This window comes from Vicinamibacterales bacterium, assembly GCA_036496585.1.
Classification (GTDB): Bacteria; Acidobacteriota; Vicinamibacteria; order Vicinamibacterales; family 2-12-FULL-66-21; genus JAICSD01.
This window is the reverse complement of record DASXLB010000014.1, coordinates 57672-115342: the sequence shown is the minus strand read 5'-3', so window position 1 is coordinate 115342 and position 57671 is coordinate 57672. Positions and strand designations below refer to the sequence as shown.

50 protein-coding genes are annotated in these 57671 nt (G+C 67.6%); 15 read left to right on the top strand and 35 right to left on the bottom strand.

Annotated elements, in window-relative coordinates:
* Positions 1-121: 121 nt before the first annotated feature.
* Positions 122-1003: a hypothetical protein gene (locus VGI12_04020; protein HEY2431818.1), complete on the bottom strand. Its 882-nt coding sequence runs from the start codon at positions 1001-1003 to the stop codon at positions 122-124.
* Positions 1000-1710 (bottom strand): DUF1080 domain-containing protein, encoded by a 711-nt coding sequence (locus VGI12_04015; protein ID HEY2431817.1) that lies wholly within the window; start codon positions 1708-1710, stop codon positions 1000-1002. The genes VGI12_04020 and VGI12_04015 overlap by 4 nt, the downstream gene beginning before the upstream one ends.
* Before the next feature lie 78 nt (positions 1711-1788).
* Here VGI12_04015 and VGI12_04010 point away from each other — a divergent pair, with 78 nt between their 5' ends.
* The 4 genes from VGI12_04010 to VGI12_03995 all read left to right on the top strand — a co-directional run bounded on the left by VGI12_04010 (position 1789) and on the right by VGI12_03995 (position 6175).
* Positions 1789-2952, top strand: a complete 1164-nt coding sequence (locus VGI12_04010) for a Gfo/Idh/MocA family oxidoreductase (protein ID HEY2431816.1) — start codon at positions 1789-1791, stop codon at positions 2950-2952.
* Position 2953: 1 nt separating this feature from the next.
* Positions 2954-4195: a TIM barrel protein gene (locus VGI12_04005; GenBank protein ID HEY2431815.1), complete on the top strand. Its 1242-nt coding sequence runs from the start codon at positions 2954-2956 to the stop codon at positions 4193-4195.
* A 163-nt stretch (positions 4196-4358) separates the two neighbouring features.
* On the top strand, positions 4359-5276 hold the full coding sequence (locus VGI12_04000) for an MBL fold metallo-hydrolase (GenBank protein ID HEY2431814.1): 918 nt from the start codon (positions 4359-4361) through the stop codon (positions 5274-5276).
* 89 nt (positions 5277-5365) lie between these two features.
* Positions 5366-6175 carry a hypothetical protein gene (locus tag VGI12_03995; GenBank protein HEY2431813.1) on the top strand — a complete coding sequence of 270 codons (810 nt, stop codon included), beginning with the start codon at positions 5366-5368 and terminating at the stop codon, positions 6173-6175.
* Positions 6176-6440: 265 nt separating this feature from the next.
* Here VGI12_03995 and VGI12_03990 read toward each other — a convergent pair whose 3' ends face one another.
* The 17 genes from VGI12_03990 to VGI12_03910 form a co-directional block, all read right to left on the bottom strand.
* Entirely contained in the window at positions 6441-6668 is a 228-nt protein-coding gene (locus VGI12_03990) for a hypothetical protein (protein HEY2431812.1), read from the bottom strand.
* 218 nt (positions 6669-6886) lie between these two features.
* Positions 6887-8071, bottom strand: a complete 1185-nt coding sequence (locus VGI12_03985; GenBank protein ID HEY2431811.1) for an ABC transporter permease — start codon at positions 8069-8071, stop codon at positions 6887-6889.
* Positions 8071-9237, bottom strand: a complete 1167-nt coding sequence (locus VGI12_03980; protein HEY2431810.1) for an FtsX-like permease family protein — start codon at positions 9235-9237, stop codon at positions 8071-8073. The genes VGI12_03985 and VGI12_03980 overlap by 1 nt, the downstream gene beginning before the upstream one ends.
* On the bottom strand, positions 9234-9929 hold the full coding sequence (locus VGI12_03975; protein ID HEY2431809.1) for an ABC transporter ATP-binding protein: 696 nt from the start codon (positions 9927-9929) through the stop codon (positions 9234-9236). The genes VGI12_03980 and VGI12_03975 overlap by 4 nt, the downstream gene beginning before the upstream one ends.
* 43 nt (positions 9930-9972) lie before the next feature.
* A complete protein-coding gene (locus VGI12_03970; protein ID HEY2431808.1) occupies positions 9973-11208 on the bottom strand; it encodes an efflux RND transporter periplasmic adaptor subunit in 1236 nt (411 codons plus the stop codon).
* Between the two features lie 148 nt (positions 11209-11356).
* Positions 11357-11656 carry a cytochrome C oxidase subunit IV family protein gene (locus VGI12_03965; protein HEY2431807.1) on the bottom strand — a complete coding sequence of 100 codons (300 nt, stop codon included), beginning with the start codon at positions 11654-11656 and terminating at the stop codon, positions 11357-11359.
* A 12-nt stretch (positions 11657-11668) separates the two neighbouring features.
* Positions 11669-12400, bottom strand: a complete 732-nt coding sequence (locus VGI12_03960; protein ID HEY2431806.1) for a cytochrome c oxidase subunit 3 family protein — start codon at positions 12398-12400, stop codon at positions 11669-11671.
* A complete protein-coding gene (ctaD, locus tag VGI12_03955; GenBank protein HEY2431805.1) occupies positions 12381-13997 on the bottom strand; it encodes a cytochrome c oxidase subunit I in 1617 nt (538 codons plus the stop codon). The genes VGI12_03960 and ctaD overlap by 20 nt, the downstream gene beginning before the upstream one ends.
* A 4-nt stretch (positions 13998-14001) precedes the next feature.
* On the bottom strand, positions 14002-14952 hold the full coding sequence (coxB, locus tag VGI12_03950) for a cytochrome c oxidase subunit II (protein HEY2431804.1): 951 nt from the start codon (positions 14950-14952) through the stop codon (positions 14002-14004).
* A gap of 5 nt (positions 14953-14957) precedes the next feature.
* Positions 14958-15896: an SCO family protein gene (locus tag VGI12_03945; protein ID HEY2431803.1), complete on the bottom strand. Its 939-nt coding sequence runs from the start codon at positions 15894-15896 to the stop codon at positions 14958-14960.
* Positions 15893-16489 carry a hypothetical protein gene (locus VGI12_03940; GenBank protein ID HEY2431802.1) on the bottom strand — a complete coding sequence of 199 codons (597 nt, stop codon included), beginning with the start codon at positions 16487-16489 and terminating at the stop codon, positions 15893-15895. The genes VGI12_03945 and VGI12_03940 overlap by 4 nt, the downstream gene beginning before the upstream one ends.
* A 2-nt stretch (positions 16490-16491) precedes the next feature.
* Positions 16492-17694, bottom strand: a complete 1203-nt coding sequence (locus tag VGI12_03935; GenBank protein HEY2431801.1) for a hypothetical protein — start codon at positions 17692-17694, stop codon at positions 16492-16494.
* Positions 17694-18335 carry a cytochrome c gene (locus tag VGI12_03930; protein HEY2431800.1) on the bottom strand — a complete coding sequence of 214 codons (642 nt, stop codon included), beginning with the start codon at positions 18333-18335 and terminating at the stop codon, positions 17694-17696. The genes VGI12_03935 and VGI12_03930 overlap by 1 nt, the downstream gene beginning before the upstream one ends.
* Positions 18325-18876 carry a DUF3341 domain-containing protein gene (locus tag VGI12_03925; protein ID HEY2431799.1) on the bottom strand — a complete coding sequence of 184 codons (552 nt, stop codon included), beginning with the start codon at positions 18874-18876 and terminating at the stop codon, positions 18325-18327. The genes VGI12_03930 and VGI12_03925 overlap by 11 nt, the downstream gene beginning before the upstream one ends.
* A complete protein-coding gene (gene nrfD / locus VGI12_03920) occupies positions 18876-20258 on the bottom strand; it encodes an NrfD/PsrC family molybdoenzyme membrane anchor subunit (protein ID HEY2431798.1) in 1383 nt (460 codons plus the stop codon). The genes VGI12_03925 and nrfD overlap by 1 nt, the downstream gene beginning before the upstream one ends.
* A 130-nt stretch (positions 20259-20388) precedes the next feature.
* Complete coding sequence (locus VGI12_03915; GenBank protein HEY2431797.1) at positions 20389-23415, bottom strand: TAT-variant-translocated molybdopterin oxidoreductase; 3027 nt, start codon at positions 23413-23415, stop codon at positions 20389-20391.
* Positions 23403-24062, bottom strand: a complete 660-nt coding sequence (locus tag VGI12_03910; GenBank protein ID HEY2431796.1) for a cytochrome c3 family protein — start codon at positions 24060-24062, stop codon at positions 23403-23405. The genes VGI12_03915 and VGI12_03910 overlap by 13 nt, the downstream gene beginning before the upstream one ends.
* Before the next feature lie 141 nt (positions 24063-24203).
* Between VGI12_03910 and VGI12_03905 the strand changes: the two genes are divergently transcribed.
* Both VGI12_03905 and VGI12_03900 read left to right on the top strand, forming a co-directional pair.
* A complete protein-coding gene (locus VGI12_03905; protein HEY2431795.1) occupies positions 24204-25142 on the top strand; it encodes an ATP-binding cassette domain-containing protein in 939 nt (312 codons plus the stop codon).
* Positions 25139-26434 (top strand): ABC transporter permease, encoded by a 1296-nt coding sequence (locus VGI12_03900; protein HEY2431794.1) that lies wholly within the window; start codon positions 25139-25141, stop codon positions 26432-26434. The genes VGI12_03905 and VGI12_03900 overlap by 4 nt, the downstream gene beginning before the upstream one ends.
* Before the next feature lie 17 nt (positions 26435-26451).
* Here the strand turns inward: VGI12_03900 and VGI12_03895 are convergent, their stop codons facing one another.
* Entirely contained in the window at positions 26452-27690 is a 1239-nt protein-coding gene (locus VGI12_03895; protein HEY2431793.1) for a hypothetical protein, read from the bottom strand.
* Between the two features lie 74 nt (positions 27691-27764).
* On the opposite strand from VGI12_03895, the gene VGI12_03890 reads away from it, so the two are divergent.
* Both VGI12_03890 and VGI12_03885 read left to right on the top strand, forming a co-directional pair.
* Positions 27765-28661, top strand: coding sequence for an NAD(P)/FAD-dependent oxidoreductase (locus VGI12_03890; GenBank protein HEY2431792.1), 897 nt, complete (start codon positions 27765-27767; stop codon positions 28659-28661).
* A 141-nt stretch (positions 28662-28802) separates the two neighbouring features.
* Complete coding sequence (locus tag VGI12_03885) at positions 28803-30242, top strand: PLP-dependent aminotransferase family protein (GenBank protein HEY2431791.1); 1440 nt, start codon at positions 28803-28805, stop codon at positions 30240-30242.
* Positions 30243-30276: 34 nt separating this feature from the next.
* Here VGI12_03885 and VGI12_03880 read toward each other — a convergent pair whose 3' ends face one another.
* The 6 genes from VGI12_03880 to VGI12_03855 all read right to left on the bottom strand — a co-directional run bounded on the left by VGI12_03880 (position 30277) and on the right by VGI12_03855 (position 38027).
* Positions 30277-33327: an FG-GAP-like repeat-containing protein gene (locus VGI12_03880; GenBank protein ID HEY2431790.1), complete on the bottom strand. Its 3051-nt coding sequence runs from the start codon at positions 33325-33327 to the stop codon at positions 30277-30279.
* 171 nt (positions 33328-33498) lie between these two features.
* Positions 33499-34212 (bottom strand): hypothetical protein, encoded by a 714-nt coding sequence (locus VGI12_03875; GenBank protein ID HEY2431789.1) that lies wholly within the window; start codon positions 34210-34212, stop codon positions 33499-33501.
* A gap of 1 nt (position 34213) precedes the next feature.
* Positions 34214-34438, bottom strand: coding sequence for a hypothetical protein (locus VGI12_03870; GenBank protein HEY2431788.1), 225 nt, complete (start codon positions 34436-34438; stop codon positions 34214-34216).
* Entirely contained in the window at positions 34428-34997 is a 570-nt protein-coding gene (locus tag VGI12_03865) for a cytochrome c oxidase subunit 3 (protein HEY2431787.1), read from the bottom strand. Before VGI12_03865 ends, VGI12_03870 begins: the two co-directional genes overlap by 11 nt.
* A complete protein-coding gene (locus VGI12_03860) occupies positions 34994-36685 on the bottom strand; it encodes a cbb3-type cytochrome c oxidase subunit I (protein HEY2431786.1) in 1692 nt (563 codons plus the stop codon). The genes VGI12_03865 and VGI12_03860 overlap by 4 nt, the downstream gene beginning before the upstream one ends.
* Positions 36686-36692: 7 nt before the next feature.
* Complete coding sequence (locus tag VGI12_03855; protein ID HEY2431785.1) at positions 36693-38027, bottom strand: creatininase family protein; 1335 nt, start codon at positions 38025-38027, stop codon at positions 36693-36695.
* 75 nt (positions 38028-38102) lie between these two features.
* Between VGI12_03855 and VGI12_03850 the strand changes: the two genes are divergently transcribed.
* From VGI12_03850 to VGI12_03820, 7 genes are all read left to right on the top strand, one after another.
* The gene (locus VGI12_03850) at positions 38103-38879 is read left to right on the top strand and encodes a class I SAM-dependent methyltransferase (protein HEY2431784.1); all 777 of its coding nucleotides are present in this window, start codon (positions 38103-38105) and stop codon (positions 38877-38879) included.
* Positions 38876-40717 (top strand): hypothetical protein, encoded by a 1842-nt coding sequence (locus VGI12_03845; protein HEY2431783.1) that lies wholly within the window; start codon positions 38876-38878, stop codon positions 40715-40717. The genes VGI12_03850 and VGI12_03845 overlap by 4 nt, the downstream gene beginning before the upstream one ends.
* A complete protein-coding gene (locus VGI12_03840; GenBank protein ID HEY2431782.1) occupies positions 40714-42318 on the top strand; it encodes a hypothetical protein in 1605 nt (534 codons plus the stop codon). The genes VGI12_03845 and VGI12_03840 overlap by 4 nt, the downstream gene beginning before the upstream one ends.
* Before the next feature lie 82 nt (positions 42319-42400).
* Entirely contained in the window at positions 42401-42835 is a 435-nt protein-coding gene (locus VGI12_03835) for a carboxypeptidase-like regulatory domain-containing protein (GenBank protein ID HEY2431781.1), read from the top strand.
* 63 nt (positions 42836-42898) lie between these two features.
* A complete protein-coding gene (locus VGI12_03830) occupies positions 42899-43378 on the top strand; it encodes a DUF523 domain-containing protein (protein ID HEY2431780.1) in 480 nt (159 codons plus the stop codon).
* A 189-nt stretch (positions 43379-43567) separates the two neighbouring features.
* Positions 43568-45277 carry a sodium:solute symporter gene (locus VGI12_03825; GenBank protein HEY2431779.1) on the top strand — a complete coding sequence of 570 codons (1710 nt, stop codon included), beginning with the start codon at positions 43568-43570 and terminating at the stop codon, positions 45275-45277.
* A complete protein-coding gene (locus VGI12_03820; GenBank protein HEY2431778.1) occupies positions 45274-46866 on the top strand; it encodes a D-aminoacylase in 1593 nt (530 codons plus the stop codon). The genes VGI12_03825 and VGI12_03820 overlap by 4 nt, the downstream gene beginning before the upstream one ends.
* 254 nt (positions 46867-47120) lie before the next feature.
* On the opposite strand, the gene VGI12_03815 is transcribed toward VGI12_03820, so the two are convergent.
* From VGI12_03815 to VGI12_03775, 9 genes are all read right to left on the bottom strand, one after another.
* On the bottom strand, positions 47121-47579 hold the full coding sequence (locus tag VGI12_03815) for a hypothetical protein (GenBank protein ID HEY2431777.1): 459 nt from the start codon (positions 47577-47579) through the stop codon (positions 47121-47123).
* Complete coding sequence (locus VGI12_03810; GenBank protein ID HEY2431776.1) at positions 47576-48133, bottom strand: RNA polymerase sigma factor; 558 nt, start codon at positions 48131-48133, stop codon at positions 47576-47578. Before VGI12_03810 ends, VGI12_03815 begins: the two co-directional genes overlap by 4 nt.
* A complete protein-coding gene (locus VGI12_03805) occupies positions 48126-49022 on the bottom strand; it encodes a hypothetical protein (protein ID HEY2431775.1) in 897 nt (298 codons plus the stop codon). Before VGI12_03805 ends, VGI12_03810 begins: the two co-directional genes overlap by 8 nt.
* A gap of 137 nt (positions 49023-49159) precedes the next feature.
* On the bottom strand, positions 49160-50278 hold the full coding sequence (locus tag VGI12_03800) for an aminotransferase class I/II-fold pyridoxal phosphate-dependent enzyme (GenBank protein ID HEY2431774.1): 1119 nt from the start codon (positions 50276-50278) through the stop codon (positions 49160-49162).
* 58 nt (positions 50279-50336) lie between these two features.
* Entirely contained in the window at positions 50337-51281 is a 945-nt protein-coding gene (locus VGI12_03795; GenBank protein ID HEY2431773.1) for a threonine/serine dehydratase, read from the bottom strand.
* On the bottom strand, positions 51278-53782 hold the full coding sequence (locus VGI12_03790; GenBank protein HEY2431772.1) for a zinc-dependent metalloprotease: 2505 nt from the start codon (positions 53780-53782) through the stop codon (positions 51278-51280). Before VGI12_03790 ends, VGI12_03795 begins: the two co-directional genes overlap by 4 nt.
* Before the next feature lie 59 nt (positions 53783-53841).
* Entirely contained in the window at positions 53842-55191 is a 1350-nt protein-coding gene (locus VGI12_03785) for a sulfatase (protein ID HEY2431771.1), read from the bottom strand.
* A gap of 54 nt (positions 55192-55245) precedes the next feature.
* Positions 55246-56319, bottom strand: coding sequence for a P1 family peptidase (locus VGI12_03780; GenBank protein ID HEY2431770.1), 1074 nt, complete (start codon positions 56317-56319; stop codon positions 55246-55248).
* 25 nt (positions 56320-56344) lie between these two features.
* Positions 56345-57646: an acetylornithine deacetylase/succinyl-diaminopimelate desuccinylase family protein gene (locus VGI12_03775; GenBank protein HEY2431769.1), complete on the bottom strand. Its 1302-nt coding sequence runs from the start codon at positions 57644-57646 to the stop codon at positions 56345-56347.
* Positions 57647-57671: the final 25 nt, after the last annotated feature.

The following is a 57671-nucleotide window of genomic DNA, read 5'->3' as shown; positions in this document are numbered from 1 at the left end:
TATCTGGTCGCGGCCGGGAGGTGCATGCATGGCAGACACTATCGGGGGCAGTCACTGACACTGCCCGCGTAGAACAGGAAAGGGCCGGCGGATTTCCGCCGGCCTTTTTCTCTGCTGGAGGCTACAGCCTGTCTGGAACGTAGCTCGGCGCGCGGAGCGTGACGTTCTTGCGGCTGGTACTCACTTCGACCCGCTTGGACAGCTTCGATCCTTCGAGCGAATACTCGAGCAGGTACTGCTGCTTGAGTTGCATCGCGAGCTGCTGCAGTCGCGTGTCCACGCCCGCCATGGCCGAAATGTCTTCGCGGTGGCCGCCGGAGCGCTGCGGACCATCGCCGATCACCGCTTTGAGCGCGTGGCCTTCGTTGAGCAGATCGGCCGGACGGCCGGTCGGGACGGTGGGGCGCAGCGCCGAGCTGAGCATCGAGACGACGTAGAGCTGCGCGCCGCTCTTGCGCAGATCGTCGAGCGCGTCCTCCGGCTGCATCGGCGTGACGTCGTCCCCGCCGACCGTGAGGGCCAGGATGATCGGGCGGACGGCCTTGTGCTTCGCCAGGTTCAGCGCCGCCCCGGTGATCCCGTCGAGGAGCTGGTTGCCGTCGTTGGTCGACGGGTGGGCGCTCAACTGGGCGACGGCTTCGGAGAGTAGGCGGGTGTCCCTGGTGTAGTCGGTGAGCTTGACTGTCTGACCGCGTACGACGCTCACCGCGAACTCGCCGCGGCCGAGCAGCGATTCGATGAATCGTCCGACCCCGACGCGGAAGATGCCGGTGCCGTTGTCGTCGACGATGATCGCGATCGACATGGGATCGCGCGCCGGCTCGAGCCGCGCCACCGGCCGGACGCGGCCGCCTTCCTTGACCGAGACGTCGCCGGCCGCGAGATCGGTGACGGCGGCGTCGCTGTCGTCGAGCGCCGTCACGTAGAAGCGTCGCGTGCGCTCCTGGGCGCTCGCCACGAGCCCGGCGAGACACACGAAGAGCAGCGCGCGACCGAGCCTCACGGCCGTTGCCCGCTGCCGCGGATTTCGCGGACATAGACGTTGCGGAAGCGGATCTCCGATCCGTGCGTCTGCAGCTCGATCGGGCCGGCCGGCAACACGGGCTTCGCGCGGTCGAAAAAATTGTCGAGGGTCTGCCCGTCGACGGTCTGCTGGCCGTTGAGCCAGATCCAGACGCGGTTTCCGGCCATCCGGATCCGGAACGTGTTCCACTGCCCGATCGGGTTGTCGGCCTTGACGATCGGCCACCGGCCGGGGTTGTCGGGGTTGTCGTTCCAGAGGCCGCCGGATCCCTTCGGGGCGCCGTTCTTCACCTCGACCGGATTGTCGGGATCCCAGATCTGGGCCTGTGGGAATCCACGCAGGTAGACGCCTGAATCGCCGTTGTGCGCCACGATCTTCCAGTCGAGGTACAGCTCGAAATCGCCGTAGTCCTTGTCGGTGGCGAGGAAGACGCCGTGGCCGTCTGAGACGATCTCATGCGCGTCGGTGTCGACGCGCCAGTGCTGGTCGCGATCGGCGTTCCACGCGGCCTGCTTCGCTGCGAGCGCATCTTTCGAGAGCGTCGCTTCCTCATACGGACTGTAGTCCTGCTGCCTCCCGCGCCAGCCGCTCAAATCCCGGCCGTTGAAGAGTGCGGTGAAGCCAGCGGGGGGTGCCTGCTGACCGGCGGTGAGAACCAGCGCCAGCGCGAACTGCAGCAGCTGCATAGAGGATGAACCGGAAACGTGAACCGAACGCGCGGATTCTACCAGATCAACCGGCGCTGGAAGCGGATATGATCGCCGATGTTTATGAAGCGCATCGGCATGGGTTTGGTCGGGGCCGGATTCGTCGGACCCCATCACGTGGACGCCGTTCGGCGTCTCGGCTACGTGGACATCGTCGCGGTCGCCGGCAGCAGCCAGGCCTCGGCGCAGACAAAGGCCGACGCCCTGTACGTCAGCAAGGCCTACGGCTCGTACCAGGAACTGCTCGACGATGCGGCGGTGCAGGTCGTGCACAACGCCACGCCGAACCACCTGCACTACGCGGTCACCGCGGCGGCGATCGCCAAAGGCAAGCATGTCGTCTCGGACAAGCCGCTGGCGATGACGGCGGCGGAAGGTAAGTCGCTGCTCGATCAGGCAACGAAGGCCGGCATCGTGCACGCGGTCACCTTCAACTACCGCGGCAACCCCCTCGTCCAGCAGGCGCGCCTGGCGATCGCGCGCGGCGACATCGGCACACCGACCTTCGTGCACGGCCAGTACATCCAGGACTGGCTGCTCAAGGACACCGACTACTCGTGGCGTCTCGAGCCCGACAAGGGAGGCAGCAGTTCGGCGCTCGGCGACATCGGATCGCACTGGTGCGACCTGGCCCAGCACATGAGCGGCCTGCGCATCACCGACGTACTCGGCGAAATCACGACTACCATCAAGAAGCGGAAGAAGCCGACCGGATCGCGCGAGGCGTTCGCGACCGACAGCGGCGGCGCCACCACGGAGGTCGACATCAAGGTCGAGGATCTCGCGTCCGTGCTCGTCCGCTTCGACAGCGGCGCCAAGGGAGCGTTCTCGGTCGGCCAGATCTGCGCCGGCCACAAGAACGACCTGCAGGTCGAGGTCTGCGGCAGCAAGGCGTCGATGAAGTGGACGCAGGAAGCGCAGAACGAGCTGTGGATCGGTCACCGCGACGGTCCGAACCAGATCCTGCAGAAGGATCCCTCGCTGCTCGATCCCGCCGTCGCCGGCTACGCGCACCTGCCGGGCGGCCACCAGGAGGCGTGGGCCGACGCCTTCTGCAACCTGATGCGCGACATCTACGGCTTCATCGCGGCCGGCAAGTCGCCGTCGGATCCGCATCCGCCGACGTTCGCCACGTTCGAAGACGGCTACCGCGCCAACTGCGTCGTCGAAGCGATTTTGAAGAGCGCGAAGGCCGGCGCCTGGACCAGGGTTGAATACTGAGATGAGCACGAAAGCGTTCGAACCGAAGTTCATGAAGGTGGGCGTGCTCACCGCCGCCTTGCAGGAGTTGACGCCACGCGAGGTGCGCGATCCCGATCCGGATCGGGCGATCGAGGACTGGGTCGGCTTCGCCGCCGAGATCGGCGCGCCCTACATCCAGCTGTCGGCGGCGCTGCACCCGTCGGAGAGCGACGTCCCGCCGGAGGCCATGCTCGATCCGGTCGCCAACACGCTCGACCTGCGCAAGCCGTTCGACAAGGCGCGCGCCGCCCGCGTCCAGAAGGCGCTCGCGGCGAACGCGGTCGGCATCTCCGACATCGGCTATTTCGACAACATGCTGCACCACGACGCGGCGGTGCGCGGCAAGAAGCACGCCTTCATGAAAGGCGTATTCGACGCGGCCGCGCTCCTCGGCGTGGACGCGGTGTGCGGCTTCGTCGGCCGCAACCAGCAGCGGTCGATGGACGAGAATCTGGTCGACTTCGAGCAATGGTTCGTCCCGCTGCTGAAGGAAGCGAAGTTTCGCGGCCTGACCTATCGCGTCGAGCAGTGCCCGATGCCAGGCTGGACGACCGGCGACAACTGGCACAACAACATCGCCTACACACCGGGCACGTGGATCGCCCTGCACAAGATCTGCGAGAAGCACGGGGTCGGCGACCAGTTCCGCATCCACTACGATCCGTCGCACGCGATCCTGATGGGGCAGGACACGCGGTCGATCTTCCAGTATTTGAAGGACACCGGCTACGACTTCCTGATCGGCGGCTTCCACGTCAAGGGGCAGGTCGTCGACGCCAAGGGTTGGTCGGCGTGGGGCGCCGGCGGCCAGACCGTCGAGCGCGGCGACTGGAAGAACGGCAAGGTGTCGGAGAATCCGGCCGACCAGGGCAACGCCTGGAAGAAGCAGGTCGCGCTCGCCGAGCACGAGCTGCCCGGCACCGCGCGCCACGATCCGCTCGCCTACCTCCAGAACCGTACGGTCGACTGGCTCGATCACCAGCTCGCCGCGCGCGAACTGCTGAAGCTCGACGTCGCCAACACCTATCTGATCGTCGAGCACGAGTTCCCGCCTGCGCGCATCCAGGATCGCGCCCGAGTCACGCCGATCCTGCAGGGATCGGTCGCGTTCGTCCGCCACATCGACGAGGCGGCGGCGTGCATGTACGCGCTGCAGCACGAGGTGATGCCCGCGCAGGGCATCCACGTCCAGGGCGTCGGCCGTCAGGCGTATCGGACATAATTATCCGAGGGGCATCGCGCCTCGGACTCCCTGACACGCTCTCTCGCGCTCCGCTTCGCCGGCACGCTCCGTTCGCGTGGCTCGCGTTGCTGCGCTCCGCTCGCGTTCGATGAGAGGAGGCCTTTTGGCAGCCGCTCGACCGCCGGTCGCATAAGATCGGGGGATGCCGCCGCTCGCCGCCGGACTCGACTACGTCGACCTCAATTTTCTCGGCCGCCCGGAGATCATCGCCACCGCGATCCTGCACGGGCCTGCTGGCGTGGCGCTGATCGATCCCGGACCGTCGACGACGCTCGGCAACCTGACGACCGCGCTGACGCGCAAGGGGATCCGCTTCGAGGACGTCCGGCAGATCCTCATCACGCACATCCACCTCGATCACTCCGGGGCAATCGGGTCGATCCTCGCGAAGTTTCCGCACATCGAGGTCGTCGTCCACCAGCGCGGCGCGCCGCATCTCATCGATCCGACGAAGCTGCTGGCGAGCGCCGGCCGGCTCTACCAGCAAGACATGGAACGGCTGTGGGGCGAGGTCGAACCGGTCGACCAGGCGCGACTGAAGGTGATTGAAGGCGGCGAGCGTCTCACGGTCGTGGGGCGCGAGATCGAGACCGCCTATACACCCGGTCACGCCTCGCATCACGTGTCGTATTTCGATCCGGCGTCGGGCGTGGCGTTCGTCGGCGACACCGCGGGCATCTGCCGCGGCACCAGCGCTTACGTCATGCCGCCGACGCCGCCGCCCGACATCGACCTCGACGCCTGGCACGACAGCTCGGCGAAGATCCTCTCGTGGGATTCCGACACGCTGTTCCTGACGCACTTCGGCCCTCGCCATGGCGCGCGCCAGCACCTCCAGGCCATGTTCGAGAACGTCGATGCCTGGAGCCGCAGCGTCAAGCGGCTGCTCGCCGATCAGTCGGTGGACGACGCCGAACGCCAACGGCGATTCGTGGCCGAGGCGTTTCTCGAAATCGAGCGGAAGATCGGCGAAACCGACGCGACCGACTACGTGCGCGCCGGGGGACTCAACTATTCGTACCAGGGGCTCGCGCGCTATTGGAAGAAGCGCCAGGGATGAGGACGTCCACGTAGACCCGCAGGTGCCGTCGCCCCGGCAGGGCGCCACGAACCCGGCACGGAACGTGACCTTACGATCGCGGAGGTCATATGCGCGGTCGAGCACTGCCGGTTCTCTTTCTGCTCCTGCTGAGCCCAGCCGTTCAGGCGCAGGTGATGTGGCAACCGACGCCGCCACCGCTGGTTACCGCCGAGAACGAGAAGTGGTATCGCGCCGGTGACGCCATCGCGTGGAACGGCGACGTCTACTATCCCGTGGGCGCCCCTGAGGCGTTCAATCCCTACCAGATGGTCAGAGGGGGTTCGTACCGCGGCATCCCGCTCTACACCGACACCACGCTCGAGCCGTACAGCATCGTGTTCGTTCCGATCGGCGGCGGCCGCCTGCAGCCCTACGAGCGACCGCGCACCGGCATGCTGTCGGGCAGCGTCGGCAGCCGCGCGCCTCTGCTGCCGACGCAGCCGTCCTCCGGCCTTGCCTTGACGCCCGAAGGTTACGTCGTGCAGGCGGCGGCCCCCCCGACCTTCGCGCGATCCTACGACGTTGGCCCTGCCAGAGAGCCCGAGCCGATGTCCCCGGCCGTCCCGATTGTCGGCAGCCTCGGCACCACGCGGTCCACCGCCCCGACGCAACCAGTGGCCGCCGGCAGGCGTCCCGCGACAGTGACGAACCGGCCGGCGTCGCAAGCGCAGCCGCAAGGCATCAATAGCGTCTGGTTCGACTACGACGGCCGCCGCTGGGTCTCGGCCGGAAAAGCCGTCGATCTCAGCCCAGACTTCGCAAGAGTTGGCGAGTATCGAGGGACGCCGGTGTACGAACGGCCAGGCGACCGTCTCACGATCTACATTCAGACGGCGCAGGGGCTGGTTGCGCCGTTCAAGCGGTGCCAAGGGTGCTAAAGGCGCCAAGGGTGCTAAAGGTGCGGGTGCTAGAGGTGCGAAGGGTGCTAAGGGTGTGGGCGCCTTTAGCACCCTTCGCACTAACAGCGAAGTCATGGATCGAGTCGGGGGTTGAAGACCTTCGCCTTCAACCCCCGATCGGAACCTGGCCGCGGGCCGCAGGCGCCCGGGAACGAGGAAACAAGCCGGCTTGTGTGGCTGACTAGGGAGGTGGTCAGCCGGTCGGCTCGGTGGGTGATTCTTGGCTCTTGTTGAAGCCGCCTTCTTATGCCGCCGTGCGGGGCGCGAATCGCGTCGGCCCGCCGTCGGTCTTCATGAACGATCCATCACGCGTCTGCGACAGGAAGTTCGCTTTGACCAGCGCCTCGAGCAGCTGGTCGCAGATCTGGCTATCCAGTCCCCAGAGCCGCTGCGCCTGCGCCGGCGTCAACCGAAGTCCAGGCATTTCGGTGAACTCCCCCTGGATTCGCTGAAGTACGTCGTCGATGCGCATGAGTCCCTCCGTCCGCCGTTTTCTTCCTGGTATTTCACTGGGGAAAATTGCAACTGGTGTACCGTCGAATCACGCGCGCAGGCAAATCGCCATGGCAACCCGTAAATAGCGGCATCGTAAATATTTACGGCCTATGAGCCACGCAGACAGGCCTCCGTTCGCCGGCTGAGATCCGTACGTCGGGAGGTCGCTGGTTGTCTGGAATTACTACGGTCGGCTCAGAGCTCGCGAAGCGCCGTGATGATCGGCAGGCGGGCGGCGCGAATGGCCGGCAGCAGCCCGCCGACCAGGCCCATCAGGACGGCATAGAAGAGGGCCTTGGCCAGCAGCGGCCCCGTTACCGCGAACTTGAAGGCGATCTGGCTGAACGACTGGAAGTTCATCGTCGCCGTCTCGTAGCCGTTGAACGCGAGATAGGCGATCGCGCCGCCGATCGCGCCGCCGAGCAGCGCCAGCAGCGCGGCTTCCACCAGCACCGAGATCACGACCGGAACGCTGCCGAACCCGAGCGCGCGCAGCGTGGCGATCTCGCGGGTGCGGCTCGCCACCGCCGTATACATGGTGATGACGGCGCCGAACACCGCGCCGACCCCCATCAGCACGCCGATGATGCCGCCGATGATCCGGACGATCGTCTGCAGCGTCTGCGTCTGGCTGCCGTAGTACTCGGGCGCGCGCATCGCCGTCACCTGCAGCTGCGGGTTCGAGGTCAGCGAGTCTTTCAGCTCGTTGAACGAATCGGGCGAGGCGAGGCGCGCGTACACCGACTGGTAGCTGTTGCCGCGGCGATACGCGGGCTGCAGCACCTTGACGTCGCACCACAGCTCCGATTCCGAGACCGAGCCGCCGTCGTCGAAGATGCCGACCAGCGTCCAGGTGTTTTCGCCCCACTTGATCTGGCGGCCGACGGTGAGGTCCTCGAACTGGCGCGACGCGGCGCGGCCGGCGATGATCTCGTTCTGCCCCGGCTGGAAGTTCCGCCCTTCGGCGATCTTCAGGTTCTTGTGGACCTTGAACGCCTCTTCGGTCACGCCGCGCAGCGGCACGTTGCCCGAGGTGCCCGAGCGCTTCAGCGGGTGATCGACAACGACGAACAGCTCGGGCGAGGTCATCGGGGTGCCCGACCCGTCGCGCGCGATGCCGGGCGCGTCCTGGATGATTCTGGTCTGATCGCCCGGCAGGCCGCTGGTCATCTCGGTGTCGCTGCCGGCGCGCAGGATCAGCACCGTATTCGGATCGCCCGAGGCCTTCATCGTCGTCGCCACGCCCTCGGCGATCGAGAGGACCGCGACGAAGACCAGGACGACGCCGGCGATGCCGATCACCGCGACGCTCGACGAACCGAGCCGGACGCGGATCGAGCGCAGGTTGACCGAGGTGACTGCGACGATCTGCGAGAACATCAGTTTCTCCTCAGCGCGTCGGTGATGCGCAGCCGGCCCGCCTGCCACGCGGGCAGGAGGCCGGCGGCCAGTCCCAGCGCCAGCACCAGCACCGCGCCGACGAAAATCGACGGGGTTGGGAAGTAGAAGGCCGGCAGCAGTCCGCCGGTCGGGTCGCCCATCACGGTAATCAGCACGTAGGACAGCACCAGTCCAGCGCCGCCGCCCGCCACCGCGATCAGCACCGACTCGGCCAGCACCATCCACAGGATGCGCCGGTCGGGAAAGCCGAGCGTCTTCAATACCGCCAGCTCGTTGGTCCGCTCGCGGATCGCCTGGGCCATGGTGTTGCCGGTGACCAGCAGGATGGTGAACATCGCCATGCCGACGATCCACATCATGATCTGGCCGATGTCGCCGATCTGCTTGGCCCAGTCGGCGACGAACGCCTTCTCGGTGTTGGTCTTGGTCTCCGCCGGCGAGTTGGCGAACATCGCGTCGATCTTTCCGGCGATGTCGGCCGACTTGTCAGGATTGTCGACCGTGAGCACGTACCAGTTGTACTTGTCCCTGAAACCGCTCTGTTCAGGGATCGTCTCGCGCAGGTACAAGTAGTTGAAGAGCAGCTGCGTCTTGTCCGCCCCCTTGATCTTCGAGTCGTAGATGCCGTCGATCGTGAATTCCCACGGGCCGCCGTCCGGACGGCGGTAGATCGTGCCGTTGATGGGAACCTTCTGGCCGAGCTTGAAGCCGTACTTCTTCGCCGTGTCGATGCCGATGATGGCGCCGGTACGATCCGCGATGAACGCCTTCTTCTGGTCGTCCGACAGCTCGTACTCGTGACTGTAGACGCGCAGCCAGCTCTCGGGGTCCGCGGCGAAGGTCGCGAACTGATTGCGCACATCCTGGTAGTAGCCGCCGAACCAGTTGGCGTGGGTGATGTCGGTGACGCCTGGCACCTGCTTGATCTGCGATTCGTAGCTGGCCGGCAGCGGATTGATAATCGACACCTTGTCGATGACCATCAGCCGCTCCTGTCCGGCCAGCTGGATGTTCATGCCGAAGGCCGAACGGATCGCCATCAGCACGCCGAACAGCAGGAAGGCGAAGAACACCGCGCCGATGGTGAAGATCGTCCGGAACTTGCGGCGCAGCAGGTTGCGCCAGACGATCGGGAAGAACTTCATGCCACCGCCTCCTGTTCGCCGACCAGCACGCCCTTCTCCAGGTGCAGCGTCCGGGTCGCCCGCGCCGCCGCGTGCGGGTCGTGCGTGACCATGACGATCGTCTTCTTGTAGTCGCGATTGAGCGCCTGCAGCAGGTCGAGGATCTCGTCGCCGGCCTTGCGATCGAGATCGCCGGTCGGCTCGTCGCACAGGAGCAGCGTCGGATCGGTGACGATGGCGCGCGCGATCCCGACGCGCTGCTCCTGGCCGCCCGAGAGCTGGCGCGGATAGTGGTGCATCCGCTCGCTGAGTCCGACCGCCTTGAGCGCGACTTCGACGCGCTTCCGCCGCTCCGACTTGGACAGCTTGGTGAGCAGCAGCGGCAATTCGACGTTGCGTGCAGCCGTCAGCACCGGCAGCAGGTTGTAGAGCTGAAAGACGAAACCGATGTGGCGCGCCCGCCACGCCGCCAGGCGTCCGCCCGACAGGTTGTCGATGCGATCGCCGGCAACGGCCAGCGATCCCTCCGACGGCGTGTCGAGGCCGCCGATCAGGTTCAGCAGCGTCGTCTTCCCCGATCCCGACGGGCCCATCAGCGCCAGGAACTCCCCCTCGGGAATATCGAGATTGACGCCCTGCAGGACGTCGATCCGCTGTCCGCCACGCTGGAAGACCTTGTGAAGACCGCGAACCTGCACCAGGGATTGAGACATTGGCATGCGCTCCTGCGACTGTTGACTGCCTTACTGCCGACTCTTACTGCTGGCTGATTCTGACCTTGTCGCCGTCCTTCAGCGTCTGTGGCCCGTCCGTCACCACGCGCTCGCCGGTGCGGATGCCGGAGACCACCTCGATCTGATCGCCGCTGTCGAAGCCGGTCTTCACCGCCCGCCGCTCGACCCGGTCCTCGTTCAGCACGAAGATCACCGCCCGGCCGTCGAAACTCCTCACCGCGGTCTTGGGCACGAGGACGGCCGGGACAGCCGGCGCCTGTCCGGCCGGCGGCGCGTCCTTCAGGAACGCGACCTTGACGCCCATGTCGGGCAGGATCCGCGGATCGAGCGATTCGAACCCGATCCGCACCTTCACCGTCGCCTTCTGCCGATCCGCCGACGGTATCGTCGTGATCACATGCGCGGGAATATGCCAGTCGGGATACGCGTCGAGCGTTGCCTCGACCTTCTGATTGTTGACCACACGGTTGATGTACGTCTCGTTGACGTCGACTTCGATCTCGAGGGAGGTCATGTCGACGATGGTGCCGATGCCGGTGCGCGTGAAGCCGCCTCCCGCTGACACCGGCGAGATCATCTCGCCCGGCTGCGCGTCCTTCGAGATGACGATCCCGGCAAACGGAGCGTGCACCACCATGTCGTCGAGATTGGTCTGCTGCATTTCGACCTGGCGCTCGGCCACGCCGATCTGCTGCTGGGCATAGGCGATGCGGGCCTTGGTCGAATCCACCACCGACCGGGCGTCGTCGACCTCAGCCTGGCCGACGACCCGTTCCTTCAGGAGCGCCTGCCGACGCTGCAGGTTGAGCTCCGCTTCAGCCAGCTTCGCTTCGTCCTCGGCGTAGCCCTTCTTCGATGCGGCGAGCTGCGCCTGCGCGAGGTTCAGCGCGGCGCGCGCCTGGGTATCGTCGAGGTGGGCGAGGATCTGGCCGGCTTTCACCGGATGCCCTTCCTCGATCAGCACGTCCATCACCTTGCCGGTGACTTTCGAGGACACGGTCGCGCGCCGCCGTGCGACCACGTATCCAGACGCGTTCAACACGGCACTCGGGGCGTTCGCGCCGCCGGCCTTCGCCGTCGCCAGCGCGATCTTGACCGTGGCCGCCTGCAGCGCAGTCGCCCAGTACCAGGCGCCGAAGCCGCCCAGGCCGAGCACGAGCAGGACGACGATCGCCACGGCGATGGGCTTGCCCCGGCCGCCGCCGCGGTCGTCCTGCGAAATGCGCAGCGCCGCCAGATCCTTTGAGAGATCGTTCATTTGGAGAATGCCCGTGGCCCGACGTCCGCCACTGAATAGTCGTTCGGGACCATCCAGTATAGACAATACGGAGCCGGCGGACAGGCCGGGTCACGGCTTCCGGCCGGTGGAGGATATCAGCCGGTAAATGGCGCGCGCTCGGAGGGCGTCAGCGCCAGGTGCCCGGAACCCAGCCGCGGGTCAGGTAATCCTGCATCGTCAGGCCGAACATGATGAGCAGCCAGAAGAAGCCGGACGCGGCCACCACCCAGGTCAGGCGGGTGCTCCAGCGGACGTGCATGAAGAAGAGGATGACCAGCGCCGCCTTGGTGCAGGCGATGAGCAGCATCGCGACGTTGTTGAGCGCGCCCATGTCGACTTCTGCCGCCACCACCGTCAGCACGGTGCCGACGACCAGCGCGAACCAGATTCCGACATACATCGATTTCGGTGCGACGTGTCCACTCATGCGCGAGCCCCGCTAGCCTTTGAAGTGCCCGCCGATGAGATAGAGCAGCGGGAACAGGAAAATCCAGACGATGTCGACGAAGTGCCAGTAGAGGCCGGCGACTTCGACCGGCGTGTAGTACTCCTCGTCGAAGATGCCGCGCCAGGCCATCACCGCAATTACCGCCATGATGCCGAGGCCGATGATCATGTGCAGCGCATGCAGCCCCGTCATTGCGAAGTAGAGCGAGTAGAACTGCTCCGCCGGCTTCGGATACATGCCTTCCCAATGGAAGTAGGGGCCCGGCACGTGATGGTGCACGAACTTGTCGTAGTACTCGATGGCCTTGATCCCGAGGAAGCCGACGCCGAACACCATCGTGCCGAGCAGCCAGCCGACCTGTGTCTTGCGCGACTGGCCCGTCTGCGCGGCGCGCACCGCCAGCGCCATCGTCAGCGAGCTGCAGATGAGGACGAGCGTGTTGGTGGTACCCCAGAAGCGATTGAGCTCGTGGCTCGCCTCCTGGAACCCTTCCGGCGACGCATGGCGGTAGACGAGATACGCCATGAACAGGCCGCCGAAGAACAGGATTTCCGTGGAGAGGAACACCCACATGCCGAGCGTCGAGGCCTCGGCCTGCTGCTCCATGTTGTCGAAATGGTGCTGCAGCCACGGGTGGTGGGCGTGCTCGGGCGCGGGCGCCGGCTGGATCGCCACGGGCGCCGGGTATTGCGGGAACTGCTGCTCAGACAATGCCGACCTCATGGCTCGGAGCGTACTGATGCGTGCCGTGGGTCACGATCGGCGTGACCAGGAAGTTCTCGGTCGGCGGCGGCGACGGGATCTCCCACTCCAGGCCGCGCGCGCCCCACGGGTTGGCACTGGCGATCTCACCCTTGAAGATCGACCACGTGAAATACACCATCGGGATCAGGTAGCCGATGCCGAGGATGGTGGCGCCTGCGGTCGAGAGCACGTTCCACACCTGGAATTCCGGCGCGTACATCGCGTAGCGGCGCGGCATGCCCAGGTAGCCGACGATGAACTGCGGCCCGAACGTCAGGTTGAAGCCGATGAAGATGTTCAGGCAGGCGAACTTGGCCCAGCCCTCGGGATACATGCGGCCGGTGATCTTCGGCCACCAGTAGTGCAGGCCGCCCAGGAAGCCGAAGATGGCGCCGCCGACCATCACGTAATGGAAGTGCGCGATGATGAAGTAGGTGTCGTGCATGTGGATGTCCATGCCGAGCGTCGCCAGGAACAGCCCCGTCAGTCCGCCGATCGTGAACAGGCCGATGAAGCCGAAGGCGTAGAGCATCGGCGAATCCCACGAGACCGACCCCTTGTAGAGCGTCGCCGTCCAGTTGAACACCTTCACCGCCGACGGAATCGCCACGAACATCGAGATGATCGAAAACACCAGGCCTGCGTATGTCGACTGGCCGGACACGAACAGGTGGTGGCCCCAGACCAGGAAGCCGATGATCGCGATCGCCAGGCTCGAGAACGCCACGAACGCGTAGCCGAAGATGTTCTTGCGCGCGAAGGCCTGCACCAGCTCGCTGACCACCCCCATCGCCGGCAGGATCATGATGTAGACGGCCGGGTGCGAGTAGAACCAGAACAGGTGCTGGAAGAGCACCGGGTCGCCGCCGAGGGCCGGGTCGAAGATGCCGAGGTGAAGGCCGCGCTCGACCGCCACCAGCAGCACGGTGATGGCGATGACCGGCGTGCCGAGGATCATGATCAGCGAGGTCGCGTAGTGCGACCACACGAAGAGCGGCAGCCGGAACCAGGTCAGCCCCGGCGCGCGCATGCGGTGGACGGTGACGATGAAATTCAGGCCGGTCAGGATCGACGAGAAGCCGGTAATGAAGATGCCGAGGCCGGCAAGAATGACGTTCGAGTTCGACGCGGTCGTGCTGTAGGGCGCGTAGAAGGTCCAGCCGGTGTCGACGCCGCCGGTCAGCGCCGCGGTGATCGTGAACAGGCCGCCGAGAATGTAGATGTACCAGCTGAGCAGGTTGATGCGCGGGAACGCCAGGTCCTTTGCGCCGATCATGATCGGGATGAGGAAGTTGCCGAGCGTCGCCGGAATCGACGGAATCAGGAAGAAGAACACCATCACGATGCCGTGCATCGTGAACAGCTTGTTGTAGGTGTCGGGCTGGACGAGATCCGACGCCGGCGTCAGCAGCTCGAGCCGGATCATCAGCGCGAAGAAGCCGCCGAGGAAAAAGAAGGCGGTGACCGACCACAGGTAGAGCAGCGCGATCCGCTTGTGATCCCGCGTCAACAGCCACGACTTGAGGCCGTGGCCGTTGTTCAGGTAATTGAGCGTGGGTGTTGCGGTGGTGTCCATATGACTATTTCGTCGCCCCCTGCTGGTTGCCGCCGAGCGACTTCACGTAGGCGATCAGCTGGAGTAGTTGTTCTTCCGAGACGAGGCCCTGGAACGTCGGCATGATCGGCTGATAGCCGGCGACGATCTTCGCCTGCGAATTCAGGATCGACTCCCGGACGTAGGCGTCGTCGGCGGTGACGGTCTGCCCGGTGGTGAGTGTGACGGTGCTGCCGTAGACACCCTTCAGCGACGGCGCGCGGCCCTGGCCGTTCTCGAGATGGCAGGTGGCGCAGGCCAGATCCTGGAACAGCTTCGCCCCGTTGTCGGCCATCGACCCGTTGACCGGTCCGCCGCCGAGCCACGCCTGATAGTCGGACGGCTCCATCACCGTCACCCAGCCGATCATCGCGGAGTGCTTGGTGCCGCAGTACTGCGTGCAGAACAGGTGATAGCGCCCCGGTTTGGTCGCCGTGAACCACAACGTGTTGTACCGCCCGGGGATCACGTCCGCCTTGACGCGGAAATCGGGGATGAAGAAGCTGTGGATGACGTCTTCCGAGCCCATCGTCAGCTTGACCGGGACGCCCAGCGGCACGTGCAGCTCGTTGATCTCGCGTGCGCCGTCCATGTGCTGCGCCTTCCACATCCACTGCTTGCCGACGATGTAGATGTCCATCGCGCCTTTCGGCGGGCGGGTCATGTGGAAGAAGACCTGCGCGCCCCACACGAACATCACCATGGTGATGCCGAGCGGGATGAACGTCCACAGCAGCTCGAGCACCAGCGATCCGTGGATCTCGACGCCGACCTCGTCGGCGTGCTTGCGGTGGAATTTGATCGCAAACACCACCACGAGGATGCCGACGAGCGCCATGAAGAACGCTGTGACGGCGACGAGGAAGAAGTACAGGGCATCGACCTGCCCTGCCTGTTCCGACGCCGCCTCCGGAAAGAACGGAAAGTTCGTGAACATTCTGGTTATGTACGGGTCGCCGCGTGTTCGCCGGGCGCCACCCCCGCCGACGCTTCAGCAGAGGCTGCGCGCTCGCGGCGGCGGCTGACGAACAGGAACGTCAGGAACGTTCCGACCGTGAGAATGAAGCCGACGCGCACCGCGTTGAGCACCGCCGCGCCGTACTTCCCGTCCGCCGGATCGTAGTGGTAGCAGAGCAGCAGCACCTTGTCGCCGACCGTGCCGAGCTGGTTGTGCGAGGCCTCGACCAGCGCCAGCCGCAGGTCTCGCGGCGCGAAATCGATCCCGAGCAGGTAGCGCGCGATGACCCCCTGCGGCGTCGCCACGTAGATCGCCGCACCGTGCGCGAACTGGCCCAGGTGTTCGTCGTAGGCGTAGTGGAAGCCGATCGCCGCCGCCAGCGGCTTGATCGACGCGTCGGTGCCGGTCAGGAAGTGCCAGCCAGCCGCTGACGCCGGGCGGCCGTAGTGTTCGAGATAGGTCGCCTTCTTCGCCGACGCGAGCTCCGGCGTGTCGCGCGGGTCGATGCTGACCACCACGACGTCGAAGTCCTTGCCGGCGTCGAGCGACAGGGTCTTGAGCGTGCCGGTCATGCCGTTGAGCACCTGCGTGCAGAGCATCGGGCACTCGTAGTAAGCGAGCGCCAGCACCACCGGCTTGGTGCCGAAGAACGCCCCGAGGCGCACGTCGCGCCCCTTTTCGTCCTTGAACAGCAGGTCCAGCGGCAGCTGCTGGCCGATCTGCTGATCGATCCGCACCTGCTGCAGCAGACCGGGTTTCGCGGTGGCGGGCGTCGGCCGCGGCGGTGCGTCGGCGTACTGCGCCGCCGCTGATCCGGCGGTCAGCAGCGCGAACGCCGCCGCCATCGCGCAGATGCGTACGCCTGCGGTCGCACCGGCCCTGAAGCCTGCCAGCATCCCCGCGCCAGCGGAAGTCCGTCTCACAGCCCTCCCCCGGGCTTCCTGGGAGTGTCGGTGGTCGTGGTCGGCGGCATCGTGGCGTTCACCGGCGGCACAGCCGGGTTGGCGGCAGGCGCAGGTGCGCCGGACAGATCGGCGCCGCCCGCCTTGAGCAGGCGGCCGCCATTCGACTCGCCGGTCGAGGCGACGTGCGTGCCCTCCACGGGATCGGCGGCGCCGGCGCGGACGGGAATGCCCTTCTGCAGCAGCATCGCCTTGGCCCGATCGATCGGGATGCGAGCGATGCCGCCGCTCTCGTCGACCCAGCCGTAGCCGTTCAGGTAGTCGGTTTCGGACGCGCGCAGCATCTGGAGATCGGTCCACGGCGTCGTCTGCAGCGACGGCGCCGGGAAATCGGCGACCTGCGCGGGCCCGGCGGCGAGCGGGGTGACGACCGGCTGCGTCCGGGTCTCGATGGTGTCGAACAGCTTGAACAGACCGATCATCGCGACCTGGATCCCGATCGTGATCCCGGCGAGCACCACCACGAAGGCGATGATCGCGCGGACGTTGATGTCCGACTCTTCGTGATGAACGTTCTCGTTGACCAGCTCGCCGTGCGGGTGGTGTGAGGACATCTTTAATGGCCCCCTTCATGCCCGTGCAGGAGCATGTCCTTGAAGTACGGGTCGTTGACCGGCAGCAGCGGGCGCTTCGCCAGCTGCTGCGCGAAGAGCCACACCCAGAGACCGGCGAGCGCCAGCGGGACGCCGACGTTGGCCAGGCTGATCGGCGTGCCCGACTGGTTGAACGCGGGCGCCACCAGCCAGATGTCGGTCAGGAAGCGGATGCCGACGATGAACCAGGCGACGCGCGCCAGCAGGTTCGGCCGCCGCTTCAGATCGCGCGAGAGCAGCACGCAGAACGGCAGCACGAAGTGGCCGAACACCAGGAACAGCGTCACCGGCTCCCAGTTGTTGCGCAGCCGCTCGAGATAGTACGGAATCTCTTCCGGCAGGTTGCCCGCCCAGATGATCAGGAACTGCGAGAAGGAGAAGTAGGCGTAGAGCATCACCAGGGCGAGCATCAGCTTGCCGAGATCGTGGAAATTGCTCGCGCGCACCACCTGGTTCATCGGCTCGCGGGGAGAGATGAGCGCCAGGACCGCGATCCCGAATGCCAGCGCGTTCAGCCCCTGGCCGACGACCTGGATGAGCCCATAGATCGTCGAGTACCACTCCGGGTCGAGCGACATGGTCCAGTCGAACGCCGCCAGGCTCATCAGGATCGTGTAGGCGAGGAGCCCTGGGGCGCTGATCACCCGGAAGCGGCGCGTGTCGGCTTCGTCGAGCGCCACTTCGCCGGCGTCCTGCTGCGCCGACCAGCGGTTCAGGTGCCAACTGCAGAACAGCCAGACCGCGAAGTAGATGACGGCGCGGATGACGAACCCGGTCAGCGTCTGGTAGATCCCGCGGTGCGCGATCGCGTGCACCGCCTGTCCCTCGGGCCGCGCCCACACATACAGCTGCGGCGCCAGCACGACGATCGGTACGAACAGCAGTATCGACAGCGGCAGCATCCGCGAGCCGGCCTCGTAGATACGGCGGCTGACGAGGCCCCACTGGCCGCCGACCATGTGCTGCAGCATCAGCAACGCCAGCGAGCCGAGCGACAGGCCCGTGCAGAACCAGAAGCCGATCAGCAGCGACGGCGCGAGCTGCCCCGGGTTCAGCGCCACGCCGAGCCCGCCGACCACCACGCCGACGACGGCCGCGACGAGCCCGCGCTGCTGCAGGCGCCCGATGCCCGCGGTGTCGATGGTCGTGAGTACGTTCGTCTGCATTACTGCTTGTGCTCCCCGGCCCCGCGATCGGCGCCCGGATCCTTGCGTTCCGTCCCGGCGGGCTGCGCGGGCTGCGAGAGCTTCTGCCGCTCCTCGGGCGTGAGGTCGGCGGCCGTCGCGTGCTGGCTCAGTTGCAGCGCGCGGACATAGGCGGCGATCGCCCAGCGATCGCGCGGCGCGATCTGCGCCTTGTAGTCCGGCATCGCGCCGAAGCCGTTGGTCATGACGTCGTAGAAGTGGCCGATCGGCGCCTGACGGAGGCGGTCGATGTGGTACGACGGCGGCTGGCGATAGCCGCGCCGCACGATCATGCCGTCGCCGAGCCCCGCCGCGCCGTGGCACGGCCGGCAATAGATGTTGAAGCGGTCCTGGCCGCGATCCAGCACGTCGGCGGTCAGCGGGAAGGGCAGCGCATCGACGTCCGCCGCGCCGTTCTTGCCGGTGAAGAACGTCACGTCGTCTTCGAGTGTGCCGCGCGCGACGGTGTCCTCGACGAGCGGCCGCGCGCTCGAGCCGTTCTTGAAGAACACGCTCTCACGCAGCGGAATCGCCTTGGGCGAGTTCTGCATGTCCTGGCGACAGCCCGCGGCTGCGATCAGGAGACAGAAGGCAGCCGTCAGCAGACAGAATTTACGGCTCAACTTCGCTGACCTCCGTCGCATGGAGCCCCTTCAGGAAGTCCGCGGTCGCCGTGCGATCGAACTTCGGATCCTCCGACTCGACGAGCAGGAAGAACTTGTCGCGCGAGGCGTGCTCGAAGCGCTCGACGTTGAACGCCGGGTGGTACGGCTGCGGCAGCCCGTTGAGCGCGATCATCCCGATCACGCCGGCGATGGCGGCGAAGAGAATCGTCAGCTCGAAGGTCACCGGCACGAACTGCGGCCAGCTGTTGAGCGGCTTGCCAGCGATGTTCACCGGGTAGGCAATCTCGTGCACCCACTCCTGCAGGCCGATGCCGGTCAGCAGGCCCGTGATACCGCCGGCCAGCACGATCGGCGACAGTCGGCGATCGTGGTGACCGATGGCCTCCCACGCCTCTTCAATCGGGTACGGCGTGAAGGTGTCGAGCTTGCGGTAGCCGGCGGCGTAGACGCGCCTGGCGGCCTCGACCAGCGACTTCGGATCGTCGAACTCGGCCATCAGGCCGTAAATGGCCGGCGGCAGGGTGCGTGCCGTGTCCATCAGTGTGCCTCCGAGCCGTTCATCTTCGCCGCCGGCGCCATCGTCCGTACCTCGAAGATCGAGATCATCGGCAGGAAGCGGATGAACAGGAAGAAGAACGTGATGAACATGCCGAGCGTGCCGGTAAACACCATCCAGTCCCAGATCGTGCCGTGATACATACCCCAGGACGAGGGGAGAAAATCGCGGTGCAGACTGGTGACGACGATGACGAAGCGCTCCAGCCACATGCCGACGTTGACCACCATCGCGACCAGGAACAGACCCAGCGTGCTCGTGCGCACCCGTTTGATCCACAGCCACTGCGGCGTGAGGATGTTGCAGAAGATGAGCGTCCAGTACATGTACCAGTACGGGCCGAACATCCGGTTCAGGATCATGAAGCCTTCGTACTTGTTGCCGCTGTACCAGCCGAAGAACGCCTCCGACATGTAGCCGTAGGCGACGATCAGCCCGGTCACCAGCGTGACCTTCCCCATGTTCTCGAGGTGGCGCATGGTGATGAAGTCTTCCAGACCGTAGACCTTGCGCAGCGGAATCGCCAGCGTCAGCACCATCGCGAAGCCGGCGTAGATCGCGCCTGCGACGAAGTAGGGCGGGAAGATCGTGGCGTGCCAGCCGGGGACGATGCCGATCGCGAAGTCGAAGCTGACGACCGTGTGCACTGAGAGGACGAGCGGTGTCGACAGGCCGGCGAGCAGCAGGTAGACGTGCTCGTAGCGCTGCCAGTGGCGCGCCGAGCCGCGCCAGCCGAGCGCAAGCATCCCGTAGGCGCGCTTGACCCAGATGTTACGGGCCTTGTCGCGCAGCGTCGCGATGTCGGGAATGAGCCCGACGTACCAGTACATCAGCGACACGGTGAAGTAGGTCGAGACCGCGAATACGTCCCAGATGAGCGGGCTTCTGAACTGCGGCCAGAGCCCCATGCTGTTCGGATAGGGGAACAGCCAGTAGGCGGCCAACCACGGGCGGCCGGTATGGATCAGCGGGAAGAGGCCGGCGCACATGACCGCGAAGATGGTCATGCCTTCGGCGAAGCGGTTGATCGACGTGCGCCAACCCTGCTTCAGCAGGAGGAGAATGGCGGAAATCAAGGTCCCCGCATGGCCGATGCCGATCCACCAGACGAAATTGATGATCGCGAAGCCCCAGCCGACGGGAATGTTGACGCCCCAGATCCCGACGCCCTTCAGCAGCAGATAGGTGATCGCCATCCCCATCATGCCCATCAGCATCAGACCGACGGAGACCACCACGAACCAGCTGATCGGCTGATGGGTGGTGAGGACGACGCCGCCGATCTTGTCGCTGATCGATGTGAACGTGTGGCCGGGCTCGATGAGCGGCGCGGGCTCGTAGGTGGACGGCTTCGGATTTATCATCGTTCAACCGAGGGGCTTCGCCACCCGGACTCCCCTACACGCGCATTCGTTCGCCGCGTCGCCGGCGCACTCCATTCGCGTGGCTCGCTGCGCTGCGGTCGCTCGCGCCAGGCTTGGTCAATCGTCATCGTCACGCCAGTTCGGGATTCGGGTTGCGCACTGCCGCCATGTAGGTGGTGCGCGGACGGGTATTGAGCTCGGCGAGCAGCCCGTAGGTGCGTTCGCGCGCCTTCAACTTCGTCACCCGTGCGTTGGGATCGTTGAGGTCGCCGAATACGATGGCGTCGGCCGGACAGGCGGCGGCGCAGGCCGGCACGACCTCGCCGTCGGCGACGCGGCGGTCGGCGCGCTCGGCGTCGATCTTCGCGTAGTTGATCCGCTGCACGCAGTAGGTGCACTTCTCCATGACGCCGCGGCTGCGGACGGTGACGTCGGGGTTGCGCAGCGGCTCCCAGTTCGGCGTCTCCCAGTCCTGGTACAGCAGGAAGTTGAAGCGCCGCACCTTGTAGGGGCAGTTGTTCGAGCAGTAGCGCGTGCCGACGCAGCGGTTGTAGACCATGTCGTTCAGGCCTTCGGCGCTGTGCGTCGTCGCGCCGACCGGGCAGACGAGCTCGCACGGCGCGTTCTCGCACTGTTGGCAGGGCACCGGCTGGTGGTACGTCCTGATCGAGTTGCCGTCCTCGGGGTGCCCCTCGAAGTAGTGGTCGACGCGGATCCACTGCATCTCGCGCCCCTTCTGGACCTGCTCCTTGCCGACGACCGGGATGTTGTTTTCGGACTGGCAGGCGATGGTGCAGGTGCCGCAGCCGGTGCAGGACGTCAGGTCGATCTGCATCCCCCACTTGTAATGCTGCGAGTAGTCCCACTCGGGGATCATCGTCAGCGTTTTGGGCGGGGTCTCACCCTGTTTGGCGATGACTTCCGGGTCCTTGCGGTACTCCTCGACGTCGGCCACGCGCACCGGCGCGCGGTCCTCCATCATCTGGTGTTCCTGCGTGCGCGCCAGCAGGTAGCGGCCGGCCTTGGCGATCTCGAGGCCGTCGCCGAAGTAGAGCGCGTCGGACGTGCGCAGCTTGTAGACGTCGAAGTCGAGCGCCGTCTTGTCGGCGGCCGTACCGACCCGGCCCGTCACCTGGCGTCCGTAGCCGTAGAACACGGTGACGGACTGCTCGGGATGGCCGGGGACGATCGCCACCGGCAGCTTCGCGGTGTTGCCCCGGTAGCGCAGATCGATCAGGTCGCCGTCGGCGAGCCCCTTGGCCTTTGCGAGGTTCTGGCTGATCCACGCGGTGGGATCCCAGGTGACCTTCGTCAGCGGCTTGGGCAGCTCCTGCAGCCAGCCGTTATTGGCGAAGCGGCCGTCCCAAATCGTCGGGTCCGGCCGGAAGATGATCTCGAGTTCGCCTCCGGCGGCGGCCGAGGGTTGAGCGCTGGCTGCCGCAGCGGGAGTGGGAGCGGAGGCTGGCGAGTGGCCGGCCGTGCCGGTGACGAACCCGTCATGCAGCACGTGCTTCCACATGCTCTCGGCGCTCTTGAACGGAGCGCCGGTGGGATCGGTGACCTTCCAGCCGCCGACGCTGCCGGCGTTGGCGCGCGTCCAGTAGTCCTTGACGAGGTCGTGCGCCGACTTGCCGGCCTGCGCGTCGATGAAGAGCGTGAGCACCTCGGTGATCGTCTTGCCGTCGTAGAGCGGCGCGATCAGCGGCTGCAGCACCGTGACGGTGCCGTCGAACGCGCGGGCGTCGCTCCAGCTCTCGAGCGGGTGCGCTTCGGGGATGTTCCACTGCGTGACGAACGCCGTCTCGTCGGGAAACATCGACAGCGTAACCGTGGTCTGCACCTTCTTCAGCTTCTCGGCGAACTGCAGATCCGCCGGCGCGGTGAAGACCGGATTGGCACCGAGAATGAGGAGCAGATCGACCTGGCCGGCGTCCATCGCCTGCGCCAGCTCGCGGATCGACGCGGCATGATCGCCCGGGTTGATCTCGACGCCGGCGCCGTAGGTGACCGTCGTGCCGACGTTGCCGAGCGCCTCGTTCATCTGGCGCGCCAGTTGATGCACGGCGGCCGGCTGGAAGTCGCCGGCGACCACCACCGACCGTCCGCGGTGCGCCTGCAGATCCTTGGCGACGGCGGGGATGAACTTCTGCGCCAGCGCGTTCGACAGCGTCCCGCTCAGCGAGCCCGTCGAGAGCGCCTGCGCGGCCGCGGCAACCTCCGACGCCTTCAGCGTGAGCCGGTGGTCCGCTTTCGCGCCCGTCAGCGTCGGCGAGCTCTCGATCGCGTAGAGCCGGTTCATCGACTTCAGCGGGGCGCCGGCCTCGCCCTTTTCCGCGTCGATGCCGTCGCGGCGGCGTGTCGCGAAATCGCGCGCATACTTGAGCGACGCCGGGCCGCAGGCGAACAGATCCGCGTCGAGCGTGACGATCACGTCCGCCTTGGAGAAGTCGTAGATCGCGGGAGCGGCGCCGGCGGCCTTCGCTGCCGGATCCCACTGGTGCCACCTGGCCTGCGGGTACGCCTGCTGGATGAGCGACACCTGCTCGGCGACGGTCGGCGACGTCAGGGTTTCGGTGAGGAACCGGAGTCCAGCCCCCTGCTTGCCCTTCTGGGTCGTGAGCGCGCCCTTGACGGCGGTCGTGGCGTCGCCCCAGGTGCGGAACGCCGACCGGTCGCGGACCGACTGCAGACGATCGGGATCGTAGAGGGTCAGAATCGCGGCCTGCGCGAAGATGTCGGAGCCGCCAGCGCTGGCCGGATGTTGCGGATTGCCTTCGACTTTGGTCGGATGACCCTCGTGGCTTTCAACCAGCACCGGCGTCGCCACCCCGCCAAACGGGACAGCCGTCGCGAAGAAGAGCGGACGGCCCGGCACCATGTCTTCCGGCTGCTTGACGTAGGGGACGATCTTTTCGAGCGGCTGCTTGACGCACCCGGAGACGCCGGCCAGCGCCAGGGAGGCGCTCATCAGCTTCAGGAAGTCGCGCCGTCCCTTGGGATCGTTGAACTGCGACGCCTGCTCGGGGAATTCGCGGTGCAGGTACTCGCGGAACTGCGGCGTGTCGGCGAGTTCGCCGAGGCTTCGCCAGAACAGGCGGCCGTTGGCGCCCGCCAGACGCGATCGAATTGCCGAAAACTCCATACTCACCTGTGGCACGTCGAGCAGCTCGTCAGCAGCATGACGTCCTGGATCTTGTATTCCTTCATCAGCCGCGGGCCCAGATCCGGATCATTTGCGGGCGGCTCCCAGGCCATGTTCGTAATCTGATCGCGCGGCCGGAGGTTCGGTGCGGGATTGCGATGGCAGGTGATGCACCAGCTCATCTGCAGGCTGTTCTGCTGCAGCATCAGCGGCATCCGGTCGACGCGGCCGTGGCAGGTCGCGCAGCCGACGCCCTTGGCCACGTGGATGCTGTGATTGAAGTACACGAAGTCGGGCAGGTCGTGGACCCGCGTCCACTGCAGCGGCGTGTTGTCGCGGAAACTGGCGCGGACGGGCTCCAGGATCGACGCGTTCGTCCAGATCTGCGAGTGACAGTTCATGCACGTCTTCGTCGGGGGGATGTTCGCGAACGGCGACTCCTCGACGGTCGTATGGCAATAGCGGCAGTCGATGCCCATTGCCCCCGCGTGATGCGCGTGACTGAACTGCACCGGTTGATCGACGGTCACGCCCTGTCCCGTGACGTATCCGGACCAGGAAAGGGAAACGACCGCCCATCCCAGGAAGGACACGAGCACCAGGGCCAGGACGATGCTGGTCTTGGACCAGACGTTGAGGCTGCGATGGAAAATCTGACTCATCGTTTCGGCGTCCGTGCGGCGGTCGTCAAAGCAAGCAGACTATATCGAAGGCGCTGAGCCTTTGCGAACGCGGACGGTGTGCGGCGCGGCATCTATAATGTGAAAAATTTCACAAGGTTGTCAAACCCGTAGAATCGCCGCGTGCCGCAGCCTCCCGCAATCCGACTGGCCGACGTCAGCAAACGCTTCAACGGCGTCGCCGCCGTCGACGGCCTCACCCTCGAGGTGCCGCCGGGATCGATCTACGGCTTCATCGGCCCCAACGGCTCCGGCAAGACCACCACGCTGCGGATGATCATGCGCATCCTGCTGCCCGACAGCGGCCGCATCGAGGTGCTCGGATCGTCCGACACCCGCTCGGCCCGCGACCGCGTCAGTTATCTCCCGGAGGAGCGCGGCCTCTACAAGAAAATGACGGTCCGCCGCCTGCTCCGCTACTACGGCCAGCTCAAGGGCCGCCGCGTCGCCGAGCTCGATCCGGTGATCGACGACTGGACGACGCGTCTCGGGATGCAGGGCTGGGGCGACCGCAAGATCGAAGCGCTGTCCAAAGGCATGTCGCAGAAGGTGCAGTTCGTCGGCGCCGTCGTCTCGCAACCTGACCTGCTGATTCTCGACGAGCCGTTCTCGGGGCTCGATCCGGTCAACGCCGAATCGCTCAAGGACGCCGTGCTCGAAATCCGCCGCCGCGGCACCACCGTCGTCTTCAGCACCCACGACATGGCGACCGCGGAACGGATGTGCGACCGCATCTTCATGATCTTCCGCGGCCGCAAGGTGCTCGACGGCACGCTCGAGGAAATCCAGGCGCAGTACGGCTTCGACACCGTCCGCCTCCGCACCGCCGGCGGCGCCGCGGCGCTGGCCGGCCTGGGCAGCGTCCAGTCGGTCAACGACTACGGTCAGCTCCAGGAAGTCCGCCTCTCCGCCGATCCGCAGTCGTTCCTGCAGGAGCTGGCGGCGCGGACCACGGTCTATCACTTCGAAATCGCCCGGCCGTCGCTGCACGACATCTTCGTGCGTATCGCGGCACCGGCCGAGGCCATGGCGGCGCCCTCGTCCGCCCTTGAGCGTGCATGACCAACAAGTCGCTGATCATCGCCATCTCGGAGTTCACCACCCTCGTCCGTTCGAAGGCGTTCATCGTCGGGCTGCTGATGATGCCGGTGTTCTCGCTCGTCGCGGTCGGCGTGCAGAAGTTCACGCGCGACGCGACCGACCTCCACGATCGGCGATTCGCCGTGGTCGATCGCAGCGGCGTCCTCTACGGGCCGATCAAGGCGGCGGCGGACGAATGGAACGCGGCCGCCCGCGCCCGCGGCACGCAGACGGCGCCGCTCTTCCTGCCCGAGGCAGCGACATTCGAGGACGACGACGCGCAGGCGCGCGCCGCCCTGTCGGATCGCGTGCGCCGCGACGAGATCTACGCCTTCGTCGAGATTCCCGCCGGGGTGCAGGCGCCCGAGTCGAACGCGGAGATCCGCTACTACTCCAATCACCCTGCCTATCGCGCGCTGCCAGGCTGGATCGCCACCATCATCAACCGCGAGATCGTCAACCGCCGCTTCCGCGCCGCCGCCGTCGATCGCGCGCTGGTGGCGAGGCTGACCAGGCGCGTCGACCTCGCCGAGCTGGGCCTGGTCGAACGCGACACCCGCGGCGCGGTCAAGGCGGCGGCGCCCATCGACAAGGTCCGGACGCTGGCCATTCCCGTCGCGATGATGATGATCGTGCTCTTCTCGGTGATGTCTGGGGCGCCGCAGCTCCTCAACAGCGTCATCGAGGAGAAGATGAGCCGGATCAGCGAAGTGCTGATCGGATCGGTGACGCCGTACGAGCTGATGATGGGCAAGCTGGCCGGCTGCATCGCGGTGTCGCTGGTGCTCGCCTCGGTCTACATCGTCGCCGGCACCGGCGCCGCCCGCCATTTCGGCTACGGCGACGCCATCCACGGCACCGACATCGCCTGGCTGTTCCTGTTCCTGCTGCTGGCGTCGTTCATGTTCGGCTCGGTGTTCATCACCATCGGCGCCGCCTGCTCGGATCTGAAGGACGCGCAGGGGATGATGCCGCCGGCGATGCTGGTGTTGATGCTGCCGTGGCTCACCTGGTTCGCCGTGCTGAACGCGCCCGACAGCCCGATCGCGATCGGCCTCTCGCTGCTGCCGACCGCGACGCCGTTCCTGATGCTGCTGCGCATCATGCTGCCACCGGGCCCGCCGCTCTGGCAGATCGGGCTGTCGGTCGGCCTGACGGCGGCGGCGACGATCGCGATGGTCTACGCCGCCGGCAAGATCTTCCGCACCGGTCTGCTGATGCAGGGCAAGGGGGCGTCGTTCGCCGAGATGTGGCGCTGGGTGCGGACCGACTGACGCCGGCGGCCGCGTCCCTACATCGGCCGGTGCGTCATCGTCGCGTCGAGCATGCGGTGCATCGCCGGCGGACGGACGATGAGGAACACCTGGCCCGACCACGGATGCGCGGTGTAGAAGGGCGTGAGCGGCGGCGGCACGCCGTAGCCGGTGAGCTGGCCGCCGGCTTCGGCAACCCATCCGCGCGGGCGCCAGAGCGTTTTCGTGGCGCCGAGCGTGACGGCGCCGACCGCCGAGATCCCGCCAGGCAGGACGACGTGCGCGCGCAGGTTCTTACGGCCAAGGCCGGCTGTATGGACGCCACTGCGCAGGACGTCGTCTTCGACATCCGTCGATTCGGCGCGGCCGTAGATCGATCCGCTCGTGCCGAACTCGTGGGTGGCTTCGCCGAGGAACGCGTCGTACTTGCCGCCGAGTTTCTTGTTGCGGCCCCACGCGAACGTCGCCGACGTCCATCGCGCGCCCGGCGATGACTTCCAGGACAGCGACGCCGTTGTCCGCTTGACGTCTCCTTCCTCGATGCGTTCGGGCTCCGTCAGGTAGCCGTAAGACACCTGTGCGCTCCATTGGGGCGACGGCCGCAACCAGCCGCGGACCGACCACGAGTTGAGCGGCCCGGGATCCATCAGGTCCCACCGGTTCTCGTCGGGCTCGACGGCGTTGAAGAGCGAGTACTCGCCCTGGAACCATCCCTTCTCGAGCGCGCCGGTGAGCACGCCCATCGCGATGTGCGTCGAGTCGAGCGTGTGATGGCCGAGCGGAGACATCGGATTCTCGACCGCCGAGGAGCGGTGCATGAAGGCCACCGGCCCGAGCGCCGGCTCGCCGACCGGCGCGCCGGCCAGCGTCAGCGTCGTGCCCAGGAGAAACGGCGTCCGCCAGATCGCGGCTGCCTGCATGAGAAAGTCGTGCGGATGCTGATGGTCGATCAGCGCGTTACCCTGATATGTCTCGCCGACCTGGAAGATGTGGCTGTAGCCCTGCGCGCCGACGGTCGCCGGATCGAGGCTCAGCATGAGCGAGAAGGTGAACGTCCCGCGCGCGATCGGGCGCTCGAACATGCCCATCCACCAATTCGGCGCCTTCAGTTCGCGCTCGCCGCGCGACGACCCCTGGTCGTTGAACATCACCCAGACGACGCCGTCCTGCATGAAGGTCCAGCCGCGGTCGCCGCTCGCGTCGTGGTCGTGATCCTGGGCGCGCGCGCCGGCGGCAATCGACAGCAGCGCGGCGACGACGAATGCCGCGACCCTCACCGCCGTCCTGTCGCGATCGCTGCGGCCGCGTGGATCGCACGAAGCCGCCGCCGGAACCATGGCACGATGATGCCATGTACGACGTCGTCATTGTGGGCGCCGGACCGGCGGGCCTGAGCGCGGCGTTGATCCTGGGGCGCGCGAGGCGGCGCGTGCTGATCTGTGACAGCGGGCATCCACGCAACGCCGCGTCGCGCGCCATGCACGGCTACCTCTCGCGCGATGGGATGCCGCCGCGCGAGTTCCTGGCGGCGTCGCGCGAGGAGCTCTGCCGATACGACTCCGTGGAGCTTCGCGACATCGAAGTGCGCAGCGCCGAGTGCCGTGCCGGCACGCACTTTCACGTCACGCTCGCCGATGGCAGCGAGCACACCTCGCGAAAGCTGCTGATTGCGACGGGAGTGGTGGACAATCTGCCCGCCATTCCGGGATTTCGCGAGTGGTACGGCGCCGGCGTGTTTCATTGCCCGTACTGCGACGGCTGGGAAGTGCGCGACCGGCCGCTGGTGATCTATGGCCGGGGGGCGCGCGGGCTCGGCCTCTCGTTGGAGCTGACCGGCTGGAGCCGCGATCTCGTCCTGTGCACCGATGGCCCGAGTGAGATCGACGGCGACGACCTGGCGCGGCTCGCGCGTCAGCGCATCGCCGTGCGCGAGGACCGCGTCGCGCGGCTCGAGGGGACGGAGCGTCTCGAAGGGATCGTCTTTGCGTCGGGCGAGACGCTGCCCTGCGACGCGCTCTTTTTCACGACCGGCCAGACGCAGCAGTCGGCGCTCGCGCTCGGGCTCGGCTGCAAGTTCAACGAGAAGGGCACCGTACTCACCGGCAAGTACGAATCGACGCACCTGTCCGGCCTGTACGTGGCCGGCGACGCGTCGCGCGCCGTGCAATGGGTCGTCGTGGCCGCGGCGGAGGGGGCGGAGGCCGCTTTTGCCATCAACACCGACCTGCTCAGGGCAGACCTCGCGTGATTGGACTGGTAGTCGGCCCCCGATTTTCCGAGTTCCGTCCCAGATTGGACTTGAAACAACCGCCGTCCAGGTGAGAATTGGACCTTCTCGGCTGGACCGTCCATCTCCATAGTGGACGGGTCACGACGGAGGTCGTCTTTCATGCTGTCGATCGAGCATCGGTTCGTCCGAACGGAGCGGCCCCTCTACAGCCATCTCGTGTCGCTGCTCCAGGAAGCCATCGCCAAGGGCGATCTCCCATCGGGCGCGCGCGTCCCTCCGGAGCGGACGCTCGCCCAGCGACTCAAGATCAGTCGGACGACGGTCGTGAGCGCGTATCGCGAGCTGGAATCGCGCGGCCTGCTGCGCGGCTACGTCGGCCGCGGCACTTTCGTGTGCGCCGCGCCTGAGCCCGAGGGGACCCCCTTTGCTTGGCGCGGCAAGATTGCGGCGGCGGCCCTGCGCTCCAGCGATTCGACGCTGCGTGACCTCGTACGGCATTCGTCGGATGCGCGGCTGCTCTCGCTCGCCGCCGGAGAGCCGGCGCTCGACATCTTTCCGAACGAGGCCTTCCTCGAGGCCACCCGCCACGCGCTCGCCAGCCAGCCGTCGGTCGTGTGGGGCCATGGGCCGACCGAAGGCCAGCCGGCGCTGAAGAACGCGATTGCGGACCGGTATCACGTCCCGCGCGAGAGCGTGCTGGTCCTGTCGGGAGCGCAGCAGGGGATGGATCTGCTGGCGCGCTGCCTGATCGATCCCGGTGACGCCGTCATCATGGACCGTCCGGGTTATCTCGGCGCGATCCAGTCGTTCCGCGCCGCCGGCGCAAAATTGATCGGCTGGGACATCCTGCGCGGCGATACCGACGAACTCGAGGATCTCCTGGTCCGCTATCGTCCGAAGCTGATTTACACGAACCCGACGTTCCACAATCCGACCGGCACGACGCTGCCGATCCGCACCCGGCGCGAGGTCATCTCGCTCGCGCAGCGCTATCGCGTGCCGATCGTCGAGGACGCCACCTACCGCGATCTGTACTTCACCGACGCGCCGCCGTCGTCGCTCCGCGAGCTGGACGAGCACAACCTCGTCATCTACCTGAACAGCTTCTCGAAGGTGATGGCTCCCGGACTGCGCCTCGGCTGGATCGCCGCGGCCCCGTCGATCGTCGATCAGATCGCGATCATCAAGCAGCGGCTCGATCCGCACACGCCCAATCTCGTCCAGCTCGCGATCGCGCGGCTGATGCGGCAGGGCACGTTCGACGACCATCTCAAGACCATCCGGACAGTACACGCCAAGCGCTGCACGCAGATGATCGCGGCATTGCAGCGGCACCTGCCGCCCGGCGCGATCCGCTTCGCGCGGCCGGCCGGCGGGCTCTACCTCTGGTGCCGCCTCGGCGCCGGCTTGAGCGCCACCATGCTGCATGAGCGGGCCCTCGCCAGCGGCGTGACGTTCGTGCCGGGGCCCGCGTTCTATCCCGACCCGGCGGGCGACTCCGAGCTGCGGCTCTGTTTCACGAGCGTGCTGCCGTCGACGATGGACGAGAGCGTGCGGCGGCTGGCGCGCTGCATTGGGGACCTGCGCCTGAGCGCCTGAGAGACTTGCGCTTGCCATTCATCGCAATGGTTCACTAGTCCGGCGTCGACCGCAGGATTGTGCGGTCGTTCTTCGCGGCCCCTGGACGCGTCGTCATGTAGCGCTCCGACGACAGCACGAGCTGATCGACGTAGACGCCGTCCTCGCGCGTCTGGAAGCGCACGTGCTGCATGCCTCCCGTCGGGAAGCGTAGCGTCAAGGTGCCGATCGCATCCGGCGTCCCCCACGCCTCGTCGCGCCAGCCCCAGCCCGACACGCCGCACCCCGAACACTCCTCGAGATTGACGGCGATGCCCGTCGCCGATCCTGGTTCGTACGCCTTTCCGTCTGCGTCAACCGCGCCGGTGAACTGCAGCCACACCGAATCGTTCGACCAGGAATCGCCGTCGGCTTTCAGGCGCACCCAGAGCTTGTAGGTCTGCGTCGGATCGGCCACGAACTCGACGTCGACGTAACTGCCGGGCGACGACGACGGCGCCGCCACCTTGGGCATCCCGTCGTTGCGATCGTGTACCGCGACGCCGCCCGCCGCGGTCGTGTCGTTGACGATCGACCACTTGTCGCCGACAGCGTTGAAGATCTGGTTGCCGAGGTCGAACACCAGCTCTTTCTCCGGCAGGATAGTGATCGTGATCGAATCGCGAGCCGTGCCGCCACGTCCGTCGTTGGCTTCGACGGTATAGGTATAGCTGCCAGGCGCGACCGCCGGCATGATGAAGTAGTTATCGAGGCGCGTGTCCGCGAGGAGATTCCCCTCGGCATCGAACCACTTGTAGGTCAGCCGGTGCAGATCGGGATCGGACCCTTGCGCGTCGAGCTCGTTCTCCTCGCCATCCCCGAACTGGTATCGATACTGGATGGAGTAGTCCGCCGGCAGCGCGACCGTCGGCGGCGTGTTCGTGTCGCGACGCTGGTTCAACAGGATCTGTACCGAGCCGTCCTCTTCCTGCGCGACGACGTCCGGCAGCCCGTCCTTGTTGAAATCGAGCACCTGCAGACCCGGCGCGTAATAGTCGAACGCCTGCGGCTGCCCGAACGTGCCGTCGCCCCGGCCCGGGACGACGTGCCCGCTCTCGGTCAGCAGGTCGAGATTGCCGTCCAGCGTGATGTCCGCGAGATGAGGCGAGAACGTGTATTGGTCGCCGGTCACGACCGTCCGGGGAACACCGAAACCGGATACCCCGCCCGCGAGGATCAGCGTGCTGCGGGCCGCCGCGTCGGACACGGTTGGATATCCCGAAACGACGAGGTCGGGCCAACCGTCGTGATCCACGTCGCCGAGATCGCCGCCGTTCACGAACTGCAATCCGTCGAGCGCCACGACTCTCGGCGCGGTAGGGAACCCCCCTCGACCGTCGTTCAGCCAGGTCAGTACCTGCGCGCTGACGCCGTTGGCAGCCGAGGTGAACGACAGCACGTCGACGCTGCCGTCGCGATTGACGTCGCCGATCACCAGCTCCGCGTATGTGGTCGAAAAGTGAATCGCCGCGCCAGGAGTGAACGACCCATCGCCGCCGCCGAGGAAGATCTGGATCGTCAGCGGCTGTCCGCCATTGGTCGGCTGACCGATGATGGCCGCGTCGAGCCGGCCGTCGCCATTGAAGTCGGCGAGCCGCATGTCGTACGCGACGAGCGACGTCTGCGTGGTCTTGCGGCGGGGGAACTGACCGTTGCCCGCACCCAGGTATACCTCGATGCGCGTCCGATCGGTCTCCGCGCTTCCGCGATCGAGGAGGACGATGTCGGGGTAGCCGTCAGCGTCGAGTCGAGCCGCGTGGATCGCCAGCGGCACCGAGGACTGCGTCGGGACGGAGGTGCTTGTCCCATCGCCGAGCAACACGACGGCCCCGCCGTGCGCGCCCACGGTGACCCCGTCGTATCTGCCATCGAGATCGAAGTCGGCCACGTCGGAGCTGTCAGGGCTGCCGTAGAGGCTGTCGGCCGCGCCGACGACGGTCCGGCTGAAGGCGTACGCGGACTTCGTGAACGTGGTGGTGTTGGTCAGCACGCTTGCCGTCGCCGCATACTCGTTACCGCTGATCAGATCCAGCCGTCCATCGTTGTTGAGGTCGGCGACGGCCACCGCGCGGCTGCCCGCGCCGGCGGCGAACCCGTAGGCCGGACCGAAGGTGCCGTCGCCGTGGCCGGGCAGTACATCGATCGTGCTCGAGCCGCGGTTGCCGACGACGATGTCGACCGCGCCGTCGCGGTCCAGATCCATCGCCGCGATGCTGCGCGTCGAGCCGCCGCCACTCGGGTACACCAACGTTTCGGTGAACCCGCGGCCGTTGAGGTAAATCGTGATGTCACCTGTGCCCGTGGCGGCAGCGGCCACATCCGGACGCCCGTCGCGGTTGAAATCCCCGGTGACGACGACGTTCTGCTGCGAGGGGACATTGAGGTCCTGACGGGTGAACGTGCCGGCGCCCGGCGTCTGGTACAGGATGGTCAGTCCGGCGCTGCCTGACGAGGCCACGACGAGATCGGGCCAGCCGTCCATGTTGAAGTCCGCGATCGCGACCCCCTGCGGGTTGATCCCCACCGTGCCGGGCCCGGCGCGCATCGCGAAGGCGCCCTGCCCGTCACCGTACAGGACGGCGACGCCCTGATTGGCGTAGAGCGTGTAGACGATGTCGGGGTTGCCGTCCTTGTCGATGTCGCCGACGGCGATGCCGCGCGGGTTGAACGCCGCACCGATCTGCAGAGGGGGACGAAAGCTCCCTCCTGGCAGCCCGAAGAGGACGTCGATCTCGTTGGCATCCGGGTTGGCGACGACGAGGTCGGGAACGCCGTCCTTGTTCAGGTCGGCGCTGGCGATGTCGAACGGTCCGCCGGCGATCGGAATGAACGACGCCGCGTAGCCGCCGGCCGCGCCGCGATTGATGAGGACCGACACGCCGCTCGGATCATGGTTGGCGGTTGCGATGTCGAGCCAGCCGTCTCGGTTGAGGTCGGCGACGGTGATGCCGCGCGCGCCCGCCGACGACGCAGCGTCGTTGCGCTCGGTCGTAATGATCTGCGCGGCACTGGGCAATGCCGTCGCCATAGCGAGCAGAAAAATGCCGAGACTGCGTAAGGGGATCATTGTTAAGGGTCCTTCCGGGGCCAGGGGTGGGGACGTACCTGAGGTTGCGCATCGCGCGACGGCCCGGCTGCAATCCCATCGCCATCACTCGAGCGAGGCGATCTCGGCTGTTGGGAAGAGACGAGTTCCGCTTTGATACGACCGGGCGCCGGCTTTGTACTGTTCCGAGGATCAGCGTTCGGCGCGCAGCCAGGCGGCGAACGCGTCGGGGGACGTGACGGTGATGATGGCGCGCATGCGGTAGTGACCCAGTCCGCACAGTTGCGAGCAGGCGATGTCGAAGGTGCCGGCAAGCGTTGGCGTGAACCATACCGGTACGCCGATCCCAGGAATCGCATCCTGCTTCACGCGCATCGCCGGCACGCCGAAGCTGTGGATGACGTCCCGCGCCGAGAGCTGCACGATCACCGGTCGGCCCAGCGGCAGGTGCATCTCGTTCACGCTCACCACGTCGTCGGCCGCGTGCGGAGACGAGCGGTCGAGACCGGCGGGGTTGTCGGGCGCGATCAGTGACGGATCGGTGCGGCCGAACTCGCCGTCGGGCCCGGCATAGTGAAACGTCCACGAGAACTGCTGAGCCGTGACGCGGACCGGCAGTGCGTCGGTTGGGGCGGGGCCGACCCGCGACGCCCACGCCGGGATCGAGAACGCCGCGAGCAGGACGACCTCGGCGATCGCGACGCCCGCTTCGGTCCACGAGGACCAATGCCCCCGCGCGCCAAGGTAGTCGGCCGCCGGCTGGCGCTTCCGGCGGAAGCGGACGAGCACGTAGACGAAATATGCACTCCAGCCCAGGAACGTGACCGCCATGAGCACGTGGACCAGCGTCGTGATGCGATCGAGCCCGACGGCCTGCGCCGATGCCTGGACGGGAAGCCCCAGCACTTCAGCCGCGCCCGCGCGAGAAGAGAGGGTTGTCCCGGTTGGCCGCCGTAGACACGAGCGGGCTGTCTTCTTTTCTGGCGAGGCGGAGGAAAAAAGCGGCGAACGCGGCGAGCACGCCGCAGGTGACGGCGACCATGACCAGCACGCCGATCCGCGCTGACGTCAGGAGCGGGCCGTCGGCCGCGCCGAAGCACACCGTGCAGGCGACGAGAAGATCAGACCACATACAGCAGCACCAGCAACACCAGCCAGACGATGTCCACGAACGTCCAGTAGCGCGTCAGCGCGCGAAGACGATTGATCGTCGGCCCCCGATCCGGGACGGCGCCGCCGCGCAGCACGATCCACACCGTCGCGGCGATGCCGCCCAAGACGTGCAGGACGTGCACACCCGTCAGCAGGAAGAACGTCGCCATCAGCGTGCTCGACGCCGGGCTGTGGCCGGCGCGGAACAGTTCCTGATACTCGAGGGCCTTCCACGCGCAGAACGACAGCGCCAATATCACCGCCAGCGCAAGCGACAGCCGGTAGCGATCCAGCCGCCTGACCGTCGTGGCTGTCAGGGCGGTCCCCGCCAACAAGGGAATCGTCGCCGCGATTGCTCCGGCCAGATGATCCCGCAGCGGCAGCCATGGCGACGGCGCTCCCGCGCGAAGCGTGAAGTACGCGGAGAACAATCCCCCGAAGAGCATGACCTCCGAGGCGATGAACAGCCACATTCCGAGCTGGACGTTGTTCACCCCGGTGTCCGGGCGACGTTCGACGGTGTAGGGGATGGCGTTCATTCAGCAGCGTTCTGCGGCAGGAAGTCGCGCGCCGCGCCTGGCACCGAGTATTCGTACGCCCCACGGTACACGGTCGGCGTCGTCACGAAGTTGTCGTGCGGAGGTGGCGTCGCCGTGGCCCACTCGAGCGTCGTCGCCTCCCACGGATTGTCGCCGGCCGCGCGCCCCCGCCACAGGCTGACGACGAGGTTGAGGATAAAGAGCAGCTGCACGACACCGAGCGTCCATGCCGCCCAGCCCTGCATCACGTTCCACTTCTGCAGGCCGTGCGCATGGGAGTAGTTGATGCCGCCGTCGTACAGGCGGCGGTTCAGGCCTGCGAGTCCCTGGATGAACATCGGCATGAAGATCGCGTTCATGCAGACGAACGATCCCAGGAAGTGCAGGCGGCCCAGCCTGTCGTCGAGCATCCGGCCGGTGATCTTCGGGTACCAGTAATACACGCCGGCGAACAGCGCGAAGATCGTTCCGGGCGCGACGATATAGTGAAAATGGCCGACGACGTAATAGGTGTCGTGCAGGTGGATATCGCTGGCGGCGAGGCCGAGCGGCAGACCCGTGAGGCCGCCGATGCCGAACATCGGCAGAAAGGCCAGCGCGAAGAGCATCGGCGTGGTGAACCGGATCGAACCGCCCCACAGCGACATCAACAGCGACGTCAGGATGACGACCGACGGGATCGAGATGATCATCGTGGTCGTCTGGAAAAACGCGCTCATCGTCGTGCCCATCCCGGTCAGGAACATGTGGTGAGCCCACACCAGCATCGACATGAAGCCGAGGAAGACGGCCGAGTAGACCATCAGCCGGTAGCTCCAGAGCGGCTTGCGGATGTTGTTGGCGATCACCTCGGCGATGATGCCCATCGCCGGCAGGATCAGTACGTAGACCTCGGGGTGCGCGAGAAACCAGAAGAGGTGCTGCCACAGCAGGGGATTGCCCCCGCCGGAGACGGCGAGCGGCTGCTGGCCGACCAGCAGCCCGGTCGGCAGGAAGAAGCTGGTGCCGAGCACGCGATCCATCAGCTGCATCAGTCCGGCCGCTTCGAGGGGCGGGAAGGCCAGCAGCAACAGGAACGCGGTGACGAGCTGGGCCCAGATGAAGAAGGGCAGGCGCATGAAGGTCAGACCCGGCGCGCGCAGCTGCAGAATCGTCACGATCGTGTTGATCGAGCCGAGCAGCGACGACGTGATCAGGAGGAGCATCGCGAGAATCCAGATCGTCTGGCCCATCGATGCGTAGTCGGCGAGCGGCGGGTACGACGTCCAGCCGCTGTTGGGCGCGCCGCCGGGCACGAAGAAGCTCGAGAGCATCAGCACGCCGCCGGCGAGAAAGATCCAGTAGCTCGCCATGTTCAGGCGCGGAAACGCCATGTCGGATGCCCCGAGCTGCAGCGGCACGAGGTAGTTGCCGAAGCCGCCGACGCTCAATGGCACGACGCCGAGGAAAATCATGATCGTGCCGTGCATGGCGCCAAGCTGGTTGTAGAACTCGGGCAGCAGAATGCCCTGCGCAGCCGCGTGGGAGCCGAGCAGCGCACCGACGATCGGCACCGGCTGCATCGGATAGGCGAGCTGCCAGCGGAGGAGCATCATCAGGCCGAAGCCGACGAGCAGGAACACCATGCTCGTGACCGCGTACTGCAGCCCGATGATCTTGTGGTCGAGGGAGAAGACGCGGCCGCGCATCCGCCGGCTATCCGCCTCCGCGGCCGGTGTAGCCGGGCTTGGCGAGCAGCACTGGCTGATCGGCGCCGGGCGGCGGACTGACCGTGTAGCGCCACGCCTCGATCGACCAGCTGTTGGCGTCGCTCTTCAGGAGCACCAGCGTGCACCAGCCCGAGTCGTAAGGCACGGCCGGCGCCCCGCGGCCAGGCTTCGACTGCGGGGTGCGCTGCAGGCGCAGCTCCCACTTGCCGTCAGCGATCGCCGCATTGGTGCCGGGGACACAGCGAATGTCGTTGAGCTGGACGGTGTATCTCGAATTCTCGTAATCCTTCTGCGCGAACAGCTGCGCCCGGTTGGCGAGGATGACCTCCTGGCCGCGCTCGATCGAGCCGTCCGGATGGCGGATGTCGCCGTTCCTGGTGAAGAGCTCACTGAGACGCCCGGCGTCCTGCTGCGTCCACAGATAGGAAAAACGCTCGGCCACTGCGCGGATGGCGCGATCCTCGTTCGCCGTGCAGCCCGTCGGCATGCGCTCCTCGGAGCGGACAGCCGGACGCGCGGCGGACGGCGGCGCCGGCATGGCCCTGCCGTCAGGCAGCGGCGCACTGCGCACGGTCTCGATATCGGCGAGCATGCCGGCGACCAGCGCGTTGACGAGCGCCTCCCCCTTCTGCGCCGACGCGAGCGTGGCGTCGCCGAACGTGCCCGACGCGGATCGCGCGCGGCGGCCGGGATACTCGCGGGTCGCCTTTCCCAGGTCGACGACCGACGGATCGATGAACAGCATCATCGACGTCGCCGCTTCGTCGGCGTGCGCGGTGGCGATCGGCGGCTGCTTCAGCACGGCGGGCTGTTTCTCCCAGTAGTCGGGGTCGGTGTAGCCGAGCAGAATGCCGGATTCCGACAGGACCTTCGCGGCGGCCGAGAGCGGACCAAGCGCCGACGGGGCGGTGTTCAGCACGTAGAAGCGGCGCGGGCCGGCCCGCGCCAGACTGCGGACCACGTCGACGGTGAGGTCGCGCGCAGTCGTGGCGCTCAACGACGTCGATCCGGGGTAGTCCTCGTAGGCCGGGAAGAAATGATAGTTGAGCGGGGGCGCCACGACAACGGCGCTCGCCGCCGTCACCCGGCCTGCAAGATAGCCGGCGAGTCGGGCGTCGCTGTCGAGCTTCAGGTGCGCCCCCTGTTCGATCGCGCCCGCGCCGAGCGGGATGACGACGACCGCCGAAGCGGTCAGCCAGGGTTCGGCGTCCGGCCACGCCAGCTCGGAGAGGGCCACCCCCTTGCGTGCGGACGTCTGGCCGTGCGGCGCCGACGCCGCAGCCACGAGGAGCGCGCCGAGGGCCGCTATCGCCAGCTTCATCGTTTCCCTCCGACCCCTTCAGACGTCGAATCGCCTCGGGTGGCTGCGCGAATGTACACTCAAACGCGCTGATTCATGTCCGACTGGAACGCCGATCGCTATCACGCCCTCTCGATCCCGCAGCAGACGTGGGGCCGGCGCGTGCTCGAGCGCTTGCCGCTCGACGGATCCGAGCACGTGCTCGATCTCGGCTGCGGCACCGGCCGGATCACCAGCGAGCTTGCGGCGCGGGTGCCGCGCGGCCGCGTGGTGGCCCTGGATCGGTCCGCCGCCATGCTGTCGCTCGCGCAAGCGTGGCTGCGCGAGCATGCGCCGTCGGCCCGGCTCGTCATGAGCGACGGGGCCGCGCTGCCGTTCAACCGGACATTCGACGCGGTGTTCAGCGGCGCGACCTTCCACTGGATTCACGACCACGCGGCCCTCTTCCGCTCGATCGTTCTGGCGCTGAAACCGGGCGGCCGTCTGGTGGCGCAGTGCGGCGGAGGGCCGAACCTGGCACTCCTCCTCGGACGCGCGGGGCGTCTGATGCAGGACCCCCGCTTTGCGCACTATTTCGAGGGATGGACGGAACCCACCTACTTCAGCGACGTCGATGCCGCCGGGCGCCGCATGCGCACCGCAGGCTTTGTCGACATCGACGTTTCGCTCGAAGCGGCGCCGACGGCGTTCGCTGCCCCCGCCGAATTCGAGGAGTTCGTCGCGAATGTCTGCGTTCGCGGCCACCTGGCGCGGCTGCCGTCGCACGAGCGGCGGCTGTTCCTCCGCGAGCTCACGCTCGCGGCGGCGGCCGACGGCCCGCCGCTGACCCTGGACTACTGGCGCCTGAACCTGTCGGGCCGGCGGCCCGCATGATCGCCGAGGACTGGTACCGGACCCGCGCCGCGAAATGGTCCGCCGTACGGGACGGCGAGACGCGGGTGGCGCTGCGCTACTCGCGACTCCGGCTGCTGTCGTTCGGTGCCGCGGCGGTGCTCGCCGCCTGGGCCTGGCACCGGGGCACCGCGCCCGGCACCGCAGTCGTGGCAGTTGCCGCGTCCGCGGCGTTCGCCGCGTTCATGGTGCTCGTCCGCAAGCACGCGCGCGTGCTCGAGCGGCTGGCGCGGGCGGAGGCGGGGCTTCGGCTGGCCGCGATCGGCCGCGCGCGGCTGGCGCGCGACTGGCAGGCGCTCCCCGAAGTCCCGCCACCCCCGCCTGTGGATCTCGAGTCGCATCCCTACGCGCGCGACCTGGATCTCTTCGGGCACGCGTCGCTGACGACGTGGCTCGGGGCGACGGCGACGGCCGACGGCGCGCGACTCCTGCGCGGCTGGCTGCTCGCACCCGCCGCGCCGGCCGGCATCGTCGAGCGGCAGACGGCCGTCGACGAACTCGCTCCGCGCCGCGAGTGGCGCGAGTCGCTGGCGATCGAGGGGACGCTGACGGCGCTCGGCCCGTCCGAGCTGTCGCGGTTCCTCGAATGGACGGCGGTGCCGGAATCCGCGGTACCGCCGGTGATGCGCGTCCTCGCGGTTCTGCTTCCGGCGTCGGTGCTGCTGCTGCTCGCGCTCTATCTGGGCGGCGGCGTCGACGGCGCGTGGTGGCTGGCGCCGCTCGGCCTGAACGTCATCCTGTCGTTCGTGTACGCACCAAAGATGTTCAGGACCTTCGACCGCGTGGCGATCGGCGAGCAGGCGCTGACCCGTTACGGCACGATGCTCGATCTGGTGTGCTCGTCGAACTGGACGTCGCCGCTGCTCGCGCGTCTGCACGCGGCGATGTGCGACGGCACACCCGCCCCGTCGGCCGTGCGCCGGATCGCCGGCCTCGCCGCATGGTCGGAGCTGAGGCGGGGCGCGGCGCTGCTGCACTTTCCGGTGCAGGCCTTCACGTTGTGGGATTTCCACGTGCTGTTGGCGATGGAGCGCTGGCGGCGCCGATCGGGCGTGCAGGTGCGCGTCTGGCTCGACTCGCTCGGCACGTTCGACGCGCTGTCGACGCTCGCGACGGTCCGTGCCGACGAGCCCGACTGGGCCATGCCGCAGGTCGATTCGTCGGCCGACCGCTATGCCGGCACCGCGGTAGCCCACCCGCTCATCGCCGCCGTACGCCGCGTCGCCAACGACGTCGAAGTCGGGCCGCCCGGCACGCTGCTGCTGGTCACCGGGTCGAACATGTCGGGGAAGAGTACGCTGCTGCGCGCGATCGGCGTGAACGCCGTGCTCGCGCAGGCCGGCGCGCCGGTCTGCTCCGCAAGCCTGCGCATGCCGCCCGTCGAGATTCAGACGAGCATCCGCGTGCAGGACTCGCTGGAGCTCGGCCTGTCGTACTTCATGGCGGCGCTCGCGCGGCTGAAGCAGATCGTCGACGCCGCCGACCGGCACCGCGGCGGCATACCGGATGCGCCGCGTCCGCCGGCGCTGCTGTATCTGCTGGACGAAGTGCTGCAGGGGACCAACAGTGTCGAACGCGGACTGGCCGTGCGCGCCGTGGCGCAGCATCTGCTCGACGCCGGCGCAATCGGCGCCATGACCACCCACGATCTGGCGCTGGCGGGTGAGGAGCCGCTCCGGTCGTCGGCCGCGCTCGCGCACTTCACCGAGCAGGTGGGAAGCGACGGCACCATGACCTTCGACTACCGTCTCCGTGCAGGGCTGGCGACCTCGACCAACGCGTTGCGCCTGATGCAGGCGATCGGGATTGCGCCGCGATGACACGCCGCGCATTCGTGACGTGGGCCGGCGTGACGCTGTTCTTCCTGACGCTCACCGCGGCGATGGCGTGGCCGATGGTCCGCCACATGGACTCGCAGGCGCCGCAGCATCAGGACGTCTATTTCAACATGTGGCGTCTCCGCTGGTTCGCGCACGCGTCGACGACCTCGCCGGCGCACGTGTTCGACGCGAACATCTTCTACCCGGAGAAGGACACGCTCGCCTATTCCGACGCGATGCTCGTCGAGGGGCTGGTGGCGGCGCCGTTTGCCGCCCTCAATCCGGTGGCCGTGCAGAACGTCATGATCCTGCTGCCGATGGCGCTCTCGGGGGTGGCGCTCTTCGCGCTCTGCCGCTACCTGACGGGCAGCCCTGGCGCCGGCCTCGTGGCTGGCGTGGCGTTCACGCTCGCGCCGTTCCGCTTCGAGCACATCATGCACATGGAGCTGCAGTGGACGATCTGGATGCCATTGGCCTTCCTGGCGCTGCACCGCCTCTGCGACACCGGCCGCTGGCGTCATGGTCTCTCCGTCGGACTCTGCCTCGCGCTCCAGATGCTGTCGTGCATCTACTACGGCATCTTTCTCGGCACGCTGCTGGTGGCCGGCGCGGCGATGATGTTCTTCGTGGATCGGCGGGCGGCCTTGAAGCCGGCGGTGACGCGGTTGGCCGCCGGCCTCGCGATCGCGCTCGTGATTGCCGCGGTCTACGCACGCCCCTTCCAGCGGGTGCACGCGATCGTCGGCGACCGGCCGATCGAAGAAGTGCACACCTACAGCGCGCAGCCGTCCAACTACACGAACGTGCTCGAAGGCAATTGGCTCTACGGCAACCCGGGCCGCCCAGGACTCGGCGAGCGGCGTCTGTTTCCGGGCGCGATCGTGACGCTCGCCGCCATCGTGGGCCTGCTCCTGCGCCGTCCGTCGGCGCGGGTCATCGTCTACCTGCTGCTGCTGGTCCTCGCGTTCGATCTCTCGCTGGGCTACAGCGGGATCAGCTATCCGATCGTGTCGAGGCTGGTGCCTCCGTATCGGGGGCTCCGCGCCCTCGCCCGGCTCGGCGTGTTCGTACTGCTCTTCCTGTCCATCCTGGCCGCCTACGGATACGCGTTCGTCGTCGAAACCGTCCGGCCGGCGCTCCGCATCGGGCTGTGCACGGTGTTGATCGGCGGCATGCTGGTTGAGTACGCGACGACGCTGCAGATGGCGGAGTTCGTCACCGCGTCGCCGCCGATCTACCGCGTGCTCGCGCATTCGCCCCGCGGGGTGGTGGCCGAGGTGCCGATGGCGGAGGGCGGCCAGACGAGCGACGCGCGCGCGGCGTACCTGTCGACGTTTCATTGGTACCCGCTGGTGAACGGATACAGCGGCAACTTCCCCGGTTCGTATCTCGCGCGGATCGAACGGATGCAGGAATTCCCCGGGGAGCGGGCGTTCCGCCAGCTGCGCCACGACGGCGTCCGATACCTGATCGTGCACGAGAAGTCATATACGGCCTCGCGGATCGACACGATCCGCGCCGCTCTGGCAGAGGCGGGTGCCGCCGATCTCGGCGAGTTCGACGCGGGGGAAGACAAAGCTCGTCTGTATCGCCTCCGCTGACGCGGCTGGCGCGCCTGGCATCGGGCTTGAACTACCGCTGGGCGTGAGTCGGTATCGAGCAGCGGATTGCCACTATTGCCCAGTGTGGGTGACCGCGCTGTGGCTCGCGGGCGCGCTCGCGCTGCTGTTCTCGGCGAGCGGCTGCCGGCGAGGTGTGCCGGCAGTCGACCTTGGGCCAAAGCCGCCCTTCGCGCGCGGCACGATCGCCGGCATCGTCCGCGGACCAGGCGACGTCGCGCTGGCGGGCCGCACGGTCGAGATCGTCAATGTCGCCACGGGCGAGCGACAGAGCACGACCACCATCGAAAACGGCGGCTTTTCGATCGAACTGCCGAAAGGAAAGTATCGCCTCACCGTCGAACTGCACGGAGGCGAAACGGTCGTCAAGGGCCCCGACGTCGTCGATCTGGATCGCGGCGACATCGATTCGCACGTCGAATTCGTGGTGTCGTCGGCGCGCAGCGCGCGGCGTCCCTCCTACCGCGTCGACAACGGCCTCGGCTCACCGATCGCGTAGCCCCCAGGCCTGTCCCCACGTTCGCATTGTCACGATCGGTTGAAGGGTGGCAGAGTAGCGCCAGTGATCAAGGTCGCGGTCAGCGCCTGCCTGCTGGGGGCGCCGGTGCGCTACAACGGCTCAGACAAGCGGGTCGAGCACCCAATCCTCCAGCGCTGGATCGAGGAAGGGCGCGTGGTGTCGATCTGCCCGGAGGTGTTCGGCGGGCTGGGCACGCCGCGGCCGCCCGCCGAGATCGTCCAGATCGAAGGGGGGCGCCGGGTGCGCGCCAGCACGGGACGTGACGTGACCTCCGAATTCGAGCTCGGCGCCGCCGAAGCGCTCGAGCAAGCCGTCCGGCACGGCGTGCGCGTCGCGGTCTTGAAGGACGGAAGCCCGTCGTGCGGCAGCACGTTCGTCTACGACGGCGCGTTCACCGCCACCCGCGTCGAAGGGGAGGGCGTCACCGCCGCGCTGCTGCGCGCGCGCGGTCTTCGCGTGTTTTCGGAGCGCGAGATCGACGGCGCCGCGGCGTATCTGGCCGCCCTTGACCCTGCAGGCTGACGTTATCTCACGCGCGCAATCTCGGCGCTCGTCCTGCCGCTCCCGCTATACTGGCCCCCGATGCCGTCAGTCACGGATACCCGTCCGATGGGGCGCATCTATGCGCTCGTGATTCTCTGCCATGCCGCCGTCATCACGGCGCTGTGGTGGACCGGCCACGTCTTCTCCCGCTGATCGGCCCGGCTCCGCATGCGTTGGCTCGACTGGCTCGTCGTCGCGGGATACCTCATCTGGGTCGTCGCCGACGGACTGCGCCGCACCAAAGGCGCCTCGGGCATCGACGGATATCTGCTCGCCAACCGCAGCCTGCCGTGGTGGGCGGTCGGTCTTTCGGTGATGGCGACGCAGCTGAGCGCCATCACGCTCGTCGGCACGACCGGTCAGGCGTACGCGGACGGCATGCGCTTCATCCAGTTCTATTTCGGCCTGCCGTTGGCGATGGTGGTGCTGTCGGTCACACTGGTTCCCTTCTTCTACCGCTCCGGCGTCTACACCGCCTACGAGTATCTCGAGCGGCGGTTCGACGTGAAGACGCGCACGCTGGCGAGCCTGCTGTTCCTGTGCGGCCGCAGCATGTCGACGGGCGCGATCATCTCGGCGCCGGCGGTCATCCTGTCGATCATCTTCCACTGGAACCTGACCTTGACCATCCTGGCGATTGGCGTCCCCACCATCGTCTACACGATGCTCGGCGGCGTGCAGGCGGTGACCTGGACCGACGTCAAGCAGATGGGGATCGTCGTGGGCGGCCTGGTGTGCGCCGTGATCGCGCTGATTCTCGGGCTGCCGCACGACGTCAGCGTCGGGCAGGCGCTCCACGTCGCAGGGGCGGCCGGCCGGATGAACACCATCGACTTTCATGTCGACGCGCGGCAGACCTATACGTTCTGGTCGGGCATCATCGGCGGGCTCTTCCTGCACCTGTCGTACTTCGGCTGCGATCAGAGCCAGGTGCAGCGATATCTCACCGCCAAGTCGCTGGACCAGGCGCGTCACTCGCTTCTGATGAGCGCGTTCGTCAAGATCCCGCTGCAGGTGCTGGTGCTGCTGGTCGGCGTCTTCATGTTCCTGTTCTATGTCTTCAACCAGCCGCCGCTGCTCTTCAACGGCGAGCCGCGGCAGCGGGTCGTGGCGAGCGCGAGGGCGGGCGACTACGGCCAACTCGAGTCGGCGTTCGCGGGCGCCTACCAGCGGCGGCGCGATGCGGCCACCGCGATGACGAAGGGAGACGGCGGTGCCCGTGACCGCTTCCTCGCCGCGAACGCCGAGATGCAGTCGATTCGCGGCCAGGCCGCCGCGATCGTCAAGGACGTGACCGGGGAGGCCGGTTACGGCGATCGCACCGGAGACACGCCGAAGCCCGACGTCAACTACGTGTTTCCGACCTTCGTCACGACCCGTCTGCCGCCGGGCCTGGTCGGCCTGATCATCGCCGCGATCTTCGCGGCGGCGATGTCGGCGACCGCCGGGGAGCTGAGTGCCACGGCGACCGCCACCGTGATCGACGTCTACAAGCGCCTGCTCAATACGACGGCGACCGACGCGCATTACCTGGCGGTATCGCGCATCGCCGTGGCCTTCTGGGGCATCGTCGCCTGCATCGTCGCGCACGTCGCCGTGCAGCTCGGCTCGCTGATCGAGGTCGTCAACCGGATTGGATCGATTTTCTACGGATCGCTGCTTGGCGTGTTCGTGCTGGCGCTGCTGTTCAAGCGCGCCAACGGGCACGGCGCGTTCGTCGGGCTGCTCACCGGCATCTCGGTCGTGGCCGGGTTCGCGTTCTACCCGGCCACCCGCGGCGTGTCGTACCTCTGGCACAACCCGCTTGGCGTGGCGGTCGTGCTGGTCGTTGGCATGGCGGTGAGCCTCGCCACGGGACCGCGAACGAGCACGGCATGAAGCGGATCGCCTGGCTCGCGGTCTGCTGCGCCGTACTGGCGACGGGGCCCGGCGCGTCGAGCCAGGCGTTCCGCTACGACACGCTCGTCGCAGGCGGCACCGTCATCGACGGCAGCGGACAGCCGGGAAGGCCGGCCGACGTCGCGATCAAGGACGGCAGAATCGTGGCGATCGGCCGGCTGCAGCGTTCGCTGGCCGCGCACGTGATCGATGCCACGCATCTGGTGGTGGCGCCGGGCTTCGTCGACGTCCACACGCATGCCGACGACCTCGCCCGGCACCCGGCGGCCGCGAATTTCGTCCGCATGGGGGTGACGACCATCGTCGCGGGCAACTGCGGCGCGTCCGCGCTCGACGTGGGCGCCGAGCTGCAGGCGCTGCGCGACGGGCCGGCCGCGCTCAACTTCGCGACGCTCGTCGGCCACAACACGATCCGTAACGCGGTCATGGGAACCGACGACCGTCTGCCGAAGCCGGCGGAGCTGGCGCGGATGCAATCGCTCGTGTGGAAGGCGATGGCCGACGGCGCGATCGGCTTCTCGACCGGACTCCAGTACGTGCCCGGCACCTACGCGCAGGCCCCCGAGATCGTCGAGCTGGCACGCGTCTCGGCGAACGCCGGCGGCATCTACGCCTCCCACATGAGGAACGAGGGGACCGCGCTCGAGGAGTCGGTTGCCGAGACGATCCGGGTCGGGGACCTGATCGAGGGACGGGTCGAGATTTCTCACCTGAAGGTCGACAGTCCGAACCGGTGGGGACTGAGCGCCGCCGCGCTGGCGCTGATCGACGCGGCGCGCGCCCGGGGTGTCGACGTCGGCGCCGATCAGTATGTCTACACCGCCGCGAGCTCGTCGCTTGCCGTGCGCTTTCCGCCGTGGGTGCTGGAAGGCGGACCGTCGCAGATCGCGGCGCGGCTGAATACGCCGGCGACGTGGCAGAAGATCAAGGCCGAAATGGCGACGATGCTCGAGGCACGCGGCCTGCACGATCTCGGGTTCGCCGTTGTCGCGCTGTACCCGCCCGATCACTCACTCGACGGACTGTCGCTGCGGCAGGTGGCCCTGCGGCGCGGCGGATCCGACGGCGTCGACTCGCAGTTGGAGACGGCCCGCGAGATGCTGCTCGCGGGGGGCGCCTCGATGGTCTATCACGTCATGAGCGACGAAGACGTCGAGCGGATCATGCGCCATCCGCAGGTGGCGTTCGCCTCCGATGCCGACGTGATCCCGTGGAACGAAGGTGTGCCGCACCCGCGCGGCTACGGCAACAACGCCCGCGTGCTGGGCACCTACGTACGGGCGCGGCGCCTGCTGCCGCTGCCGGAAGCCATCCGCAAGATGACGTCGCTGCCGGCGACGCGCTTCCGCCTCGCCAACCGCGGGTTGATTCGGGCAGGCTACGCCGCCGACCTCGTCGTCTTCGATCCCGCCACGATCCAGGACATGGCGACCTACGACGCGCCTCACGCCTATGCGAAGGGCATCGCGGCCGTACTGGTGAACGGCGTGACGGTCGTGAAGGACGGGGCGCAGACAGACGCGCGCCCCGGCCAGGTGATCGCTAACTCGCTGCTCGAGCGCCGCTGACCGCCGGCTACTTGCCGGTTGCCTGCGCCTTGCGCTTGCGACGCACGGCGACGTAGCCCAGGCTGAGTCCGCCCATCAGGACGGCGAGAAACCACAACATGATCGGACCTCCTCGTGCCACGGAAGATGGCAAGAGCGGTGCCCTGCGATTTCGCTGGAAGAACGGCGTGTGCTGGCCTGTGCGCGCGACGGATTCCGGATCGGGATTTCAGATCCGTACTCGGGGGGCGTCCGATCCGGAGGCGGCCCCCGACCTATTCGTCGGCGTAGATGACGTAGGCGGCGATCGACGTGACGATCACAGACACCACGCCAACCGTCAGCATCAGCGGCAGCCAGCGGCTGAAGAGTTCGACCGACAGCGGCCCCGCCGCCGCGACGATCGACGGCCACAGAGCCGCCAGCCATGCCGTCGAGCCCTTGACTCCCGCGACCGCGTAGCCGACCACGCTCAGCATCAGCCCGATGCCGGCGGCAATCGACAGCGCATGGACGATGGTGATGGGCCTCTCGGCGAGGAGCGCCGCGTCCTGCCGGGCGCGCATCTGCGCGCGCCACCAGACGATCGCCGAGGATGGCGGCTGCGCCTCAGCAGAAGTCCGCGCGGCATCATCGGCGATCGCCGCGGCCACGATCGCCTCGATCTCCGCGTCGCTGAGCTCCGTCGCCACCCGTTCCTTCGTCATTCGTTCCTTCGTGCCCTTCGTGATCATGGTTGCAACAGGGCCGCCAGCTTGCGCCGGGCGCGGAAGAGCAGCAGTTTGATGCTGCCGGTTTTCACACCGAGTACGCCGGCGATCTCGCTGTGCGACGATCCCTGCGCGTAGGCGAGCCAGAGCAGCGCGCGCTCCCGGGGTTTCAGTCGCCGCATCGCGCGGCGGACGTCGGCCCGCTCTTCTACGCCGGCAGGACCCTGCGGCGTCTCGAGGTCGGCGACTTCGACCCCCTCGGCGAACACCGGCCGATACCCGCGGCGCGTGTCGTGGACCAGATTGGTGGCGATGCGATAGAGGTAGTTGCGCCGGTGCGCTTCGCTCTCGAACGCGGTGCGGCTCTTGAGCAGTCGGTAGTAGCACTCCTGCACCAGATCGTCGGCGACCTGGCGGTCGCCGCTGGTGCGCGAGAGATAGGCCCACAAGGCTCGCGACGTCCGGTCGTAGAACGCGCGGAACGCGTCTTCGTCCATGGCCAGCGCTACGTCAGCGGTGTCGGCGTCGAGCGCATCGGCATGCAGCCGCCGGACGTCGAGGTAACTCACCTCAGCCACGGGGCTCCTGCGACACCGGCTCCTCCGGCATGAGCTTGAAGCGGCGGGTCAGCGTGTACGCCAGGGCCGAGGAGACCAGGAACCCGATGCCGAGCGCCACGATCACGGCGCCGACCGCTGCGAGCGGCGGCGCCACTTCCTCGAGCGTCGTCCTCGACACGATGGTGATGCCGATGCCCAGAACGGTGAGCACGGACCCCGCCTGCGCCGACCACAGGATGCGGCTGATCGGCGCGGCGAGCGCGCGCGGGGCGTCGATGCTGATCGGCGTGGATTCGAGGAACCTGCGCCCGGCCGGCGTCTGGATGTAGGCCAGCAGGTCCTCGTTCGACGAAAAGCGGTCGAGAATCTTCGTATGTACCTCGGTCTGCACTTTCGACAGCCGCGACCAGCGGCGCTGGTCGATCAGCGTCTTGATCAGCCAGACTACTCCAGACGTGATCAGCAGCACCACGGTTCCGATGGTGAAGCCTTCGACGGTGTTGCGCCACATGTCGATGGCGCGATCCTGGGCGTTGACCGGGCCCTGGTTATCGCCGTAGCGCCCGAAGAAGTACTGGGTGTTGTGGCGAATCTCGGGGTGCTGCGCGAGAAAGGTGACGAGCGCCGGATAGGTCTGGAGGTATTCGGCGTTGTCGAGCAGCGTCGGATCCATCCGCAGAATCCGCGGCAGCGATGTGGGGTAGGCCTTGAGGACGTCCTCGAACTGGCGGCGGGTGTCCTCGGCGTCGATGTTCGAGACCGCCGGCGGGGCAGCCACGTCGCGGAGCGCCGGCGCGGCTTCGGGCGGGGCCGGCTTCCGCGGCTGGGCCGAGGCTGGATGCGCCAGCGCCAGCGGGAAGACGAGGGCGAAAGCATAGGCGAAACGAACGGTCCGGGACAGCGGCATGGGGTCGGTAACTCCTTCACCCGCTTACTACTCGATACCGTGCGGCTGGTTAACAGCGAAGAGCGCGGATATGGAGGTTGACGCGATTCAGCTTGCCCGGGCGGTTCGTCTATCGAGGGCCATCCGCGACGCCCGTCTCAGTCGAGCAGCGTTGAGAGTCCGGCGCCGATCCGACGCAGGCCCTCGCGCAGGAACGCTTCCGTGCCGCCCAGCCAGATCCGCAAGTGGCCGTCGATGCCGACGTGCGTGCCCGGCACGATCAGCGTCGATTGACTCACGCGGACGCGATCGGCGATCTCGAGGCTCGGCGTGTCGGCCTCGTACCGCATCAGCCCGATGGCGCCGGCCTTCGGCTCGGTCCACGTCAGGCGTCCGCCGAACGACGCAACCCACTCGCGCGCGATCGGCAGGTTGTGGCGGAGGATCGCTCCGGTCCGTGCGTAACAGCGCTCGCGGTTGGCGGCCTCGACGGCGACGCGGGCGATGCGATCCGACATCTTGTTCGGGCCGATCGTCAGGTAGTCGTGCTGCGTCCAGCACTCGGCGGCCAGCCGCGGCGGGCCGACCAGCCACCCGATGCGGACGCCGGGAATTCCAAACGCTTTGGACAGCCCGCTCGTGACGATCACCCGATCGCTCATTCCCCAGAAGGAGGTCGTGCGCGGACCCTCGACTTCCGCGCCGAGATAGACCTCGTCGGCCAGCAGCCAGGTGCCCGTGTCGTGGCATCGCGCGGCGATGCGCGCCATCGACGACGCCGAGAGGACGGATCCGGTCGGATTGTTCGGATTCGAGAGATAGAGCAACCGTGTCCGCGGCGTCACGGCGCGCTCGAATTCGTCCCAGTCCGGTTCCCAGGCTCGGTCCGGGCACAGGCGGAACGTGTGCACCTCGGCGCCGAGGCTCCGCGCCACGCCGGGCATCTGCAGGTAATTCGGCAGCTGCATCGCGACGCCGTCGCCGGGGCGGAGCTGACTCAACGCGATCAGGTAGTTGGCTTCCGACGTGCCGTTGGTGACTTCGACGTGATCGGCGGTGGCGCCGGGATAGAGCGCGGCGATCCGCTCGCGCAGCTCGATCGTGCCGTTCGACTGGCTGTAGCCGAGCGGCACGTCGAGGAACGACTCGAGGTCGAAGCCCATCTCGACCAGTTCGCGCAGCGTCAACGGCCGGACGCCGCTCTCGCTCATGTCGTAGTCGACCAGGTTCTCCCAGGTCGACTGCATCCGCTCCATGGCGAAGATTTCGAGACTCATGGTTCGACAGAGAGACTTCGCTTCGCGCCGCTTGCGCGCAGTTTAGGTGGGCGGGCGATCATGACAGCAACGCCGTCAGCATTGACGGATCCAGGTTGCCGCCGCTGATGACCGCGACGACCGGCGGCGCGAACGTCGCCGAATCCCGGAGCGCGGCTGCGACGGTGACGGCGCCGCTCGGCTCCGCGACGATCTTCGCATCGCAAAACAACCAGCGGAATGCCGAGGCGATTTCGTGCTCTTCCACCGTCTCGAGACGATCCACGAACTGCCGCACGATCGCGAAGTTCAGCTCGCCCGGACGCACGGCGAGCAAGCCGTCGGCGATGCTCTGCACCCCATCCAGCGTGCGAATGCCGCCGCTCTCGATCGACGTCTTCATCGACGCCGCGCCGGCCGGTTCGACGCCGACGATCGCGACGTCGGGACGCGCCGGTTTGACCGCGGCCGCGACCCCGCCGATGAGGCCGCCGCCGCCGATCGGCACGACGATGGTGGCGACGTCTGGACACTGTTCGAGGATCTCGAGGCCGAGCGTGCCCTGGCCGGCGATGATCCATTCGTGATCGAACGGCGGCACCATCATCAGGCCGCGGTCGGCGGCAATCTCCTCCGCCTTGGCCTTTCGATGGAGCGTCGTCGTACCGGCGAACACGACCTCGGCGCCGAATCGCTTGGCCCCGTCGATTTTCACCGCCGGCGCGGTGGTCGGCATGACGACGACCGACGGGACGCCGACGGCGTGGGCGGAGATGGCGACCGCCTGTCCGTGATTACCGGACGAATAGGTGATGACGCCGCGGACGCGGTCGGCCGGCGCGAGCTGCGCGACCATGTTGTAGGCGCCGCGGATCTTGAACGCGCCCCCCGGCTGCATGTTCTCGCACTTGAGGAAGAGCGGCCGCCCGGCGATTGCCGACACGTCGATCATCGGCGTCACGCGTGCCACGCCCCTGATCCGCTCGCGCGCGGCGTCGATGTGGTCGCGCGAGACGACGCTCACCGTCCGCCCCGGCCGCCGATCGGTTCGCCCGGGGGCGTCGCAAGCGGATCGGTCTTCTTGTAGGCGTCGGCCGGGCGCGCCAGGAAGCGCGTGACGTCTTCACGCGCCGCGGCGGCGTGGGCAGTGGCGGTCGTGGCGGTCATCGCCTTGATGCGGCGCAGGCCGGCGGACGCCTGCGCGCGCACCAGCGGGCTCGCCTGCGCGTCGGCGGCCAGGTCCATCAGCCGTTGGGTGACGACGTCCTCGACCACTTCCTGCACGGCCTGCCCGTAGCCGTCGGCGGCTCGCGGCGCCCCCCACGTCCGCTGCACGAGCGCGCTGACGACATCGCCGAAGCCGGGGATGGCGGCGTCGCGCCCGTGCTGCTCGATGGTGCGCGCCGCCCGCTCGCGCTGCAGCAGCGCCGTCACGGTCACGTCGGACGCGATCGACGCGGCGGCGAGCGGATCGAACGTCGGGTCAGTGTGCTTCTCGAATCGCTCCGCCGTGCCGCCGCCGTATCCGGACGCGGCCGGCGGAATCAGCCGCAGGATTCGTTCGGGGATGCGCAGCGTCTCGACGTCGAGGGTTTTCAGCAGCGCCCTCAGCGCCGCCTTCTGCTGCGCCGCCGGCACCACCTCGGCGACCCGCTGTGGATTCGGCCCTGACGGCGTGCGCACCGCGTAGGTGAAGTAGACGCCGCCGATCGACTTCGACGCGGCGATCGCCTGGTAGCGATGGTGCAGGTAGAGCGGCAGCAGCCGCAGCTCGAGTTCGGAGAGAGGCGTGCCGATTGGGACCGCCGTCAGGCCGAACTCCGACAGCCCGATGCGGCGCACCTCGAGTTCGTGCTCGAGGGTGGCGACCGGGTCGGACCCGTTGTCCCACAGGCTGGCCAGCGGATGCGCCGAGCCGAGCGGCCGCGCGTCCGAATCCTGGATGTAGAGCATGCCGTGGGCGACGCCGTCCTCGAGGACCTGCTCGAGCGCCGCCGCCTCGTTTGCGCCGGCCGCGAATTGCCCGTAGGCGAACTTCACCGCGAACTTGTCGAACTCGCCGATGCCGGTCGCGTAGGCGTTCGACAGATCGAGCTTGCCGTCCTTGATGTCGACCCAGGGTGCCGGGTAGTCCATGACCGAGGCGCGGCCATAGGAACTGGCGGCGAAGTTGTGGCCGAAGCCGAGCGTGTGGCCGGTTTCGTGCGCGGCCAGCTGGCGGATCCGCGCCAGCGACATCGCGGTGACGTCGACCGACGGGTCGAGCGCCGCGAGGTAGTCCGGTTCTGGCGACAGGTCGGCGAGGCAGGCCATGCCTTCCGCGTACTGCGGAATCAGGCCCGAGCCGAGCGTGAAGTCCTGGCGCACGCGCAGCGATCCGAGCGTGACGTTGCCTTTGATCATCTCGCCGGTGCGCGGATCGACGACGCCGCCGCCGTACGACCAGCCGCGCGTCGAGCGGTGCACCCAGTTGATCATGTTGTAGCGGACGTCCATCGGATCGGCGTCGGCCGGCAGCACTTTGACCTGGAAGGCGTTCCTGAAGCCGGCCGCCTCGAACGCCTGATTCCACCACGATGCGCCTTCGACGAGCGCGGTCCGGATCGGTTCGGGCGCGCCGTTGTCGACGTAGTAGACGATCGGCTTCACCGGCTCGGAGACGGCGGCGTTCGGATCCTTCTTCTCGAGGCGGAAGCGCTGGATCCAGCGCTTCTCGACCGGTTCGCTGATCGGCGACGCGTAGTCGTAGAACACGATGCCCAACGACGGCGCGCGCGGATCGAGCTTGCGCGGCTTGTAGCCCAAATCCGGCAGCTGCACGAACGAATGATGCTCCCGCAGTGTCACCGCCGCCGGCGACGGCGTCGTCTCACGGACGTAGGGGCCGGGATCACCGTCGGTCGTGAACGTCAGCGTTGTCTCGATCTCGGTGTTTTGCGGGAATCCCTTGGTGCGCGGCAGGTAGAAGGCGCTGCGGCTCTCGTCGAGCTTGTAACTGCCCTGCTTCGCCACCCGCAGTCGATCGACCACGCCGTGCGCGTCGCGCAGGAAGAAGGCGGTCGCGTCGACGAGCACGTGGCCACCATCCTCGGCCTCGACCTTGAATCCCCACAAGACTGACTGCGCGAAGGAGTCGCGCACCGCCCGCCGCTCGGCCTCGTCGGTGGTGATCGCGCGGTAGCTGTAGTTGGGCTGCATCATCAGCACTTTCCGGCCGATGCGCTGGAAGGTGACGACGCTCGAGTCGCCGAGCTGGCCGCGATCGAGCCCGACCGGATTGCTGCCGAGACCGGCCGGCAGGGAGACCTGATAGAGCAGCTCCTGATCGAAGCGGTCGATCTCCATGAAGAGCGTGCCGCTCGACGCCTGCCAGTAGAGCGGCATGTAGCCGTCTAGCTTCTGCAGCTTCTCGACCTTGGCGGCGATCCGCGGGAGCGTCTCAGGCACGGCTGGTTTCGGATCCTGCGCCGCCAGCGGCACGCCCAGGCAGAGCAATCCCGACATGACGAACCGAAGTGTCTTCATAGGAGCCGGGATTGTACTCCGGCGCGCGCCGGCGGCCGCACGGAACCGGCCGCTAGCTGTCACCGCGCCGCCGGCGACACCTGCGGCCGGAAGCGATCGAGCCGCTCGCGCAGATGCGCCACGACATCGAGATTGGCGGACGCCACGTCGAGGCGCTCGCCCGGATCGCGATCGAGATCGTAGAGCTCCGGCGCCGAGCCGTCGGCTGACCGCAGCTTCCAGCGGCCCTCGCGCACGCCCTGCAGATCGCGATTCACGATGTAGTACAGCTCCCGCCGAGGGGTCGGCGCCCTGCCGGTCAGGAACGGCAGGAGATCATCGCCGTCGGACGGGCGATCGTGGCTGACCTGACCGCCAGCCAGCGACTCGAACGTCGGAAAGACGTCGAGCTCCGACGCCATCTGCGACGACACCTGTCGGGATGGAATCGTCCCCGGCCACCGCGCCGCGGCCGGCACACGCATACCGCCTTCCCACGACGTCCCCTTGCCGCCGCGGAGCAGGCCGGCCGAGCCGGCGTCCCAGAGCGTCTGACCTTCCTGGAAGGATCGCGCCGGCGCATTCGACCACGGTCCGTTGTCGCTGAAGAACAGCGTCATCGTGCGCTCGTCGAGCCCGCGCGTCTTCAGCTCCGCCAGCACCTGGCCGACGCTCCAGTCGATTTCTTCGACGGCGTCGCCGTAGCGCCCGGCCGTCGACGTTCCCTGGAAGCGCGGCGAGGCGCCAGCCGGCAGGTGCGGCATGTTGTAGGCGATGTAGAGGAAGAACGGCCGGCCGGAGGCCTCGCGGATGAACCGCACCGCTTCCTCCGTGAACCGAGCGGTGAGCGTGTTGGCGTCGACCGGACGTTCGACTTGATCGAATCCGCGGTAGAGCGGCACGCCGCGCACCGCGTCCGGCACGAATGGCCGGCGATAGTCGTGCGAGTACGGAATGCCGAGGAACACGTCGAAGCCGTGCCGCAGCGGATTGAACTCCGGGCGGGTGTCGAAGTCGCCCAGATGCCACTTGCCGAGCATGCCGGTGCGATAGCCGTCGCGCTTCAACGCGTCGGCGAGCGTGATCTCGTCGTCGGCGAGCCCCTCGGGAGCCCCCGGTCCGTAGGGGACGTACATCTTCGATCGGAAGGCGTAGCGGCCGGTCAGCAGCTGCGCCCGCGACGGCGTGCACACCGGCGCGGCGTAGAACGACGTCAGCCGGATGCCTTCCGCGGCCATCCGATCGATATTGGGCGTGCGGATCGTCGGATGGCCGAACGACGACAGGTCGCCGTACCCCTGATCGTCGGTCAGGAAGACGACGAAGTTGGGCCGCGCCGGCTGCGCGGCGTCGAGAACGGTTGCCCGCCGCGCCCACACGGCGATCGCCGCAGTGGCAAGCAGGACGGCGATCAGCGTGCGTCGTGACATCTCCGGTCCTCTCAGGCGTGCCGTGGCAGCTCGACGCGGTAGAGCGTCGCAGGCCTAGCGGAACCGCGCCGGCACCGTGCCGAGATCGCGCGCGCTCGGCAGGCCGTGTGACGACGTCGCGGTGGTGGCGGCGCGGACGACAGCCTCGGCCATCGCCTCGGCCGCCATCGCGCCGACGCTGGCGTAGTTGGCGTCGCCGGTCCACGTGCCGGTGCCGAGCGAAAACACGGTGTCGCCGTCGTACGGGGTGTGGGTGGGCGAGATCGCGCGCGCGTAGCCGTCCTGCGCCATCTGCGCAACCTTCTGCAGCTGCGCCTTGGTGAGTTTCGCGTTGGTGGCGACGACGCCGATGGTGGTGTTCTCGCCGGCCCGTCCATGCGCCTGCGAACCGTCTCGGATCCACTTGCGGACGTCGGCCAGCTTGCCGTCGGGCCCGCGCACGCCGGCGACGACGCTGCCGGTCGCCGGGTCGATGATGTCGCCGAACGCGTTCACGGCAACGATCGCCGCGACGACGAGACCGTTCGGATACTTGATGGCCGCCGAGCCGATGCCCGCCTTCATCGGGCCACCGTCGCTGCTCGACTTTCCGACGGTCGCGCCGGCGCCGGCGCCGACGTTGCCTTCCTGCACCGGCGCGGGACCGGCTGCCTCCGCGGCGCGATACCCGCAGTCGGCGCCAGGACGCACCTTCGGGTCGCCGCCGAACCGTAGATCGAACAGGATCGCCGAGGGCACGATAGGGACGACGCCGGCGTCACCGACCGGGTAGCCGATGTGATGCTCGTCGAGCCACCGCATCGTGCCGCTCGCGGCGTCGAGGCCGTAGGCGCTGCCGCCGGCCAGGACGATCGCGTTGACCATGTGGACATCGCTGGCCGGATTCAGCAGATCGGTCTCGCGGGTGCCCGGCGAGCCGCCGCGCACGTCGCCGCTGCCGATCGTGCCCTCGGGCGCGAGGATCACGGTGCAGCCGGTCGGCCGTTCGGCGAGCGTGAAGTGGCCCACTTTGATGCCGTCGACCGCAGTCAGCGTCAGGTTCTCCACCCGCGGGCGCGGCCCCTGTCCTGCCGGCAGGACGGCGGTCGCAGCAATGATGACACTGGCCGCGAGCAGCATCGGCTTCATGGCGACAGTCTACCGCCGGCCGCGGTCATTCGCCGCCGTGGAGGTGCGGCGCCGCGGAGTTGACGCCGGTCAGGTCGAGCACGGCCAGCGCGAGCACCCGCATCGAGGTGAGGAGGTCCGCGATCGAGCAGCGCTCGTCCGGCTGGTGCGCCTGTTCGAGCGCGCCGGGGCCGTAGGCCACACAGTGCGGCACGCCGGCGATTCGCGCCACGTGCTTGTGATCATAGGTGCCGGGGCTGAGCACGATGGTGCCCTTGCGCCCGAGGACGCGGCGGATGGCGCGATCGACCGCCGCGATCACCGGCGAATCGGGGGGCGTGCGCGTCGGATGCACGATCAGCAGATCGCGCACGTCGTAGTCGAGGCCTGGCGTCCGCGCCGCCAGCTCGCGAAGCAGATCGAGGATCTCGTCTTTGGCGTCGTCGAAGCCCTCTTCCATCAGGAACCGCCGATCGAAAACGGCCCGGCAGCGGTCGGCGACGCAGGGCGTCTGGACGCCGTCGACCGGCTGGCCGCCGGCGATCGCGTTGACGTTGAGCGTCGGATGGCGCGCCGCCTCGGGTATGACCGGCAGGTCGGTCGTGCGGGCGGCCAGTCGCGGCCGCAGTTCAGCGTTGAAGTGCGCCAGGATCGCGCTCATGTGATCGATGGCGCTCACTCCCTGGAACGGCATGCTGCCGTGCGCGATCCGTCCGCGCGTCTCGACTTCGAACCAATAGGCGCCGCGGTGGCCGGCGCAGATGCGATCGACGCCGAGCGGCTCGGGGATGATCACGGCGTCGGTGCGTCCGGAGGCGATGCGTCCGCGCGCCGCGAGCCAGGCAACGCCGGCCAGCCCGCCGCTTTCTTCGTCGACCGTCCCGCTGATCTCGATCGTCGCGCGCGGCCGCACGCCGGCGCGGCGGATCGCCTCGCAGGCGAACACCGCCGCGGCCAGGCCGCCCTTCATGTCTGCGGCGCCACGCCCCCAGATGCAGCCATCGCGCACGAGGCCGGCGAAGGGATCGATCGTCCAGCCGGCGCCGGGCGGGACGACGTCGATGTGGCCGTTGAGGTGCAGGGTCGGACCCGCCCCGCCGCCCGGCATCGTGGCGACGACATTGACGCGCGGGTTGGCGTGGGAGTGCTCCGGCCGGTCGGCCGCGGTGTGGTACTCGACGGCGTAGCCGAACGCCGACACCGTTTGTCCGATGAAGTGCGCGCATTCCGCGTAGGACGCGCCGGGCGGATTGACCGTCGGGATGCGGATCAGATCGCACGCGAACGCGACCGCCTCGTCGGCGAGCGCGTCGGCGGCGGCGAGCACGCGGTCGGCGGCAGTGATCATGCGTGGCGCGGAGGTTTCTTATAGC

Bases quoted from the DNA above. Each gene is read 5' to 3' on its own strand.
- VGI12_04015 (HEY2431817.1), bottom strand. From the start codon at position 1,710: ATGCAGCTGCTGCAGTTCGCGCTGGCGCTGGTTCTCACCGCCGGTCAG.
- VGI12_04010 (HEY2431816.1), top strand. From the start codon at position 1,789: ATGTTTATGAAGCGCATCGGCATGGGTTTGGTCGGGGCCGGATTCGTC.
- VGI12_04005 (HEY2431815.1), top strand. From the start codon at position 2,954: ATGAGCACGAAAGCGTTCGAACCGAAGTTCATGAAGGTGGGCGTGCTC.
- VGI12_04000 (HEY2431814.1), top strand. From the start codon at position 4,359: ATGCCGCCGCTCGCCGCCGGACTCGACTACGTCGACCTCAATTTTCTC.
- VGI12_03995 (HEY2431813.1), top strand. From the start codon at position 5,366: ATGCGCGGTCGAGCACTGCCGGTTCTCTTTCTGCTCCTGCTGAGCCCA.
- VGI12_03990 (HEY2431812.1), bottom strand. From the start codon at position 6,668: ATGCGCATCGACGACGTACTTCAGCGAATCCAGGGGGAGTTCACCGAA.
- VGI12_03985 (HEY2431811.1), bottom strand. From the start codon at position 8,071: ATGTTCTCGCAGATCGTCGCAGTCACCTCGGTCAACCTGCGCTCGATC.
- VGI12_03980 (HEY2431810.1), bottom strand. From the start codon at position 9,237: ATGAAGTTCTTCCCGATCGTCTGGCGCAACCTGCTGCGCCGCAAGTTC.
- VGI12_03975 (HEY2431809.1), bottom strand. From the start codon at position 9,929: ATGTCTCAATCCCTGGTGCAGGTTCGCGGTCTTCACAAGGTCTTCCAG.
- VGI12_03970 (HEY2431808.1), bottom strand. From the start codon at position 11,208: ATGAACGATCTCTCAAAGGATCTGGCGGCGCTGCGCATTTCGCAGGAC.
- VGI12_03965 (HEY2431807.1), bottom strand. From the start codon at position 11,656: ATGAGTGGACACGTCGCACCGAAATCGATGTATGTCGGAATCTGGTTC.
- VGI12_03960 (HEY2431806.1), bottom strand. From the start codon at position 12,400: ATGAGGTCGGCATTGTCTGAGCAGCAGTTCCCGCAATACCCGGCGCCC.
- ctaD (HEY2431805.1), bottom strand. From the start codon at position 13,997: ATGGACACCACCGCAACACCCACGCTCAATTACCTGAACAACGGCCAC.
- coxB (HEY2431804.1), bottom strand. From the start codon at position 14,952: ATGTTCACGAACTTTCCGTTCTTTCCGGAGGCGGCGTCGGAACAGGCA.
- VGI12_03940 (HEY2431802.1), bottom strand. From the start codon at position 16,489: ATGTCCTCACACCACCCGCACGGCGAGCTGGTCAACGAGAACGTTCAT.
- VGI12_03935 (HEY2431801.1), bottom strand. From the start codon at position 17,694: ATGCAGACGAACGTACTCACGACCATCGACACCGCGGGCATCGGGCGC.
- VGI12_03925 (HEY2431799.1), bottom strand. From the start codon at position 18,876: ATGGACACGGCACGCACCCTGCCGCCGGCCATTTACGGCCTGATGGCC.
- nrfD (HEY2431798.1), bottom strand. From the start codon at position 20,258: ATGATAAATCCGAAGCCGTCCACCTACGAGCCCGCGCCGCTCATCGAG.
- VGI12_03910 (HEY2431796.1), bottom strand. From the start codon at position 24,062: ATGAGTCAGATTTTCCATCGCAGCCTCAACGTCTGGTCCAAGACCAGC.
- VGI12_03900 (HEY2431794.1), top strand. From the start codon at position 25,139: ATGACCAACAAGTCGCTGATCATCGCCATCTCGGAGTTCACCACCCTC.
- VGI12_03890 (HEY2431792.1), top strand. From the start codon at position 27,765: ATGTACGACGTCGTCATTGTGGGCGCCGGACCGGCGGGCCTGAGCGCG.
- VGI12_03885 (HEY2431791.1), top strand. From the start codon at position 28,803: ATGCTGTCGATCGAGCATCGGTTCGTCCGAACGGAGCGGCCCCTCTAC.
- VGI12_03880 (HEY2431790.1), bottom strand. From the start codon at position 33,327: ATGATCCCCTTACGCAGTCTCGGCATTTTTCTGCTCGCTATGGCGACG.
- VGI12_03870 (HEY2431788.1), bottom strand. From the start codon at position 34,438: ATGTGGTCTGATCTTCTCGTCGCCTGCACGGTGTGCTTCGGCGCGGCC.
- VGI12_03865 (HEY2431787.1), bottom strand. From the start codon at position 34,997: ATGAACGCCATCCCCTACACCGTCGAACGTCGCCCGGACACCGGGGTG.
- VGI12_03860 (HEY2431786.1), bottom strand. From the start codon at position 36,685: ATGCGCGGCCGCGTCTTCTCCCTCGACCACAAGATCATCGGGCTGCAG.
- VGI12_03855 (HEY2431785.1), bottom strand. From the start codon at position 38,027: ATGAAGCTGGCGATAGCGGCCCTCGGCGCGCTCCTCGTGGCTGCGGCG.
- VGI12_03850 (HEY2431784.1), top strand. From the start codon at position 38,103: ATGTCCGACTGGAACGCCGATCGCTATCACGCCCTCTCGATCCCGCAG.
- VGI12_03845 (HEY2431783.1), top strand. From the start codon at position 38,876: ATGATCGCCGAGGACTGGTACCGGACCCGCGCCGCGAAATGGTCCGCC.
- VGI12_03840 (HEY2431782.1), top strand. From the start codon at position 40,714: ATGACACGCCGCGCATTCGTGACGTGGGCCGGCGTGACGCTGTTCTTC.
- VGI12_03825 (HEY2431779.1), top strand. From the start codon at position 43,568: ATGCGTTGGCTCGACTGGCTCGTCGTCGCGGGATACCTCATCTGGGTC.
- VGI12_03820 (HEY2431778.1), top strand. From the start codon at position 45,274: ATGAAGCGGATCGCCTGGCTCGCGGTCTGCTGCGCCGTACTGGCGACG.
- VGI12_03815 (HEY2431777.1), bottom strand. From the start codon at position 47,579: ATGATCACGAAGGGCACGAAGGAACGAATGACGAAGGAACGGGTGGCG.
- VGI12_03805 (HEY2431775.1), bottom strand. From the start codon at position 49,022: ATGCCGCTGTCCCGGACCGTTCGTTTCGCCTATGCTTTCGCCCTCGTC.
- VGI12_03800 (HEY2431774.1), bottom strand. From the start codon at position 50,278: ATGAGTCTCGAAATCTTCGCCATGGAGCGGATGCAGTCGACCTGGGAG.
- VGI12_03790 (HEY2431772.1), bottom strand. From the start codon at position 53,782: ATGAAGACACTTCGGTTCGTCATGTCGGGATTGCTCTGCCTGGGCGTG.
- VGI12_03785 (HEY2431771.1), bottom strand. From the start codon at position 55,191: ATGTCACGACGCACGCTGATCGCCGTCCTGCTTGCCACTGCGGCGATC.
- VGI12_03780 (HEY2431770.1), bottom strand. From the start codon at position 56,319: ATGAAGCCGATGCTGCTCGCGGCCAGTGTCATCATTGCTGCGACCGCC.
- VGI12_03775 (HEY2431769.1), bottom strand. From the start codon at position 57,646: ATGATCACTGCCGCCGACCGCGTGCTCGCCGCCGCCGACGCGCTCGCC.